Source organism: Rothia sp. HMSC062H08 (assembly GCF_001810775.1).
In the GTDB taxonomy this organism is placed as follows: Bacteria; Actinomycetota; Actinomycetes; order Actinomycetales; family Micrococcaceae; genus Rothia.
This window is the reverse complement of sequence record NZ_KV802668.1, coordinates 157,397-203,683: the sequence shown is the minus strand read 5'-3', so window position 1 is coordinate 203,683 and position 46,287 is coordinate 157,397. Positions and strand designations below refer to the sequence as shown.

Here is a 46,287-nt window from a genome sequence, read left to right as displayed (position 1 = left end):
GAGGGGGACGATAGCGGCGCTTACATTCTCCAATATTCAGATGGATTTTGGACTGTCGTTGGCTCGCTTTCTCAAGAGCAGCTGAAGGAAAAAGGGCTACTGAAATAACCCCATAACCTTTGAGAAGCCACATGTGTTTCGAGAAGCCACCAAAGAAGTGGCTTTTCGAAACACATGTGGCTTCTCGGCGCATAGGTATCGGCGCATGGCGTCTTCCGTAAAATGGTTGTATGGCTAAGAAAACTAAAGGTAAGAAGAGCGGCGCAGCAACCGCCGCCGTAGCACTGCTGACCGAGACGAACACCCCCTTCCAGATGCGTGAATACGAGCACGTTGAGGGCGTCACCTCCTTCGGTGAAGAGGCCGCGAAGAACCTCGGCGCCTCCGAGGAGCAGGTGTTCAAGACCCTGCTGATCGTGCACGAGAAGGATTTCGCCGTCGCGATTGTGCCGGTCTCTGGCAAGCTGAACATTAAGGCTGCCGCCGCTGCCCTCGGCTGGAAGAGCGCCTCCATGTGCGACCCGAAGGTCGCTGAGCGCCGCACCGGCTACGTAGTGGGCGGTATTTCTCCGCTGGGCCAGAAGACCCCCTCCCCCACCCTGCTTGATGAGTCTGCGCAGCTTTTTGACACGATCATGGTCTCTGGCGGTAAGCGCGGCCTGGACGTTGAGCTCGCCCCGGACGACCTGCTGAAGCTCACCAACGGCAAGTACGCTGACATCCGTGCTTAGTCCGCGCGTAGCGGGAATAATCCGCCCGGCCGCGGCGTTACATATGCCGTAAGAGCCTGGGCATGAGAGCAAACTGAAGGAGTCATGATGGGCAATTCGCTACCCGGCGTGGGTGCTATCGCCAAGAACTGGCGTGAAGTGCTCAAGCCTGAAGAGTACGCTGTTCTGCGTGAGGGCGGCACCGAGCGCGCATTCAGCGGCGAGTACTGGAACACTCACACGGAGGGTGTGTATTCTTGCCGTGCCTGCGGTACGGAGCTGTTCCGTTCCGATCAGAAGTTCGATTCGCATTGTGGTTGGCCGTCGTTTTTCGCGCCGCTGGCTGAGGACCGTGTGCGTTACTTGGAGGACACGACCTTCGGTATGCGCCGCGTGGAGGTGCGTTGCGCCGCCTGCGATTCGCACCTGGGTCACGTGTTTGAGGGTGAGGGCTACCCGACTCCCACGGATTTGCGGTATTGCATTAATTCGGTGTGTCTGACGCTGGCCCCGGCTGGTGAAGCCGCGCCTGATAAAGCACAGCCTGGTGATACTCCGGTTGACGAGGCGGAATCCGCCGAATAAACCCCGGCGATACCCCCCCCCCAGCAGGCACGCAGGTGAACCCCTTATTGTGAGTCTCTCTAAATTCGAGGCTTTAAGCTCGGGCGGGTAGAATGGCGTAGTGCCTTCGCGGGCACGTCACCCCGCCCGGGCTCATGTTTGCTCGGGCGTACGCCTACCCGGGCATTTGGCCCATCGTATGGGCGCGTCGAACCAGGCAGAGGAAAAGGATTGAGTGCATGAGTACCGCAGCTGAACAGAATGCCGCAGGCACCCCTCAGCTGACCCTTAACGGTATCGAAGTTCCGGACGTTGTTCCTCTGGAGACCCCTTCCGCACCGATTCCGACTCTCATCACCACTGAGAGCGGTCTGCGTCGTGCCGCTGAGCAGTTGGCGGCGGCGTCCGGCCCGGTGGCTGTTGATACTGAGCGTGCCCAGGGCATCCGCTACGGTTCGCGTGCTTTTTTGGTGCAGCTTAAGCGTGAAGATCAGCTGTACCTGATTGACCCTGAGGCGTTTAAGGATCTGCGCATTATTAACGATGCTCTGGCGGATGCTGAGTGGGTTATTCACGCCGCAATTCAGGACTTCCCGAGCCTGGACATGCTCGGTATGCGCCCGAACCGTCTGTTTGATACGGAGCTTGGTGCGCGTCTTGCCGGTCTGGAGCGCGTGAACCTGGGTGCGACCGTTGAGGAGCTGCTCGGCTATAAGCTGGCGAAGAAGCACTCGAAGGAAGACTGGTCGCGCCGTCCCCTGCCGGAGTCGTGGCTGAACTATGCGCTGCTGGACGTTGACGTGCTCATTGATTTGCGTGACGCGTTGGAGGATTTGCTCCGCCAGCAGGGTAAGCTGCAGTACGCCCTGGAGGAGTTCGAGTACCTGTGCAAGACCCCGGTGAAAGATCCGACGGATCAGCCGGAGCGTTGGCGTAAGACGAAGGGCCGCACGATGTTGCGTTCGGTCAAGCAGCTGACGGCGCTGCGTAACCTGTGGCTTGAGCGTGACTCGCTGGCGCGTAAGAAGGACGTTGACGCGAAGCGTCTGCTGCCCGACTCTGCGATTGTGGAGGCGGCACGCACCATGCCGCGTAACGTGCCCGCTATTATGGCGATCCCTGGTTTTCAGACGCGTGGTTTGCGTCGTGAGGGACCGCGTTGGGTGCGTGCTATTGCTGCGGCGGCACGCGGTGAGAACGCTGTACCGTTCACTTTGCCGTCGACTGCCCCGCCGCCGTTGAAGGCGTGGGAGTCTAAGCGCCCCGAGAACTTGGCGCTGTTCACCGAGGTTCGTCAGGCGATTGATGAGCTGTCGGAGAAGCTGACCATTCCGGCGCAGAACCTGATCACGACCGATTATGTTCGCCGCCTCTGCTGGGAGCCGCCGGCTCGTTTTGACGAGCAGACCTTGCGGGATGCGCTCGCCGAGTACGGTGCGCGTTCGTGGCAGACGGGTCTGGTTGCCCCCGTGATTGCGCCGATTTTTGCTCGCCACCTGGGGTAGATTTCTCTAACGTTGAATAGATGTGCGTGCCGGTTGGGTGTGTTGCTGATGCGACCGCCCGACCGGCATTTTGTGTGCCTCGGGAGTTTGACACGGTAGTTTGTCCCGGTATTTTGCCTCAGCAGTTTGTCTCCGGTGCAAACGTGAACCAAGCTTAGCCTGCTCTCATTCGATTTTTGTCCCAAACCGGCATAGGGTGGAGAGAGTACACGAAAGGAACCACCATGCCCGCACCCAACGGATGCTGCCGCTCTCAGAAGGCATGCGCCTCCCCTGCTACTGAATCTGCAACCGTCGACACCGCAGTCGATACCACAGAAACTGATTCTTCTGCGCGCGTCTTCTCCCGCCGCGCAACCCTCATCACCGGCGCCGTCACATCCGGTGCGTTGCTCGCCTCCTGCGCTGAAGGTGACTCCAACGTTACCGCGCCCGAAGGCACCGTTGAGGTAGGTTCCGCCTCCGCAGTGGGCGTGGGCAAAGCGGCACGACTGACCCACGGCTCCACGACCGTGATCGTCTCCCAGCCGTCCGCGGGTGAGTACAAGGCGTTCAGCACCGTCTGCACCCACCAGGGCTGCCAGGTGCAGGTGCAGGATTCCAACCGCATCGTGTGCCCCTGCCACGGCTCCGAGTTCGCTGTAGCTGACGGCTCGGTCGTGCACGGCCCCGCGGAGTCACCCCTTGCCAGCTACCCGGTGCAGGAGAAGGGCGGCAAGCTTTTCGTTAGCGGCACCGGCAACTCCTAAACCGGCAGTTCAGAATACGTGTAAGAAAGCCCCACCCATCACAATCGATGGGCGGGGCTTTGTGCTGTCTTATGGTGCCCGCTACTGATGCCTACTATTGCGGCGCGCTACTGAGAGAAGCTTAGGCAGCACATCTCAGATACGACCGCTTAGCGGGTGTGTCGCGGCTTCTGACCCTCTTCACGAGCGAACGGAACCTTATCGCCAGCCAGTTGCGCACGCAAATCCGCGATAATGGTTTCGGCGGTCAGGCCGACCTCCTCCAGAATCTGCTCGCGAGAAGCATGCGGAATGAACTCCGCCGGAAGACCCAGCTCGCTCAGCGCGGTATCCACGCCAGCCGCACGCATTTCCTGGCGGATGCGCGAACCCACGCCGCCGGAACGCACGCCGTCCTCAATGGTCACCACAATGCGGTGATCACGAGCCAGCTCAACGACCGAAGACGGCACCGGCATCACCCAGCGCGGGTCAACCACGGTGGACTGGATGCCCTCGGCGGCAAGCACCTTGGAGGCTTCCAGAGCCACGCGAGCCATAGCGCCCACGGCAACGAACAGCACGTCACGCTGACCGGTTTCCGGGTGGGGTTCACCGGTGCGTGCCAGCACGTCCACGCCGTCGCTGCGGCGCTCCAGGGCGGGAATGTCCTCGCCCACGGAGCCCTTCGGGTAGCGAATCACGGTCGGTGCGTCGTTAATAGCTACAGCCTCACGCAGCTCTTCGCGCAGGGTCGCGCCATCACGCGGAGCCGCCAGGTGCAGGCCCGGAATGAACTGCAGCATCGCCAAATCCCACATGCCGTGGTGGCTTGCACCGTCCGGGCCGGTAATGCCGGAGCGGTCCAGCACCACGGTCACGCCCGCCTTGTGCAGGGCAACGTCCATGAGCAGCTGGTCAAAGCCGCGGTTCAGGAAGGTTGCGTAGAGAGCAACCACCGGGTGCATGCCGCCGTACGCCAGGCCTGCACTCATCGCCACGGCGTGCTGCTCAGCGATACCTACGTCAATAACGCGCTCGGGGTGGCGCTTCTGGAATTCGCGCAGACCCACGGGAATGAGCATCGCGCCGGTAATACCGACGACGTTCTCCTGCTCATCCGCAATATCTGCGATTTCGCTACCAAAGACACCGGTCCACGACTCGGAGGTGCTGGTCGAAACATCCTCACCGGTCAGCGGGTCAATCTGGCCCACCGCGTGGAACTGGTCGTCCTCGTTCGCGCGGGCGGGTGCGTAGCCGTGGCCCTTCTCGGTAATGGCGTGCACGATGACCGGGCCGGCGTAGTTCTTTGCCGCGGTCAGCGCGTTCTCCACAGCCTGCTGGTCGTGGCCGTCAATGGGGCCCACGTACTTCATGCCCAGGTCTTCGAAAATACCCTTGGGCACGACGACGTCCTTAATGCCCGCCTTCATGCCGTGCAGGCCGCGGTACACCATCTGACCGACGGGGCCGCCACGCTGCAGGCCGATGCGCACTGCATCCAGGGCGTTGTCGTAGCGGTGATCGAGGCGCACGCGATCCACCTGCTGCTGCACACCGTGCTTGAGTTCAGACAGCTGGTTCGCGAAACCGCCAATGGTCGGCGCGTAGGAGCGGCCGTTATCGTTGACCACAATCACGACCTTGCGGGTGCGGTCGGCAGCAATATTGTTCACAGCCTCCCACGCCATGCCGCCGGTCAGCGCGCCGTCACCAATGAGGACCACGGTGTAGCGGTCATCTTCACCGTTGAGCTTGTGCGCGCGAGAAATACCGTCAGCCCACGAAATCGAGCTGGATGCGTGCGAAGAAGCAATAATGTCGTGCTCAGACTCGCCACGATCCGGGTAGCCGGACAGGCCGCCCTTCTGACGCAGCGTCTTAAACGCGTGACGACCAGTCACCAGCTTATGCACATAGGACTGGTGGCCGGTGTCGAAAAGAATGTTGTCCTTGGGAGATTCGAAGACACGGTGAATGCCGAGGGTCAGCTCCACAACGCCCAGGTTCGGGCCCAGGTGACCGCCGGTCGCCGACACGTTCGTCACGATGAACTGGCGAATCTCCTTAGAGAGCTCCTCCAGCTGCTCGTAGCTGAGGTTCTGCAGGTCCGCCGGGGACTGAATACCCGGGAGCAACTTGGCAGTGGCGCCATCGCCAATGCTGTAGTCGGCGGTGGGTGCGCCACCGGCGGCGCTATTCGGGGTCTCCTCCTGCGGCAATGCGTTTTCAGCGGACATACACCCACACTCCTCAAGGTCGGGGCACGGCTCATTCCGTGCGTTGGTTCTTCAATGATTCTACCGTTTACGGTGCCAAAAAGCAGATTTATGTGCCCGCAGAGCAAGACGCACCGGGTTGAGCGAAAACGGCCTGAAATAACCCCTAGTGGGCAGGCTGGTGAACAGCCCAACCCGCCCAACACGGCGATTATTTGCTTCTTTGTTACGGCTACTAGCTGCGCGCTACTTGGTGCGACGGCGGCGCGGACGAGGCTTCGCCGGGGCACGCTCAAAAAGCGCCACCGACTCCACGTGATGCGTATTCGGGTACATATCAAACGCCCGAAGCTGCACCATGTCCCAACCCAACTCACGCAAAATACCGGTGTCACGACCCAGGGATGCCGGATCGCACGCCACGTACAGAATACGCTTGGGGTCCAGCGCATCCAGGCGTTCCAGGGTGGTTCGGTTCGCGCCCTCACGGGACGGGTCAAGGACCACCGCATCAATAGCGGGGATTTCACCAAACTCAAGGGCGGTCTTCAAATCCACCAGATGGCGTGCCACGTCGCCGCGAATCACCTCAATGCGGGTGTCCGCAGAGTTCTCGGTGCGGGAGCAACCATCCGGCGCGAAGTTCGAGCGCGCATCCTTATGAGTCACCGGGGAGCCCTCAATACTGATGACGGTACCGGTTGCGCCCACGGCGTCCGCGAGCGCGGCGGTGAACAGGCCCGCGCCGGCGTACAGGTCGAGGGTGCATTCGCCTTCCTGCGGGCGGAGCATGGTGAGCATGGTTCCGACCATGGTGGAGGGGGCGGCGCGGTGAATCTGCCAGAAGCCGCCGGCGGACACCTGGTAGCTGAATCGGCGGGAGCCGAAGGTGACTTCTTCGGTGACGGAGCGCAGGCCCGCGCCGAGCAGCTGGTCGCCTTCGGGTACGCGGCGGTAGGGGGTGTGGGAGGAGCCGGGGCGGCGGCGCTTGGGCTTGCCGTTGGAGGTGGACTGCGGGGTGAAGAAGAGCGAGATTTTGCGCTTGGCGAGCAGTCCCCAGGCGTCGGCTGCCTGCTGTTCGATGTCCTTGGCGACCTCTTCGATGGAGAAGCGCGGGTCAACGATGAACTGCAGGAGGACCCTACCGCGGGAGGAGACGGTTGCCTCGACTTCGCGTACGCCGCGCAGGTTCAGTTTCTCAAGCTCTAGGTTGCGCAGTTCGAGTGCGGCGAGGGGAAAGTCTACGACCGGTACGGGCTGGGAGGCGTGGTAGGGGTGCATACCGACGCGCCAGGTGACGGCGGGGCTCTTCTTGCCGACGCTGTTCTTCTGGTCGGTGTTCTTCTGGTTGCCGGGCTCGTCGCTGGGCTCGTTACCGGGCTCGGTGCGGACCTTGGTCACGTTGTAGCGCACGCGGGTACGCCAGGACAGGCCCTCGTTGTTATCGCGCAGGGGCAGCTCTTCAACCATGAGGTTGGTCAGCAACGGCGATTCGAGGGGCAGGCCGCCCAGGCGGTTGATTTGGGTGCGGACGATATCAGTCTTGTAGCGTCGCTGCTCATCCAGGTTGATGTGGCCGTACTCCATGCCGCCGAGCAGTTCGGGTACGCCGGTGGCGGCGGCGCGTTCCTCTTCGGTGGCGAGCGCATCCGCCTGGATCCAGGGGTGGGGGCGGCGTGCCAGGGAGGGTACGGGTACGGAGATAACGTCCGCGAAGTAGAAGCGGCGCTTGGGGCCAATCGCGGTGATGCGCACTTCAGCCTGTTCGCCGACGATGCCGTGACGCACAAAGATGACGCCCTGTTCGGTGCGCGCTACGAAGGCGCCGCCGTGCGCGGGAGCCTCACAGGTGACGGTGAGGGTCTGCCCGACGCTGTATCCGTCTACGTTGTTGGAGGCGGCAGGCGTGGTAGCAGGGTGAGTCACAGCATTGTCTCCTAAAGAATCACTTAATGTGAATTATTTTACACCGGTTTGTACCTTTACTCCGATTCCGACGCCCCGCAAGGGGTGCCGAATAGGACGTAAAGGGCAAAGTCCAGGCGCTATGTGGGGGTGCTCAAGCACATCACAGGCCAATGACCGGGCTGGGCAATTAATGTGGGCGCAGGGCAATTATGCTGAGCGCCGGGCAAACGTTACGGCTGGCGTTTCTTCTCGCGCGCCACAGCGTCCGCCTCGTGCAGGCGACCGCGGTACACCGCGTGGCGGTTGCTCTGAATCAGCTCGCGGCCACCACCGGCTGAACGAGTAATCTTCGGGGCGACAGCTTCCGTTGGGCCTTCTGCTTCTACCGTTGATTCTTCGCTTTGTAAACGCTGATCAAAAATCTCATCATACACCTCATCCTCGTGCATCGCCCAGGGCACGGTCGCCGTCATGACGCCAGGCTCGTGCAAAAGCGCCTGCTTGAGGCGGCGCACCGTGCGGCGGTGCAGAATACGCTGCCACCAGTGCTTCACCACAAACTCCGGGAGGTACACCACCAAAATATCGCGCGGTGACTTCTTGCGGCGGCGGCGAACATACGAAACGACAGCCTCCACCGTGTCACGGTACGGCGAATCAATCACCGACAGCGGCACCGGAATGCCCAGGGCATACCAGCGCTTCTTCACGACTTCCAGAGCGGCGCGGTCATTGTTGACCGTTAGCGCCTCAATCGTGGAGGGGCGGCCGGCACGCGCATACGAGAGGGCACGAACCGCCGGGCGGCGCACACGCTCCACGTACACGATGGCGTGCACACGCGAAGGCAGGGCCGCCACATCCGCAACGGATTCAGCGTTCAGGGGGATGTCCAGGGCGGCATCCACAGCATCGTAGTGGCGGCGAGTCACAACCATACCTCCAACCATCAGGGCAATCATTCCAAGGGAGAGCCACGCACCGGCGGCGAACTTCGTCACCACGACGATGACCAGCACCGCGGCGGTCACCATCACGCCCACCGCAGAGACCGCAATATCGCGCAGCAGGGCGCGGCGCGGCATCTGCGCCAGGGTAATGCGCAGCAGACGCATGCGGTAGCGCACCACCGCCAGCTGAACCAGCACCATCGACAGGCACATGCCCACGATGTACAGCTGAATCAGTGAGTACACGTCCGAGTTGAAAACGGTGGTGAGGAAAATTGAGAATGCCGACAGCGCCAGCACACCGTTCGCGTACAGGCCGCGCGAATCCACGCTGCGGAAGAACACCGGCAGGTACTGGTAGTCGGCCAGCGACGAAGCAATCACCGGGAAGCCCGTAAACGCCGTCAGCGAGGCAATAATCAGCACGCCCACCGTGGCGAATACCAGCAGCTGCGCGAAGAACGGCACGCCCTGATAAATTGCCAACGCCACCTGGTACAGCGCAGGTTTCTGGTGGAAGTACTCCCCCGGCGTGTGCCCGTCAATGAACAAGAAACGGGTCGTATCGTGCACCATGTGCACGCGGGTTGCCGCCGCAAAACCGAGCAGGCTCACCAGCAGGACCGAGGTGATCAGGCCCATCAGCATCATGGTGACCGCCGCGTTATATTTCTTCGGGCGGCGGAAATACTTCACCGAATTAGAAATCGTAGAAACACCCGAGAACGCCACCAAGCCGGCAGAGAAAGAACGCGCCAGAAGCAGCATCAGCGCCAGACCCTCCAGCGAATGGGTCTCGAGCTCGGGGGCAATCACGTAGGTCGCAGACTCAGCCAGTGGCAGAGTACCCGTGGCGGCACGAATCCAACCCACAATGAGGGTCGCTCCCAACAGTGCCAAGAAAACATACAGCGGCCAGTACGCAATCTTGCCCAGCAACTGCACGCCACGTAGCGCAAACAACGTCAGCGCAACAATGAGTAGCACCGCAATGTGCGTGCGCCAATCCTGAATCTGCGGATACAACGCCACCAAAAACGAGGACGCCGAAGACATAGACACCGCCACCGTGAGCATATAGTCCATCAGCGAGGATGCACCCATCACAATCGACGGCAGCGCACCCAGTTTGCGGTGCACCAGCTGAATATCGCCTTCAGAAGCAATCTGGTTGATGTTGTAGCGGTACGTGCCAATCACCAGCAGACCCACCATCGCCACACCCAAACCAATCCAGGGTGAAAAAGCGAGCGCAGATGCACCCGCAGCGGCAAGGGTCAGGATCATCTGGTCGGCTGCGTAGGCGACCGAAGAGATGCCGTCGGCACCGAAAAGAGGCAGGGCGTAGCGCTTCGGCAGCGCGACTGCCGAAAGATTTCGCGTGCTGACCGGCTGACCGGTCAGGGCGATGCGCATCCTATCCCAACGATTCCTCACGCTGTTAAGGCTATCGGTCGCGGCTTCAAAGCTCAATTTTATTCAGCCGAATAGTGGGCATTGCGAGCGGAATATCACGGGGCATCGGCGTGGAGGCTCACCCGCCCATTACACTGGTAGAGGTAGGCGGTAACGCCTTATCGACACAAAACATCAACACTCGGAGGGATGTATGCCTCACTTCGTCATTATGGGTGCCGGACGCGTGGGCGTCATGCTGGCGCGCACTCTGGAAGCTTCGGGGCATACGGTCGCCGTCATTGACCAGGACGAACGTGCTTTCCAGCCGTTGCGTAAAGGCTTTGAGGGCCGCCTGGTAACCGGTGTCGGTTTTGATGAGGACACTCTCAAGCGTGCCGGCATTACCGAGGCGTACGCTTTTGCCGCCGTCTCTTCGGGCGATAACTCGAATATTATTGCCGCCCGTGTGGCACGCGAAATGTTCAAGGTGAAGAACGTTGTGGCGCGTGTGTACGACCCGAACCGCGCCGAGTTTTTCCAGCGCATGGGTATTCCCACGGTCGCTTCGGTGCGTTGGTCCACCGACCAGGTGCTGCGCCGCCTGCTACCCGAGCAGGCGCTCAAGGGCGACTTCCGCGAACCCTCGGGCCGCCTCATGCTCACCGAAATTCCGCTCGACGACGGTTGGGCGGGTCACGCCCTGACCAGTATCGAACGTGCCGCCGGGGTGCGCATCGCCTACATCACCCGCTTTGGTGAGGGCATGCTCCCCCGCCCGGATTCCGCCTACCAGCAGGGCGATAGTGTGCACGTCATGATGCGCACCGACGACGTTGCGGACGTAACCCGTATTCTCTCCCGCCCGCCGCGCGTTGAAGACGAAGAAGTGGAGGCGAACTACGCCCCCGCCTCGGGCCACCGCAAGCACCCCCACGCCCCGAAGAAACCCGCCGAGCAGGCGCACAACGACGGCCCCGTTATCGAGCATGAATTCCACCTCGGTGACACTCCCCCGGAGCTGCCCGACCCCCTCGAACTCATCGGCCGCCATCGTGATTCCTCGAAAGGTGAGAAGTAAGTGAAGGTCCTCATTGTTGGTGCCGGTTCCGTGGGTGCCTCCATCGCTAAAGAGCTCATGATGAACGGCCACGACGTGACCATCATCGATTCCAAGCCCGAAGTCAAGAAGCGCGCCGATCTGCCCGGCGTGCGCTGGCATATTGGTGACGCCTGCGAACTGTCCGTACTGCGCCAGGTGCACCCGAACAAGGCGGACGTGGTCGTTGCCGCAACCGGTGACGATAAGGCAAACCTGATGGTCTCCCTGCTGGTGCGCAGTGAGTTTGGTGTGCCGCGCACCGTGGCGCGCGTGAACAACCCGCGTAATGAGTGGCTCTTTGATGATTCCTGGGGCGTGGACGTTGCCGTGTCCACCCCGCGTCTGATGACCGCCCTCGTTGAGGAAGCCGTGGAAGTCGGCGACGTGGTGCGCCTGCTGACCCTGCAGGCTGGCGGCGCGACCCTCGCCGAGTACACCGTGCCGGATGACCACCCCGTCATCGGTTACCGCGTGGATCACGTGCAGTGGCCCGTTGATACGGTGCTCACCGCGATCCTGCGTGACGGCGCGCCAATCCCGCCCAGTGCCGACGTGGCGATTGAGGGCGGCGACGAGCTGTTCTTCATCACGACCATTGCCGGTGAGGATCAGATTCGCGCGCTGTTCGCGTAAGCGTTTATACGTAAGTTTTTGGGTAGCGTTTATACGTAAGTTTTTGAGGAGGCGAAAGCCCCGGTCACCCATACGGGTACCAGGGCTTTCGCTTACTTTTATGAAGCTATTTCACGAAGTTGCGGGCTATGATTTAGCGGTTCTTGGAGCTTTCAGAATCTCCGGGCACCTCAGTTTCTTCAGCATCCAGTGCCTCGGGGTCCTCGCTCACCAGCGCCTCCTCGGGAGCCGACACACGCCACGCCAGCCACACGCCCAAAGCGTACAGCGGCAGACCCATAATCAGGCGGGTCGCCCCCAGCGCCTCCACATTATTCGCAAAATACAGGGGCACCTGCACGGCAAGGCGTAGCATCATTAGCACGGTAATAATCCAGGTCGCCAGCATGTACTGGCGCAGGCGTACCGGGTTCTGGCGCCAGCTCAGCGCCTCACCGCGAATGACCGCAAAAATCAGACCCATCAGCGGCCAACGCACCAGCATCGACAGCAGATACGCCAGGATGTACACGCCGTTCGTCCAGAAGCCCACCACAAAGTAGTCGCTCGCATTACCGGTACGGTACGCGGCAAACGCACAAATCGCCACGCCCACCAGACCGGTCAGCGCACTCACCAGCTTAGAGCCCTGCACCAGACGAATCAGCGTGAACACGCCCGCCGCAGCCAGCGCCGCAATCAGGGACAGGTTCAGTTCCTTCGTCACGGTGAACAGCACCAGGAACGCCACCGCGGGCAGGGAGGATTCCACCAGGCCGCGCCAGCCGCCGATAGCGTACAGAATATCCACATCGCCGTTGGCGGTGCGGCGCATATTCGCACCCATGGAGGCGCTCAGGCTCTGCGCCAGCTGATTCTCCTCCTGCGCCGGGTCAGTAGCCGGGCTAGTTGCGGGGTTAGCGTTCGGATCGGGCTGGGTTGAAGACTGCTCAGCGCTCATGTTTTCCCTTCTCAGCAAAGAATTGCGGCACGATCTCATAGCGCGGGTTATAAATCACCGGCTGATGAGCCCTCACCGACACCACACCGGAACAACGCAACAACGCACCGGCAAGCACGCCGGGCACCATCCGCTGCCCCTGCCACTTCAGCAGCACCCTATCCCCCGGGTTGAACGGCGCATACGGCGGGAAAGACACCTCGTGAGGCTCCTGCACCGCCACAGTCGCCAAAGACGCCGTGTTCAAATGGTGCTGCTTCTCGGGGTCCTCGGATTCCTCCTCGAAGTCCTCACCGGGCGGCTCCACAATCGGCATACCAATCAGCGCCAGCGGGCTCGACCACTGCAGAGGCTTCGACTTAGCCACCACCAGCTCGGCACGGTACATCGGCTTATCCTGGGCGGTCGGCAACCACACCTGCTCTACGCGTCCGGCAAGGCGTACGCGAAAGCGCTCGGGGTACCCGGGAGCAAGAATCTGCTCCTCAGGAACCGCGAGCGCACTCGGGTAGTTCGAGAACTCAGGCATTAGCCAATCTCGGTAATCTCAGGGCCGCGGCGAGGCATCGGGCGCAGCTTGCTGTGCTCGTTCTCGGTTTCTTCCTCCACGGCGGGCTCTTCCTCAGCCGCAACGATCAGGTCGGCGGGCAGAGTCATGGGCAGCAGCTCGCGCGGCGGGCGCGGCTCGTCACCACGGTCCACCACGACGGTGCGGAAGACTTCCTCCACGGAGGCGGCAGCCTTATCGTCACCGAGCACAGCCGCGCCGGAGATGACGCCGCGCAGGAACCAGCGGGGACCGTCCACACCCACGAAGCGGGCGATGCGCTCGCCGGGCTGGCCGTCCGGGGTGACGGCGGGCAGGCGGGTCAGCATCTCGGCGCCGAATACGCCGGCGTAGATGTCGACGATGCCGCCCTGGGATTTGACGGATTCGGTCAGGTCGTGACGGATGTCGTCCCAGATGCCGGTGGTGCGCGGTGCGGCGAATGCCTGCACCTGCAAGGTTGCGCCGTCACGGGTGATGGTTGCGGCGATCACCGCGCCGGTTGCGTCGTCAGTTTCGAGGCGCAGGTTCATGCCGTCGAGCAGCTTGATGCGCAGCGCACCCAGGTCGACGTAGTCTTCGAGGTCTTCGGCGGTGACTTCTTCAATATCGTGCGGGCCGTTGACGCGGTCGTACTTGATGACCTCGGGAGAGTTCTCCTCTTCCTTCAGCTCCTCAACCTCGACGTTGGTCTCCTCAATCTCTTCGGCGACAGCCTTGTCGATGGCGGCCTTTTCAGCCTCCTCGGCGTGCTTCTTCTTACCAAATCCGAACATGGTATTCCTACTTTCACCGCACGCGGGGTGCGGGGGTTTCTTCTCTTCTCTCGTGCGACAATCGCGGTGAGAGCAGACTAGTGGATTCCGCTGGAGCCGAAGCCGCTGGAGCCGCGTTCGGTCTGTTCCAGTTCATCCACCACGGTAAAGGTTGCGTGCTTGTACTTCTGAATGACCAGCTGGGCAATGCGGTCGCCGCGCTGCACGTGGAAGGACTTGGTCTTGTCAGTGTTGAGCAGGGTGACCATCAGCTCGCCGCGGTAGCCGGAATCAACGGTGCCGGGTGCGTTAACAATGGTGATACCGTTCTTGGTTGCCAGGCCGGAGCGCGGGTGCACCAGACCAACGTAACCTTCGGGCAGGGCAATTGCCACGCCGGTGGGGACGAGGGCGCGTTCGCCCGGCTCCAGTTCGAAGTCGATGCGGGAGCGCAGGTCAGCGCCGGCGTCACCGGGCTTTGCGTAGGCGGGTGCGGGCAGCTCGGGATCGAGCAGCTTAATGTGGACGTTTACGGGGGTCATCATGGTCAATACTCTAACCTTTCGCGGGTGTCTGTGCCATCACCTCGCGCTGTGTTGAGGCTCTACTACGAGGTGTTTTCGTTGCGTGTTCGCGTTCAGCACGTGCGGCGGCGTGCCGTGTTGGGTGCGACGCGGCGCTGTTCTTACGTGCGCGGCTTTCACATACTCAACGGGGCGGGTGCACTCGGCACTCGCCCCGTCATGAGGTGTATGTCGGGTGGGTGTTAGCCCTTCCCTAAAGTTTTAGCCCTCGCACTCGATGCAGTAGGACAGGCCGCCCTCTTCGCGTGCAATCTGCGAGCGGTGGCGCACCAGGAAGCAGGATGCACAGGTGAACTCGTCGTCCTGAGCGGGCAGAACAACAACGTTCAGCTCCTCGTTGGAGAGGTCAGCACCGGGCAGCTCGAAGCTTTCTGCTGCGCTGTTTTCGTCTTCGTCCACCGCACCGGACTGCATCTCGGAACGGCGGGCGTTCAGCTCCTCGTAGGACTCTTCGTTCTGCTCTTCGTCCTGCTTGCGAGGTGCATCGTAATCAGTTGCCAAACTTTCACGCTCCGTTGGTTCTGTGGCTGTGTGTTGAACTAGGCCACGCTGGTTTAATGAGTGCTCTAGGTGCCGCTGGTGAGGATTTAACCCCGACGGCATGCCAGGTATTGTTCACCATTGGCACCCTATTTGTCTAATCCTGGGTAGGCTTTGGACGGTTTAGGCGTCACATTCTAGCTTTTTCGGTCCGAAAAGTACATCTTTTTTTGGGGAAAATCCCGCCTCCGCTACTGATTTACCGCGCTTTCACGGTACCCTGGAAGGTAGTTTGCGTTCCGTGCAACACATTCACGAACGCGTCCGGTTCACCTATGGAGGTTCTCATGCTTGAACTGCGTCTGATTGGCGTTCACGATGACGGCGAAAATCTGGTGCTTGAGTCTGCTGACGGCACCCGTTTCTTGCTGCCGATTGACGCGAACCTGCGCACGAGCATCACCAAGGCTCGCCGTATTCAGCCCGCCCGCGGTCTGGGCGCTAAGGGCACCTACGGTCCGCGCGATATTCAGACCCGTTTCCGTCAGGGTGCCTCCGTTGAGGAAATCGCTGAAGAGTCCGGTTGGGAGCCGGAGCGCGTGCGCCGCTACGAGTGGCCGATCGTTGCTGAGCGTGCCCACATTATTCGTGCCGCTCAGAGCGTGAAGATTGGTCGCCGCAGCTCCGCTTCGGGTACCGCACAGATTCCCGTGACCCTGAGCGCCCGCATTGAGGAAGTCTCCGAGCGTTACGGTTTTGAGGATGCAACTCAGGACTGGACCACCCGCCAGCAGGAGAACGGCCAGTGGCGCGTTGAGGTTGATATTGCGCTGAAGGATTCGGTGCGTCAGAACCTGCCCGCGCAGGTCGTCTTCCCCGCACGTTGGGTGTACAACCCGGCAAACCAGGGCCTGTACGCTTCGAATGAGGCGGCGTACTTCCTGATGGGCAATAGTGAGGACGCTGTTGCCGCCGCCGCGAAGAAGGCTCCCGTGGAGGTTCCTCCCGCCCGCCTGCCGAAGGCACCCGAGCCCGCACCGGCACCCCTTACTTCCTCTGAGAGCGCTGATGAGCGTAAGCTCAAGGAGCTTTTGGAGCGCGCCCGCTCGGTGCGCCCGGCGCAGGTTGAGGAGCCCGAGGTGTTCGTGCACCGCGAGTCCGCTCAGCCCGCTGAGGCACCCGAAGCTGCTGCACCGGCAGAAGCTCCGAAGGCTGAAGAACCCGCACCGGTTGCAGAGCCTGCGGCACCCGCAGCACCCGCTACTGAAGCGCCCGCCGAGGCTGCATCTGCCCGCGGCCCGCTGACCGGTGCACCCGCCGCACACACCCCCGCGGCGCATCCGGCACCGGAAGATTACAGCGAGCACGCACCCGCCGAAGAGCCTGCTGAAGCACCGGCTGAATCCGCACCCGCAGAAGCTGCTGAAGCTCCCGCATCGGAGAAGCCCAAGTCTTCCTCGAAGAAGCAGCGCGTGAGCGTTCCCGCTTGGGACGACATCATCTTCGGCGGCCGCAAGTAAGCGACCGCCCTCGCGCCGCCCGATAGAGGCATCAAGACGAGAGCATCTAGACATACGAAAGCCGCCGGTTATTCGCGTGAATAACCGGCGGCTTTTCTATCTTCTCAGCCTGTATCCGCTGAGCGGGGCTCTTCCGAATCTTAGAAGGTCTTGAGCATGCGCAACGGCACCAGACGCTCAGCGTCCGTGAGCGAACCGTGCTGACCAACCATGTGCAGGGCACGCTCCTGGTAGTGGCGCATATCGTACAGCGCCCAGTCATCGCGAGCGCACACCATCAGGTCGCCAATACGGCCGCGCGCCGCATCCGTGATGACCGGGCCGAAGTAGCCGGCACGCATCAGCTCGCGAGAGTCAATCACCCAGGCGCGCTCGCCCCAGTACTGCGCCCAACGCTGAGCGGTGGCGGTGCGTGCCGCCTCCGAGGTGTCTTCGAGGTACAGGTGCACGGCGCGCGGTTCACCGGCGGTCATGGCGATATTGCGGGTCAGCTCCTCCACGCCAGAGTAGTCGATGCGCTGATGCTCGGGCACGTTCACCATGCCGTGATCGGCGGTCACGAAGAGTGCCGCCCACGCCGGGGCGCGCTCCGCCAGACGCTTCAGCGCCGAGTTCAGTTCCTCCAGCTGCTGTAGCCATTCGTCGCTGCCCACGCCGTAGCGGTGGCCCGCCGCGTCAATCTCGCCCCAGTACAGGTACACGGTGGTGGGGGTGCGACTGGAGAGCGCCTCCAGGGCGTAGGTGACGCGGGCGTTGTAGCCGACGGCGTCCACGAAGTCGCCGCCGCGTAGCGCCGCCTCCGTCAGGCCGGTACCGCGGTACTTACCCAGCGAAATGGTGAGCACGCGGCGGTTCGTATGGTGGCGTTCCAGCACGGTCGGCAGCGGCTGCCAGGCGTGCGGGTCCACCGACTGATCCCAGCCGGACAGGTGGTTCATGACCGAGCCCACTCCCCCATTACCTGCCGGGTTACGCACCTCGTAGCCGGCAATGCCGTGCGCGCCGGGTGCCGTGCCGGTGCCCAGCGAGGTCAGGGAGGCGGCGGTCGTGGTGGGGAACGCGGCGTCCAGCGGGCCCAGGTTCAGGGTCTTACGCAGGGCGGGCGCGTAGCCGCCGTAGCTGTTGAGCAGCTGCTCGCCCAGGCCGTCCACCATGATCACGCAGGCGTGGCGGAACGACGCCGGATCAACGTCCTGCTCCGCGAGGCGGCCGGCAAGGTTCAGCGGGTCGGCAACAGAGTTGAACGCCGGGTCAGAATCCAGGGCGTGCGCGGGGCGCGCCAGGCTTCGCTGAGCCACCAGAGAGGAAGCGGACTCCAGCACATCGGCGATGCTATTGCTGCCGTAGGCGGGCGCGGGAGGCAACGGCGCTCCCAGAACATCGTGCAGGGTGGGCTGTTCGGTGCGGGACGGGGCCGTCATAGGTTCCTCTCGGGTGTGTCTCTCAGGGTGTGGCGAGTGCTAATCGCGAGCGCCGTTGGGTGGCAGGCGCGGGATGCCGGTGGTTATCGGCGGGTTGCGTACATGCGGGCACGGTGCAGAGCACGCGCAAAATGCTGCGCACGCTGAACCGACTCCGGGCCGTCAGCGGTCGCAGACACACGTACCGCAATGTCCTCGCGGCGCGCATCACCGGTGTAGCCGTGGTCGGCGTTGCACTGCGGATCCTGGCAACCGGCGGGCGCCAGCTCCACGTGCAGGGAGCCGGTCCAGGCAATCTGGAAGGAAATCTCGGTCGGTGCGGTGCTACCGGCGTTGTACGCCTGCGGCTGGCTGAAACCGTAGCTGATGGTGACCGCGTTCAGGGCGCTCAGGTGCACCGCCTCCACGCTCACGTGCGCCACGGTACCCTGCGCATCCCCCTCAAGGTGCTGGTCGTCCAGGTGCGCAAAGATGACGTGCTCGCCGCAGAGCACCATCACGGTGATGTGGCGGTGAAAATCATCGCGGGAGAAGTGGGTTTCATGCTGTACGAAGTGCGCGTCCGGGTTCATGCCCGCCAGCGCGTCATCCACCACTTCCAGCACGAGGTCGGGGTAGAAACCGGCATGCTTAATGTCTGCGACCAATTGCTCGCGTTCGGGGGTGGTGGCGTACATCGTACCTCTTTCGTGCGGTGCCCTCATGAGGCGACGTCGGTCGGCGCACACGATGAGGGCGGTTAGGTATTACTCCCCTCTACCTTAGAGGGTTCCAGCCGGGCTGTGCTACTTGACCACGCTAATACAGGCTCATATGACGGTGTGCAATCCCCCGGTATGCTTCGGTTACTGCCCCGCAACCGCCTTGGCGCACCCCACAGATGACGCCGACCAACCAGCCCGTCTCATCCGCTACCACCCGCTAAAATAGGAGGAGCGAAAACACACCGACACGAGGAGATATATGGCTCGCCGATCCAAATCCGCCGTCAGCGACTACCCGGTGGATGTGGTAGAGAATATCGTCGACATCGACGTATCCGCCGAGATGGAAACCAGCTTCCTGGAATACTCCTACTCGGTGATTTATTCGCGCGCCCTCCCCGACGCCCGCGACGGCCTCAAGCCCGTGCAGCGCCGCATCCTCTACATGATGCAGCAGATGGGTCTGCGCCCCGATAAGGGCCACGTCAAGAGCGCCCGCGTGACCGGCGAGGTCATGGGTAAGCTCCACCCGCACGGCGACGCCGCCATCTACGACGCGATGGTGCGCCTCGCTCAGCCCTTCGCGCTGCGCCTGCCCCTCGTTGACGGTCACGGTAACTTCGGCTCCCTCGACGACGGCCCGGCAGCCGCCCGATACACCGAAGCACGTATGGCGCCCGCCGCGCAGGCACTCACCGCGGACCTCGAAGAAGACGTGGTTGACTTCGTACCGAACTACGACAACCAGTTCATGCAGCCCTCCGTGCTGCCCGCAGCGTTCCCGAACCTGCTCGTCAACGGCACCACCGGCATCGCGGTCGGCATGGCAACCAACATGGCGCCGCACAACCTGCGCGAGGTTATCGCCGGTACCCGCCACCTCATCGCCCACCCCGAGGCGACCCTCAAAGACATCATGAAGTTCATCCCCGGCCCCGACCTGCCCACCGGCGGCACCATCGTGGGTCTGGGAGGCATTCGTGACGCCTACGAAACCGGCCGCGGCACCTTCAAGACCCGCGCAAAGGTCTCGATCGAGCAGGTCAGCCCCCGCAAGCAGGGCATTGTCGTCACCGAACTGCCGTACATGGTCGGCCCCGAAAAGGTCATCGAAAAGATCAAGGACGGCGTCAACTCCAAGAAGCTCACCGGCATCTCCGACGTGGTCGACCTGACCGACCGCACCAACGGTCTGCGCCTCGTCATCGAAATCAAGAACGGCTTCAACCCGGAGGCGGTGCTCGCCGCCCTCTACAAGCACACCCCGCTCGAGGACTCTTTCGGCATTAACAACGTGGCGCTCGTGGACGGTCAGCCGCAGACCCTCGGCCTGCTCGACCTGATGCGCGTGTACATTGACCACCGCCTGAACGTGGTCCGCCGCCGCACCGAATTCCGCCTGGGCAAGCGCACCGACCGCCTGCACCTGGTGGAGGGTCTGCTCGTGGCAATCCTCGACATTGACGAGGTCATCCAGATTATTCGCGAGTCTGACGAGACCGCTCAGGCACGCGAAAAGCTGAAGGTCGTCTTCGACCTGACCGACACCCAGGCGAACCACATTCTGGAGCTGCGTCTGCGTCAGCTCACCAAGTACTCCCGCCTGGAGCTCGAGGCCGAACGCGACACCCTGCAGCAGGAAATCGCTGAGCTGCAGCGCATTCTCGGTTCCGATGCGGCGTTGCGCGAGCTGGTCTCCGACGAGCTCGCCGAGGTCGCCGAACGCTACGGCACCGACCGCCGCACCCAGCTCAAGACCAAGGACGACATGCAGGTCGCCATCGAGGCGGTTACCGCGCAGTCCAAGGCGAAGAAGAGCCTGGGCCTCGCCCTCGAGATCGCCGACGACCCGTGCTGGGTACTGCTCTCTGCCTCCGGCATGATGGGGCGAACCCCCGGCAAGCCCATCCGCGAGGCGCTCGTGGATCCCGGCAAGCGCTTCAAGCACGACGTGTTCACCTCGATTGTGCCGACCACCGCGCGCGGCGAGATTGGTGCCGTGACCTCCGCAGGACGCATGGTGCGTCTGTCCGTCATGGACATTGCGGTGCTGGACGAGAACGGCGGCACCCCCTCCATGGCGTCGGCGGTGAAGGCAGCCGAGCTGGTTCAGCTCGCCAAGGGTGAGAAGCTGGTCGCCCTCGTACCGCTGAATACGGTGCTGGCGCTGGCAACCGCGGGCGGCGTGATCAAGCGCCTGAACCCGGATTACCCGCTGAACCAGACCGAGTGGGACATCATGAAGCTCAAGGACGGCGACGAAATCGTAGCCGCCGCCCCCTGCCCCACCGACGATATGATTCTTACCTTCGTCACTCGCGACGCGAAGCTACTGACCTTCGACGCGGCGAAGGTCCGCCCGCAGGGACGCACCGGTGGCGGTATCGCAGGCATCAAGCTTGCCGACGGTGACCGCCTCATCGCCCTGGGTGTGACCGCGCCCGGCGACGCGGCGGAGGTCGTGACCGTCACCAACGGCAAGGACGGCCTAGCAAGCGCCAAGGTCACCGCCCTGAGCGAGTACCCGCAGAAGGGCCGCGCGACCGGCGGTGTGCGTGCGCACCGATTCCTCACCGGTGAGAGCCAGCTGGCCCTGGCGTGGGTGGGCGTGGGCCCGGCGAAGGCGGCATCCTCCGGCGGCGTGGCTCGTTCCCTGCCGACCGAGCACGGTGCCCGCGACGGTTCCGGTGTGATGCTCACTCAGAGCATCGGCATTGTGGGCCCGAACTATGCGGCTGTTTCTGCTACGCTGGCGGTTAGCCCGGAGGGTGAAAAGCTCTTCTAGGCGCGCCGTTCACGGACTTTCGACCTCAGGTTGTTTACAGAGCCTGGGGGAACCCGCGCAGATATAACGCGCAGAGCAATATGCCCAGAAAATTTTGCACAAAGAAATGCCCCGGTACTTTCACGAAGTACCGGGGCATTCCTCGCAGTTTCTTGCGTTCAATCTCGCCCGTGGCGGCTACGCTCAGCTGCGTTTAGAGGCGAACCACTTCATCGCAGCGGGCAATATCCTCAGGACGGTGCGACACCAGAACCGTAGCCACGGAGCTGGAGCGGGTCGCCGCATCCAAGTCAGCCATCAGCGCGCGGGCAGACTCAGCGTCCAGGTGCGCGGTCGGCTCATCCAGCAGCAGCACCGGCGAATTCACCAGCAGGGCACGAGCCACCGCCAGACGCTGACGCTGACCACCCGACAGGAAGGAACCGCCAGCACCCACCGGGGTGCGCAGGCCCTGAGGCAGAGCGTCAAACCACTCGCCCAGACCCACACGGCGCAGAACCTCAATCAGCTCTTCCTCGCTCGGGCGATCCGAACGGTCACGAGCCAGCATCAAGTTACCCTCAAGGGTCGACTCGAAAATGTGAGCCGCCTGCGGGCACCACGCCGCGTAGCCGCGCAGCTGCTCACCCTCCAGGATCTCACCGGAAGCCAGCACACGGCCGGACTCCAGCGGCAAGAATCCCAGAACGGTTGCAAGCACCGTAGACTTACCGGAACCGGAGGGGCCGGTCACCGCAGTCCAGGAGCCGGCGCGGGCGTTCATGTTCAGGTCGGTGAAGACCGGGTGATCCATGCCGGGCCAGCGGGCGGCAGCGTCCTGCAGGCTCAGGGCGGGTTCGGTGACCTTCACACCAAGCTCCTGCGGGGTGCCGCAGCTGACCAGGGTGGGTTCGCCGGGCTTCGGCGGGCGCGGGGTATCGCTCTTAGAACCAGCCGCAGATTCGGGGCGGTCAAAGCGGTGAGCACGCTGACGGTCAGCTTCCAGCAGCTCCTCCATCTCGGCCTCCGCGCGGGCACGCAGACGCTCAACACGACGCGGCAGAACGTGGGTGTCCACCTCAGCCTCGGTCGGCACGGAACGCTTCAGGGTCGAGGTCGCAACAACACCCTCCAGGGATACGTCACGCACGCTCGGGGCAATCGTAGCGAGCAGGCGGCTGAACGCGGGCCAGGAGCGGACCGCCTCAACATGGCCCAGGGAGCTTTCCAGCATGCCGGTGCACAGCAACACCACAATCGCCGCTTCGGGGGCACGCACGGTGCCGTCAACAGCCAGCGGGTACGCAATGACTGCGCTCGCCAGAGCCGCACCGAACCAGCTCAGGGTCACGAGGGTACGGCCCACACCCTGAGCGGTTGAGCCCTTCTGCAGGGCGGACAGGTTCTCGGCATCCAGGGCGCCGTTAGCCTTCTCAGCGGTGGTTGCCACGCCGTTAGCGCGCAGGTCCTCAGCCGCCGAGAGCATGCCGGTACCCAGGCGTAGCATCTGCGCGGTGGAGCGGCGAGCCAGCGCCTCCGCACGGGCATCGGCGCGAAGCACAATCCACGGAGCCACAAAAGTGCTAACCAGCACGGCAAGCAGGACCGGGATTAGAGCCTGCGGCAGAATGCACGCGGTCGTAATCAGCGCCGCGGTCATGACCAGCAGGTGCGCAGCCGGCGGAATAATAACGCGCGGCACGCCGTCACGCAGCTCATCAATACCGCCCACGAGGCGTTCGAGCAGCGCGTCACCACGCAGCAGGGCACGCACGCTGCTCACGCTCTGCCATGCGCCAACCCAGGCGCGCAGACGCAGAATATTTGCGGCGGCAAGAACCTTCGAATGGGTCATTAGACGCTCAGCGTAGCGGGCGCAGGCACGACCCAGGCCGAAGAAACGCACGCCCACAATGGCGACCATCAGGTACATCATTGCCGGGCCCTCGGCAGCGCGAACAATCAGCCAGCCGGACAGCGCGGTCAGTGCCGCAGCCATCAGGGAAGTAATCGCAGCCATGATCACCGGGCCGGTTGCGGCGCGAACACCAATACCGGTCAGTTCCTTCAGGGTGCGCAGGCTTGCGAACAGGCCGGCAGGCTCGGCTTCCTCGGTCTCGGCAGCTACGGAGGCGCCCGCCGGGGCGGTGCTTTCAGCCTCGTACTCTTCCCTGTCCTTGAGCAGGTGCGCGGGGGCTTGCGCGGGAACCGCAACGCGGGCGGTATTCGCCTCGGCGGTCCATGTGTAGCCCTGGGCGGTCTGCACGGCACGAACGAGGATATCGCAGCCAGCGGCGAGCTCCTGCTCGTGGGTCACGATCAGAACGGTTGCGCCAAGTTCCGCCAGGCGGTGCAGGGCGCGGGTCACCAGGTATGCCGAGTAGGCGTCCAGGTGCGCGGTCGGCTCATCCACCAGGACGGTCAGCACGGTCTGCTCACCGCCGGCACGGTAGATAGCCTCGGCACGAGCCAGGGTACGTGCCACGGCGAGGCGGCGCGCCTGACCAGCACTGAGGGCACCGGGTTCAAGGGCGGTCAGCTTCTCCATGCCCAGCTGAACCAGCGGGCCAACCAGCAGCGCAGACTCGGCATCGGTGATGGACAGCTTCTTGGAGTCCATCGCTTCACCGAGCAGAGCGGCTGCACGCTCACGCTCCGCCTCGGTAGCGCTGAGTGCGTAGAGCGCCATTTCGGTCTGCACGGTCGGTGCGGTGAAGACCGGCGACTGCGGAATAACCAGGGTGGTTCCCAGACCGGTCACGCTACCGGTCAGGTGCACGGGCTCCTCCGAGCCGGTGGGCACCAGACCCTCGCGCACGGCACCGGAGAACACGTTCAGCAGGGTGGACTTACCGCAGCCGGACTCACCCATCACGCCGATAACTGCACCGCGTGCGTCCTGGGCGGTTTCAGTCTGGGTGTTGCCAACGCGACGGTCCAGGTTCAGGGACAGGTTAGTCAGCACGGCAGGACGCGCCGGGTAGCTCACCGACAGGTCCTTAACGGCGATGGTGGAAGGCTGGCCCTTCTGCGCTGCCGGATCCTGTGCAGACGAATCCTGCGCATTCGAGTCCGCAGCGGCGGCGGGCAGGGGCGCATCAATAATCTTCTGGGCGCTACGCAGGGCGGCAACGCCGTCCTCCGACTGGTGGTAGGCGGCACCCACATCACGCAGCGGCTGGTAGCATTCGGGAGCCAGCAGTAGTACAAGAATTGCGGTGTCCAGGCCCAGGGTACCGTTGACCAGGCGCACACCAATCAGCACAGCAATCAGCGCCACCGAAATGGTGGTGATGAGCTCCAGGGCGAGCGAAGACATGAAGGCGCTACGCAAAGTCTGCATGGTGCGTTCACGGTAACGCTGGCCGAGGGCGTTCATGGAGCGGGTCTGTGCACGTTCACGGCCCAGACCGATAATGACGGGCAGGCCGCGCACCAGCTCCAGAATATGGTCGGAGAGGCGGTGCAGTTCAGCCTGAGCTTCTGCGGTTTCGTCGCGGGTGTTCTTACCAATCAGAATCATGAACACCGGAATAAGCGGCAGGGTGCAGGCAAGCACCATGGCGCTCATCCAGTCTAGGGCCGCCACAACAACCCAGAGGATGAACGGCACAATCGCGGTGGACACGAACGCGGTCAGGGTCTTCGTGTAGTAGTCATCCAGGGCGTTCAGGCCGCGGGACAGCAACACAGCGGTCGCGCCGGTACCTTCGGGGGTGTCTGCGCCACCGGTGGCGAGCACGCGCTTGAGCAGGGCGGAACGAATCTGAGACTTCGCTCCGGAGGCGGCACGCTGCGCGCTCACAGCCAGCAGGTAGTCGGTACCCGAGCGGACGAGCAGGGCAGCCACGGCGACCGCAATCAGGCCGGGGGTAATGGTGTCTGCGTCACCGAAGATACCACCGAGGCCGAGCAGCCAGCCGCCGTGCGCCTCCAGCTGCGCCTGCGCGGAGCCCGAGAACTCAATGTAGGCGCGGTACACGTCCGGGGCGCTCGTCTCTTTGAGGCGCGCGTGCTCGGCGGCAACAGCGGCGAAACCGGCGTGTGCTGCGCGGGCAATAATCACAGCCAAGGCGGCACTGAAAAGCACCGTCGCGATGGTGTGCACGGCGGTGATGACACCGAACGTGCTGAGGGTTTTACGGGCGTCAGGGCCCAGAGGTGGGCGGCGGTCAGTGCGGTCATTGCGCTTTCCTTCGGTCACCTCTGGTGCCTCAGTGTTCTGATGTTTGTCAGCGTGACGCGGTGTGTGCGTTCGACTCACGTGTTGTCCTTAGTCTTCTGCTGTTTTTACCTCCCATCAGTTTAAGGGTTGGGCTATCTAATACCTATTTGACCAGTCAGGTTTCAGGTAATTAGTTGGTCCTCACCCGGCGCTCACTCTAGCCGCGCATCGCATCGGCTGGGCTCTTGCGGGACGCTACCCACGCCGGGTACGCCGAAGACACCAGACCGGTAAGGGCGCCAACGCCCACGCCGAGCACCACGAATCCGGGTGAGAGAACCGCCTGCCAGCCCTGCACGAGCGAAAGAATAATCGTCGCAATCATGCCGGAGCAGGCGCCGATGGAGCCGCCGAGCACGCCGAGCATGACGCCCTCCATGAGGAAGATGCGGGCAATCAGCCATTTACTCGATCCGATGGCGCGGCGCAGCGCAATCTCTGCGGTGCGCGATTGCACGGACAGATACATTGCGGTTGCCGCCGAGAGGGAGGCGAGCACCAGCAGAATACCGGAGAGCACACCCACGTACAGGCCCAGATCCGAGGCGATAGACGCGCGTAGGCTCTGCAGGTCGGAGGGGGTTTCCACGTTGATCTGGCTGGGTTCAGCGGGCTTGAGGGTCAGCGGAATTGCCTTGGCGACCGCTTTGCCGTAGCCCCGTTCGGTTTCGGCAATGTATGTGACCTGGCCGCGTCCGGTGCGCTGAAGTGTGCCCGGCGAGACAATGACCGTGTTCCTAAATTCGTAGCCGCTATTGCCGGGGTCGAAGAGGCCGATGACCGGCATCAGCTGACCTTCCACCCAGATGCTCACACCGGGTGCCACCTGCGGCAACCCACCGAGCTTAATGCCGTAGTCGACGGCGGGTAGCTCGCCGGGCCTGGGCTCGGTTGTGGCGTTATCTGCAGCCTTATCTTCGGGAATAATGCCGAGGGCGCGGGCAGCGGAGACCGACACAATAGCGCCGGAGAGCTGCTCGGAGCGTTCACGGTCAGCAACGTTCTGCTGGGTGAGGGTCGAGTTCATCTGTTCGAGCGCACGCAGGGTTTCGGGGTTCATGCGGGCACCGATTTGCTCGAGCCGGGTCTTCGAGGTGGAGCTGAGGCCAATCGCCGTTTTGGGTTCGTCCTCGTAGGGGCTGAACCGGGTGATTCGCACGTCGGCGGGTGCCACGCTGCTGACGAATCCGGTGTTCTTCACGTAGTCCAGCGCGCTAATGCGGTCGGCAACATTCTGCGCGGATTCGCCCTGCCGGTAGGTTCCGAGCATGTTCTGGTCATTGTCCCTGTCGCTGATGTAGAGCGTGGATTGTTCGGATCCGAGCAGGCGCTGGTTCACCTGGTAGCTGGCGGATTCGCTCATGCCGGAGGCGCTGATGAGTCCGCCCACGCCCAGTGCGAAGGACAGACCCAGCAGCAGGGTGCGTAGCGGTCGTGAGGTGAGCGCCGAGATTGCCTCGATGCTGTCGTCGGTGAGGAAGCTTCCGCGGCGATGCGTAGCGGGCTTCTCCCCCGGTGCGAGGCTGGTGGTAGCATCTACCGGGGCACCAACCGTGGCTTCTGCCGGGGTGTCCGTTGCAACCGGCACAGCCTCGGCAACCGGCACCGTAGCCAAGTCGGCGCGGCTCTGCTCGTGTAGCCGTCCATCCTCAATGCGAATCACACGGCGGGCGGCGGCGGCAACCTCCGGGTCGTGGGTAATAACCAGCACGGTACAGCCGGTCGCGTTAATGCGCTGCAAAATCTCAATGACCTTGGCGCTATTGTGGCTGTCCAGGTTGCCGGTGGGCTCGTCGGCAAGAATCAGCGGCGGGCGCGTGGCGAGGGCACGAGCAATGGCGCAGCGCTGCTTCTCGCCGCCGGAGAGGTAGCGGGTGCGGATGCTGGCGCGGTCGCTCAACCCCAGAAATTCTAGGGTTTCTTCGGTGCGTTGCAGGCGCTCGCCGTAGGGTACGCCCTGCACGCGCAGGCCCATGGAGGCATTGGTTGTGCTGGTTTCATCCAGCAGCATGTTTGAGGACTGGAAGATGAAGCCGAGGTGATCTCGGCGCATTTCGTCGCGTTCTCTGTCGCTGAGTCCTTCCGTGTTTTTGCCGAAGAGGCTGTAGGTTCCGCTGGTGGGCGTGTCGAGCAGACCAATGGCGTTGAGCAGGGTTGATTTACCGGAGCCCGACGGACCAATAATGGCGAGGAATTCGCCGCGTTCGACCACCAGGTTGAGGTGGTCGAGGACTGCTCGTTCGCTCCCCTCGAAGACACGGGTAATGCCGTGCATTTCGATAGCAGGCGCGGTACCGAGTCCGGCGGCAGGTGTAGCTGCGGACGCTACGTTGGGCGCAACTGTAGGCGCACGTCCTGGGCTTGTGTCGGGGGTTATCTTACGGCGGCTCATGAGACAAGCACCTTCTGTCCCGCGCTGAGGTTAGCGTTAATGGCGGCGTATCCGCCGGCGGTGCGCAGGACCTCAACGTTGACTCGTTCGGTAGCGGGCGCATCCTTGCTGGTCGAGGTGGAACTTCCGCCCTTTTCAACGAGCACGTAGGTGCCCTGGGAGTCCTGGCGCACCGCGGTAGTCGGCACGGCGAGGGTGGTTGAGGTGTTGCCCTTACTGGTGATGGAGGCGCTCTGACCCGGAGTGAGCTTGCTCGGGTCGTCGGCACTAAATCGCACGCTCTTCGCCGCACCCTTGGAGGGGTCGTTCTGCAGCTCACCAATGCTGGTGATGGTGCCCTCCACACTGCCGGTGGAAGTGCGCAGGCTAACGCGGTCGCCGGCCTTGACCTTATTGGCAACAGAGAGCTCAACGCTGGATTCCACGTAGGGTTCGCTAGTTTCTACACTCGCGATGGGGTTGCCGTCGCTGATGAGCTGACCGACCGCGGCAACGGCGGTGACGGTGTGGCTTCCGCCGGGCAGAATCGCGTAGTTGTTGCGGGCAATGCTGGTGACCCCTTCGCTGGGCACGCCGGTCAGGTGCGCGCGGTGCAGGCGCGTGACGGCGTCGAGGGTGTCTTCGGTAACGGTGCCGCTCTGAGCGGTGGCGTACCCGGCGGAGTTCAGTGCCTTCTGGAAGGCGAGCACGTCGTCGCCGTTATCGCCCAGGTTGAGGTCGCGGTACAGCGGCAGCGGCCCTTCCAGCACGAAGACGGGGTCGGCGCCAATAATGCCGATGAAGTCACCGGCCTTGAGCACGTTACCGGGCTTCTGGTTCTGGTAGACGAGCACCGGCTCACCGTTGGTGCGCGCGCTAATCGGGGCGGTCTCTCCCGCCTTGGTGGTTCCTGCAATGGCGAGTCCCTCGCTGACGGTGCGTTCTTCGACCTTCGCCCAGACCGGGATCACGGTTTTCGCTTGCACGGTCGGGTCGGGGCCTGTTGCGGCGTAGCGGGTGCCAAGGTAGAAGGACAGCATGAGCGAGCCGATGGCGAGGATTGCCAGCAGCAGGAGCACGCGGGGTCGGGCGATGCGCTCGCTAAAGCGGTGACCGCTGTTTTGGTTCTGTGAGTGAGTGGTCATGGCGGTGTCTTTCTGAGCTGTTTTTGCGCTGTCTTTTGTGGTGCTGTCTTTCAGCGTCCCGGTTTACTGGTGCTCCATAACGTACTGCTTGAACTTCTCGTCACGCTCACGTTCTGCCTTGCGGTCCTGCTCAAGCTGTGACTGGTACTTGCGGATGAGCGGCATCTGGTACTGAGCTTCCAGGTCGTAGAGCTGCTTGCTCATGCCGACCTGCTGGTTACATTCGGCCTGGATGGTGGCGATGCGAATCTCTTCTTCGGAGGCGGGCTCGTTGAATCCGTTGTTCTTGCTCAGCTGCTCAGCCAGCGGGGTTTCCTCGGCGACGGAGCCTGCCGAGCGAGGGGTGAGGCCGCGGTCTGAGACGCACTGCTTCCACTTCTCTTCGAGCTCGCGGTGCAGTTTGCTACCGTAAACGGCGTTACCCGCCTCAGTAGAGATACGACTGGATGTGGACTGCCCTTCATTCTCGGGCCTCTTGCCTTCGGGCACCGCGGCCTCCAGGGTCTCGCGGGCCTTGGGGTAGCATTCGGTGCGAAGCTTGTCCTCGGGGCTCATGCTCTCCCCCGAGTTATAGGAGATGGGGGCGGCTGCGTTGTTGGGGTCTCGCTTCTGAAAACCGTACTTCTGGGCGTACTCGACGTTCCAGGGACCGTACTTTCGTCCCAAATCACCGCGGGGTGCGCTTTCAGAATAGGGAGCCTGGATGGTGTAGTTCTGCCCGTGTTCGGCGAAGCACTGCTTCATGGCAATCTGCAATGCCATGTACTCGTAGTTGGTGCGCTCGTAGTAGAGGTAATCGTCCAGGGGCATCTTCACAATGTCCTGCTCCGCGTCGAAGACGGCGTGGACGCTTTCGTCGCGTTCCAGCGGCGGGTTGAAGAGCGAGCATGCGCTCAGCGGGAGCACGCCGATGGCCAGCAGGGCACCCGTGGCGAGCAGGCGGCGGCGCGTGCCGGTGCGAGGGGTAGTTCCGGTGCGAGGAGCGGATGCAGTGGAGCTACGGTTGAGGGACTTCATCGTTGAACACCTTTCATAAGAGTGAGTTGCTCACCACATTACACTTTTTGCTCCTTGCCGCGCTCGAATTTCGGGGGGGGGTGTGCACCAAAAATTTTTGCGCGCCCACTCATCTGCCGAGAGCTGCAGCCTCTGCGGGAATATCCTCTGTAGGAATAGTCCTCTGGGGGCATAGAAAAATCCCCCGAACTTCTCAGAAGAGAAATTCGGGGGATCCTTCAATCAGCTACATGCTACTTGGTCGGCAGTTCAGCCAGTTCGGTAGCGTCGTGAGCCTCGGGGATGTGATCCACGTGCAGACGCTTACGGAAGACCCAGTAGGTCCAAGCCTGGTAGACGAAGACGACCGGCAGACCAAGGCAGGTCACGAAGGTCATAACGCCCAGGGTGTACTCGGAGCTGGAGGCGTTCGCAATGGTGAGCGAGTATGCCGGGTCCAGAGTGGAGGGCAGAACGTTCGGGTACATTGCGGTGAAGATTGCCAGAGCGCCGAATGCGAGGAACACGGACAGACCAGCGAAAGCGCGACCCTCACGGCCACCCTTTGCGGAGATCCAAGCAATCAGAACAGCAACCACAGCCAGGATGGTGCACAGCCAGGAGATGCCGTTACCGGTGGTGAAGTCCAGTGCCAGAACCCATGCAACAATCGGCAGCAGCAGGACGGGAGCCCAGTGTACCAGGATGTTACGAGCACGGTGGCGGATGTCACCGTCGGTCTTCAGAGCGATGAAGGCAAGACCCTGAACCAGGGAGAAGCCAACGAAGCCCAGACCGCCGAGCAGAACCGGCAGGGAGACCCATGCGAAGGCGCCGCCGACGCGGTCGCCGTTCTCGTTGATGGGCAGACCCATGGAGGTCAGACCCAGCAGAGCACCAACGAGCGGTGGGATAAAGAAGGAAGAAACAGACAGAGCGATGTTCCAGTTACGGATCCACTTCTCGTCGTTCTTCTTGCCGCGGTATTCAATGGCGACCACGCGCAGAATCAGGAAGACCAGCGCGAGGGTCAGGGGGATGTACAGAGCCGAGAAGAGGGCTGCGTACCAGATGGGGAATGCAGCGAACAGAGCTGCACCACCGGTCACAAGCCACACCTCGTTACCGTCCCAGACGGGGCCGATGATGTTCAGCAGCAGACGACGTTCCTTTTCGTTCTTGGTGAACTTGGAACCCATCAGCATACCGACACCCAGATCGAAACCGTCGAGAATCATGTACATGATGAGGAAGACGCCAATGGCGACAAACCAGAGGGTGGGCAGGCCAGGCTGACCGGCAAAGATATTGAAATCAAAGTTCATGGTGAATCAATCCTTACCCGCCTAGTAGGCGAACTCCAGCACATCGCGCTTGGACTTGTCGTTGGACTCGTCCTCGTGGGGCGACTGAACCAGCTCGGGCATTGCTGCCACAACACCGGCCTTGACGTACTTGATGAGCAGGTAAACCTCAACCACCATCAGCACGCCGTAGAGCAGGCCCAGGGTGAGCAGGGAGAAGAGGATTTCTTCACCGGAAACACCCGGGGAGATAGCTGCTGCGGTGAACAGGTGGATCGAGGGATCACCCTGAAGGTTCGGAGCCACAACGAAGGGCTGGCGGCCCATTTCGGTGAAGATCCAGCCCAGTGCGATTGCGAAGAAGGGAGCCATGATGGACCAGACAGCAACGTTCTTGAGCAGCTTGGACTCGGGAACGGTGCCAACGCCCTTCTTACGGGTTACCCACAGTGCGTAGAGGTAGAGGGGCAGTACGACTGCACCCAGACCAATCATGCCGCGGAAGCCCCAGTAGGAGACCTCGAGGGAGGGCAGGTAGTCAATCTTCTGACCTGCACGCTCGCCGTAGAGCGGGTTGTTGGGCAGGTTGGTGCCGAACTTAGCTTCGTACTCGGGCAGCAGGGTCTGAATACCCTTCACCGGGGTGTCGAAGTTGTCGTGAGCCAGGAAGGACAGCACGCCGGGAACCTCGATGATGGGGGTGATCTTGTCACAGCTCTGAGCGCCGAGCTCGCCGACGGTCAGAACGGAGAAGGAGGTGCCGTCGTGGCAGGCGGCCTCGGCGGCAGCCATCTTGAGGGGCTGCTTGTGAATCATCATCTGTGCCTGCAGGTGACCGGATGCACCAACACCTGCGAACGCGAGGAGACCAACGACTGCGCCCAGGCGCAGGGACTTGAGCCAAACCTGGAAGTCCTTCTTGTCTCGTGCGCCCTTGTCGGACTCACCAACGACGACCTTGCCGTCAACGACCTTGTCGATGCCGTCCTTGCGGCGACGCCACAGCTTGTACCAGGCAATACCGACCAGGAAGCCACCGGCGACCTGAATGGATGCGGTGATGACGTGAGAGAAGGTCACCCATGCGAGGGGGTTCATCAGCACTGCGCCAATGTCGGTCATGCGGGGACGACCGTCAATCATTTCTGCACCGACGGGGTGCTGCATCCAGGAGTTTGCAACCAGAATGAAGAATGCAGAAATCCAGGAGCCGAGAACAGCCATGAACAGGCAGAATGCGTGTACAGCAGGCTTGAGGCGGTCCCAACCGAAGATCCACAGACCAAGGAAGGTCGACTCAACGAAGAAGGCGAAGAGGCCTTCCATTGCCAGCGGAGCGCCGAAGACGTCGCCGACGAAGCGGGAGTATTCACTCCACGCCATGCCGAACTGGAATTCCTGAACCAGACCGGTGGCCACACCCATAGCGAAGTTAATGAGGTACAGCTTGCCCCAGAACTTCGTCATTCGCTTGTATTCGTCCTTCTTGGTACGAACGTAGCAAATGTACAGGTAGGTCACCACAAGGCCCAGACCCAGAGTCAGCGGAACCATGAAGAAGTGGTAGACGGTGGTAATACCGAACTGCCACCTACCAAAATCAAGGGGATCCATTGATAGGTCCTTACTATGTGTGTACTTAATGTGTGTTTGTGCCAGATTTCGGGTAGTCCCCCGCCGATGGAGGGCATACGAGAGTTACTGACACACTGTCTCTCATGCTTCTAAGGTACAGGGTTTTCCTAAGAAGCTGTGAGTAGGCTGTGCATAGTATGGACGTTTATTGTTTGACGTTTCGCTAAAGGTACGTTGAACGTTATCCCTCGGCGTGCGAGTGGATTGAGGGGCGAAACGCTGTGGTGCATTGCAGGGTTGCGGGGTAGTTTCGGAACCATGGTGAAACTTTGCATTTTTATATTATTTCTGCAAAATTTTGGTGACAGATTCCCAGAATATGACAGGTGCTTCAAGTAGTGCTCAAAGCTTAAATTTGCCTGTTTCATGCGGAATTTACGCGGAATCTCCGAGAATTGCGTGACTATTCTCACACAAAATTCATGGATTGTGACACGCCAGCCACCACTGCCCCGCAAGGCACCGCAATGCCCCGCAAGGTACCGCACGCTACATATCGATGCTCTACATATCAATGCTCTCGGCATCCAGCTGATGAGCACCCGCAATAATGAATTCCTTACGCGGAGCCACCTCAGAACCCATCAACAAGGAGAACGCACGCTCGGCAGCCTCCGCATCCTCAATGCGAATACGGCGCAACATGCGATGACGCGGATCCATCGTCGTCTCAGCCAGCTGGTCAGCGTCCATCTCACCCAGACCCTTATAACGCTGAATGGGTTCCTTATAGGACACCCCCTGCTCCCGCAGAGAATCCAGAAGCTCGTGCAGCTGCTTCTCCGAGTAGGTGTACACCATCTCGTTCGGCTTGCCGCGGCGCACCACCTCCACACGATGCAGAGGCGGAACCGCAGCGTACACGCGACCCGCCTCAATCAGCGGACGCATGTAACGGTAGAACAGGGTCAGCAGCAGGGTACGGATGTGGGCGCCGTCCACGTCCGCATCGGTCATCATAATGACCTTGCCGTAGCGAGCAGAGTCCAGGTCAAAGGTACGACCCGAACCCGCACCGATCACCTGAATCAGCGCCGCGCACTCAGCATTCGCGAGCACATCAGTCACCGAAGCACGCTGAGTGTTCAGGATCTTACCGCGAATCGGCAGCAGAGCCTGATACGAAGAAGAACGCGCCAGACGCGCAGTACCCAGCGCCGAGTCACCCTCCACAATGAACAGCTCAGAATGCTCAACATTGGTCGAACGGCAGTCCACCAGCTTAGTGGGCATGGACGAAGACTCCAGAGCGGTCTTACGGCGCTGAGTTTCCTTATGGATGCGCGCCGAGACGCGGGTCTTCATCTCAGAGACGACCTTCTCACACAGAGCGGTCGCCTGAGCCTTCTCCGCACGGGCGGTCGACTCCAGGCGAGCCTTCAGCGCATCGCCCACGACCTTCGACACGATCTGGCGAACCGCCGGGGTACCCAGAATCTCCTTGGTCTGACCCTCAAACTGCGGCTCGGCAAGACGCACGGTCAGCACGGCGGTCAAGCCGGCGAGCACGTCGTCCTTCTCAATCTTGTCGTTACCCACCTTGTACTTGCGGGCATTATCGGCAAGGTGCTTGCGCATCACGCGCAGCAGGCCCTGCTCAAAACCGGTCGTGTGAGTACCGCCCTTGGGGGTGGCAATAATGTTCACGAAGCTGCGGACCGTCGTCTCGTAACCAATGCCCCAGCGCAGCGCAACGTCCACTTCGCAATCGCGCTCCACGTCGGTCAGCTGCGAGCGGCCGTCCTCACCCAGCACCGGCACGGTCTCGGTGAAAGATCCGCTGCCGCTAAAACGCCAGGTGTCGGTAATACGCTCATCGTGCGCCAGAAACTCGACGAACTCGCTAATGCCGCCGTCGTACTGGAAAACTTCCTCGTGGGGTTCCAGCTCGCCGGGGGTGCCGGGCAGTCGGCGCTCATCACGGATGCAAATACGCAGACCCGGAATGAGGAACGCGGTCTGGCGCCCACGAGCAGCCAAGTCCTCGTAGCTGAACTTAGCGTCGGGGGTGAAAATCTGCGGGTCAGCCCAATAGCGCACACGGGTGCCGGTCACGCCACGCTTAGCGCGACCCACAATCTGCAGGGCGTCAGTGCCCTCGGTTGCGGGAGTGAACGGATCTTCGGGCTTGGGGGTGCGGCCGGACTCGAAGAATCCGGGAATGCCGTGGCGGAAGGACATCTGGTAGGTCTTCGAGCCACGGTCCACCTGCACGTCCAGACGGGAAGACAGCGCGTTCACCACGGAAGCGCCCACACCGTGCAAACCACCGGACGCGTTATAGGAGCCGCCGCCAAACTTACCGCCGGCGTGTAGCTTGGTGAATACGACCTCGACACCGGACAGGCCGGTGCGCGGCTCAATGTCGGTGGGGATACCGCGGCCATCATCGCGCACCTCAACCGAACCGTCACGGTACAGAATGACCTGGATGGACTGGCCGAAACCGGCGAGCGCCTCATCCACCGAGTTGTCGATAATCTCCCAGAGGCAGTGCATCAGGCCGCGAGAGTCGGTGGAGCCAATGTACATGCCCGGGCGTTTGCGTACAGCTTCCAGACCTTCCAGCACGGAGAGGTGACGGGCGGTGTAGTTCGAAGACGCCACGGGAATCCTTTCGGCAAGTGATGACTGTGTGCAAGTGATGACTGTGTATTCAGCACGGCAAGCTTGCGGAAGGGAGAAAAAATGCCCCGGGCTTGCGCTCATAGTGCTCTAAGTTTCTATTCTATCGTGGCTTGTTGCCCGCTTCTGCCTGCGCCGTCATGAGGCTCTCTGTACCGTTATTAGACGCTGCCGAGAGAATGAAACAGCAGAAAAGCACCGGCTGCCACTCCCCTATGGAGTAGCAGCCGGCGTGTGAGTATCTGTGGATGTCTGAATTTTTAGGGGTCGCTTCTGAGGTGTCCGCCCTGGGCGCCTCATAGCAGTGGCACTGCCCTAGTGAGCTTCACCCGAGGCGCGCGAGGAGCTCTCGTGACGGTTCGTGACCATGATATTGGACTTGAAGTAAAACTCTTCGGGAAGCTCATTCGTGACCGGGCCGTGCGGGAATTCGCTGAGCTTTGGCACGAAGTACCAGTCCATCAGCTCGCCGCTGCTCTGCTTGAGCACACGGCGTTCCCTCATGGCGTGGCGTACCTTGCGGCGCAGGCGCGGGCTGTCTTTCAGAGTGCTGGTGAAGACCCACGGAGTCTCGTAACCCTCGGTGATCATGCCGAAGGTGATGCGCAGGTTGCCATTCTCGTCGGCGTCCATCGTGAAGTCGCCGTCTGCGATATCGGTGAAGGCGAGCATCCAGCTGTGTCGGCGTTCGTAGCTTTCGCGGGTGGTCTGCAGCGCCGCAATGATGCGGTGGTCGATCAGCAGCTCCACCTTGCGTTCGGTGATTTCGCCCAGACGAGCGTAGGAGCCGAAGGCGCGGTTGGCGCCGCTGCGGCGAGGCCACTTCGTCACCGCACCGTGCGGCACCTCCCCCGCAAAGGTAAAGGGGCCCGTCATGGTGCCGGGCAGACGCAGACGCTCAAACGGAGCAGTCGGCAGGAAGGTCGTCAGCAGCTGATCGGAGCTGACCGACTTACCCCAGCGCGCCATCTCAAAAATGGTCGGTTCAGGGCCTACAGGGTAGATATGCGGCATCTTGCGACCGAACTCGTCAAAGCCCTCAATAAACTCACCGTTGGAGCTGTACCCGGGCATGGTCGCACCGAGCGGGCGAGTCCACGACCCCGAATACGGCTTGGTCAGATGCGGGTTCTCCACCGGCAGGATGCTGGTGCGAGCACCCAGGTAGGCGGGCATGCGCGAGAGGTTACGCCAGGCGAACTTCGCGGCAACCGCCTCGCGCCACCACATCGGGCGTTTGCCCGGGGTCTGCCCGCCCAGGCAGTGCATGAGTAGCCAGAATCCAGCCCAGCCGAGGCACCCTGCGGCAACCACGCAGAAGATAATCGTCAGCACAGTGTGCAGGGTTCCGGTCGCCCAGATATTCGTGGCGATTAGAGCCATGAACGCCACCCACGCAGCCATGACGTACGGGCCGAGCGTAATCATCGGATCGACCACCTTCACGGCGGCAATGACGCGGCGGTTCAGGCCGCGCCACACGTAGGAGTACGCCCAGCATCCGGCGGCAAGGGCGAGTGCCATCAGCAGAAGAAGGATGAGCATCGGTGTGTCTCTTTCGCTGCAGGTTTTTCTACCGCGGTCGGTGACAGCAAGCGTCGAGCAGATGCCTCGCTGAAAGGCTCTTCAATAGCAAAACTCGCCTGCCGAAGATACCTTCAGCAGACGAGTTTCTTTGGTGTCACTAACCTTGAGGTAAAACTTCTTTACCTATTGTGCCTTTAATTGGTATCCCTGTGGGGGATTTTAGGGGGATGCACGAAAAAATCGCACCCAACCCCGCGTTTTCACCCATCAGACCGGCACAGCGAGTATGCTCTGGCGCCTCAGCGACGGTTCTAGGACGCCAGCGCAGCAGCAATCTGAGGAATCAGTGCCTCAAAAGCACGCGCACGGTGGCTAATCGAGTTCTTAATCTCGGCGGGAATCTCAGCGCAAGACTTGCCAGCGTACTGACCCTCGTACAGGGCGTTCTCACCGTTCAGCTCCACGGGGCGCAGAATCGGGTCGTAACCGAAGCCGCCCTCCCCCGCCGGTGCGGTCAGCAGCTCACCGGGCAGCTCGCCGTACTCGACCGCATCAAAACCGTTCGGGGAGGCAACCGAGGCCGCGCAGCAGAATTTCGCGCCGCGGTGCTCGGCAGAAATATCGCTCAGCTGAGCCAGCAGCAGGTTCAGGTTCGCGGAATCGTCACCGTGGCGACCCGCCCAGCGCGCCGAGAAAATACCGGGGGCGCCGTTGAGCACATCCACCGACAGGCCGGAATCATCAGCAATAGCGACCAGGCCGGTTGCCTCGGCAACAGCGCGCGCCTTCAGCAGGGAGTTCTCAGCGAAGGTCACGCCGGTCTCGGGAACATCGGGGGCGTTCACGCTGGAGGCGTCAACCACCTGGGTATCAACGTCCAGGCCGTCAATGCGTCCGCGCAGAATTTCGCGCAGTTCCTTGAGCTTGCCCTTATTGTGGCTTGCCAGAACAATCTTTGCGTCTGCCATAGTTTCTCCTTGTCGACGGAACTAGTTACTGGGACGGGTTAGTGTGCCAGTGCTTCACGCTGAATCTGAGCCAGCTCTGCGGTGCCTTCCAGCGCCAGGTCGAGCAGGCTGTTGAGCTCGTCGCGGTCGAAAGGCGCGCCCTCGGCGGTGCCCTGAACCTCAACGAACTTGCCGCTGCCGGTGACGACCACGTTCATGTCGGTCTCGGCGCGAACGTCTTCGGTGTAGGGCAGGTCCAGCATGGGGGTGCCGTCAATAATGCCCACCGAAATTGCGGACACCGAATCGATCAGCGGGTTCGCCTTAGCGGGCAGAATCTTCTGCTCCTTCGCCCAAGAAATAGCGTCTGCCAGCGCCACGTACGCGCCGGTAATAGAAGCGGTGCGGGTGCCGCCGTCAGCCTGCAGAACGTCACAGTCGAGCACGATGGTGTTCTCACCCAGTTCGTCCATGTTGATGACCGCACGCAGGGAGCGACCAATCAGGCGAGAAATCTCGTGGGTGCGGCCGCCCACGCGGCCCTTCAGCGACTCGCGAGAAGAACGGGTGTTGGTGGCGCGCGGCAGCATCGCGTACTCGGCGGTCACCCAGCCCTTACCTTCGCCCTTGAGCCAGCGCGGCACGCCCTCGGTGAAGGATGCGGTGCACAGCACGCGGGTGTTGCCGAACTCGATGAGGGCGGAACCCTCAGCGTTGCGGGACCAGCCGCGGGTAATGGTGATGGGGCGCAGTTCGTTGAGGGCGCGGCCGTCTTCGCGGGTTGCAGTCATGGGTTCTCCTTGAATCTGTCTGCGGGGTCTGTGTCTGTCTGTTGAATCTATGTCAAAAAGTGGGCGGGGCTGAGCGCAGTTTGCACTAGTCCAGTTTGTTTTAGCCCAGGTCGGGTTTAGCCTAGTCCAGCTCGGGCTTCGCCTAATCTAGCTCAGGCTTGGGCAGCGCAATCGCGGTGTTCAGCGGCGGATCAAGCACCTCCACCACGTTCAGGGTGGACGTGACCGGGTGAGCCTCCGTCGGGCGCGGGTAGATGCGGTAACTTGCCGCCATTTCGGCAATGCCGACCGGGCCAGAGAAAGCACTGCGCGCCTCCGCGCGAGCGATGTCCGGGTCGTTCCACACGGGCAGGTGGGTCAGCAACAGGTTACGCACACCCGCCTCCGTGGCAGCCTCGCCGGCGCGCTTGCCGGTCAGATGAATACCGCGCAGGGCTTCGTCTCGACCCTCCTGGTAGGCTGCCTCGCAGAGGAACAGGTCAGCACCGCGCGCAGCCTTGACCAGGCCCTCGCACAGGTCGGTATCGCCCGAGTACGAGAACACGGTGTGACCCTCGCGGTCATTGCAGATGATGCGCAGCGCGTACGGATCCTTCGAGGGGTGAACCACACGGAACGGCTCCACGCGGAAGGGACCAATCTGCACGGGCTCACCCTCAGTCCAGGTGTGGTACTCAAACTCGGTGCTCATGCCCGGATCCGGGTCCAGGCCGTGAGTCGCCGAAAGGTACTCGTTAATCGCGGCGGGACCGTACAGCGGAATGCGGCCCTTGGGCCAGCCGCGCGGATCCCACTTGACCGCCACGTGCAGACCGGACAGGTCGATGCAGTGGTCCGGGTGCAGGTGCGAAATCAGAATCGCGTCGATATCGCTCAGATCGATATGGCGCTGGAGCATGCCGAGGGAGCCGTTGCCCATGTCCATGATGATGCGCCAGGTTCGACCCGCGAAGTCCGTGGCGGTGAGCATGTAGCAACTAGCCGGTGAGACGGGGCCGGGAAAGGAGCCCGTGCAACCGATAACGGTTAGACGCATGAGGTGTCGTCCTTAGGGGTGGTGCCGGAAAATTCGGTGCCCGCGACAGTGTGTGCTGCCTCTGCAGGATCTGCCGATTCGTCGAGGGTGATGCTGCGGTGTGCCGCAAGCATTTCGGGGGTGAGTGCCGCCAGCGAGCCGGTCGGGTAGCGTTCCGCCACGGAGCTGGTGTGGCGCACGTTGGTGACCTCGGGGCCGAGGAAGCGGCGTGCCAGCTGCGAGAACGTCTCAGTTTCGCCGGTGGCGAGGAATTCGTGGTGCGGGTTTTCCTCGGGGACCGGGCTTTCAATGGCGTGGTTGAGCAGTTCGCGGTACACGTCCTTCGCGGTCTCATCCGCGGAGGAAACCAGGGTAACGTCCTCACCCATAATGTAGGAAATCACGCCGGCCAGCAGCGGATAGTGGGTACAGCCGAGCACGAGGGTGTCCACGCCAGCGTCCTTGAGCGGCTGCAGGTACTCGCGGGCGGTCTCCAGCAGCTCGGGACCGGAGGTAATGCCCTTCTCCACGAACTCCACGAAGCGCGGGCACGCCACCGAGTGCACCTCAAGGTTCGGGGTAATCGCAAAAGTGTCCTCGTAGGCGCGGGAGGTGACGGTCGCCTCCGTCGCAATCACGCCGATCTTGCGGTTACGGGTTGCGGCGAGCGCACGGCGGGCGGCGGGCTGAATCACCTCGATGACGGGGATGCCGTACTGGCGGGTGTAGCGTTCGCGGGCGTCGCGGAGCACCGCTGCGGAGGCGGTGTTGCAGGCGATGACGAGCATTTTCACGCCGGAGTCGACGAGTTCGTCCATGATGCGCAGGGCATTGGCGCGTACTTCTGCGATTTTGAGGGGGCCGTAGGGGCCGTGGGCGGTGTCGCCGACGTAGATGATGCGTTCGTGAGGCAGCTGGTCCATGATGGCGCGTGCCACGGTGAGTCCGCCAACGCCGGAGTCGAAGACGCCGATGGGTGCCGCGGCGGTGGGGCCTGCGGGCGCGGGGCTACCCCAGGGGGTGCGGGCACGGTAGGGATTTGTTGCGTCGATGCTGTCACTCATGTGTCACCTACACTTCGTTATCGGTCGGGTACCACGTTCTATGCTAACTCGCTAAGGTTACCCTTTTAGTCCGTTGAGCGGTTAGATGAGTCGAGAACCACCATTATGTGGTTGTATATGACGATAGTTTGAGGGGGAATTTGAAAAATTCGTTCTATTCTTGCTCGTTTGCCCCGCCAAATACTCCGCCGGACTTTTCCTCTTCTTCGTCGTCCAGCCCGTCGAGCATGGCGAGCATGAGCGAGTCCTGAACCCAGGAGACAAAGTTGTACACCACAGCCATGTACTCTTCTTGGGTCTCGATCTCGGAAGGGTCGGTGAACGCCGCAATATCTTCTGCGGTGTCTTCGTCCACAATGTAGAGGCGGTCGGCGAGCACCAGGCGAATATCGCCGAGCGCGGCAGCCCAGGCGCGGGCGTGTTCTTCGTTCAGGCGCAGGTCGCTGGATTCAATGTCGAAGGCGAGCATGGCGAGGTTCGCGCGTTTGGTTTCGCGCAGGTCGCGTTCGGTGTAGCGGCGGTATTCGGTGGCGGCCTCGTCGTCGCTGCTTGCGGCGGGTAGCAGGCGTGCTACGGCACTGTCGGCGGGAATGGTGGGGTTTTCGGTGATGCCGACCAGCGCCTCCAACGGGTCGACGGTGCCGCCGTCGGCGGTGGTATCTGCCGGGCGCAGTAGCGCGCGAACGTCTTCGGCGAGTTCGCGAATCAGGTCACGTTCGGCGGGTTCGAAGGAGGCGGTGTAGCCTCCGGGGGTGCGGCGGAAGGGCCGTGCCATTAGTTTTCTACTTTCTCGAAGGTTGCCAGCAGACCCCAGGCGTGCATTGCCTGGGTGTGTTTTTCGGCGTCTTCGCGGGAGCCGGTGAAGACGATTGCCTTGCCGTTGTTGTGCACCTGCAGCATGAGTTCTTCGGCGCGGGCACGGGAGTAGCCAAAGTGGCTACGGAAAACGTAGGACACGTAGGTCATGAGGTTGACGGGGTCGTTCCAGACGATGACGTTCCAGGGGATGTCTGCGGCGAGGATGTTCTCCAGGGTGGTGTCGAGGTCGGTGTCCTCGAGGGTTCCGGTGGAGAGGGTCACGGCGGTAGTGTTCATTGGTTTCCTTTGCGGCCGGTTCCCTTTGATTATACGGGCGGGTATGTGTTGCCCCTGTGTTCGTCCTGCGCTACTGCGGTGTTCGTCCTGCACTACCCCGGTGTTCGTCCTGCGTTGCTCCCGCACAGAGTGCTGGTAATTTGTCATACTACAGCACTTAGAGTCAAGAATACTTTATGTAGTGATTGACACGCCGACTCAAGAGGAAAAATACCCTAATCCCCCACTACAATAAACACATGGCTACTACTTCCCTTCTCACCGACCACTACGAACTGACCATGCTCCAGGCGGCACTCGCCTCCGGCGCAGCCAACCGTAAGTGCACCTTCGAAGTCTTCACCCGCCGCCTGCCCGCAGGCCGCCGCTACGGCGTCCTCGCAGGCACCGGCCGATTCCTCGAAGGCCTCGCTAACTTCCGCTTCAACGACGAAGAACTCTCCTTCCTCTCCTCCCGCAACATCGTCAACAAAGAAACCCTCTCCTACCTCGAATCCTTCACCTTCAGTGGCAACATCCGCGGCTACGCAGAAGGCGAAGCGTTCTTCCCCCACTCCCCCGTCATGCAGGTCGAAGGCACCTTCGCCGAAGCATGCGTCCTCGAAACCTACCTGCTGTCCATCCTGAACTTTGACTCCGCCGTGGCGAGCGCCGCCTCCCGCATGAGCGCAGCCGCTGGCAACCGCCCCTGCCTCGAAATGGGTTCGCGCCGCGCCCACGAACGCGCCGCCGTCTCCGCCGCACGCGCCGCCGTTATCGCCGGCTTCGCGGGCACCTCCAACCTGGAGGCCGGTCTGCGCTACGGCCTGCACACCATCGGCACCAGCGCCCACGCCTTCACCCTGCTGCACGACAGCGAACGTGAAGCATTCGAGGCGCAGCTGCGTTCCCTCGGCGCCCGCACCACCCTGCTCGTCGACACCTATGATGTGGACGAGGCGGTCCGCCTCGGCGTGGAACTGGCTGGCGAAGAGCTCGGCGGCGTGCGCCTGGACTCCGGCGACCTGGTCGCCACCGCGGCACGCGTGCGTGAACTGCTCGACTCGCTCGGCAACACCCACACCAAGATCACCGTCACCAGCGACCTGGACGAGTACGCTATCGCATCCCTCGCGGCAGCCCCCGTGGACTCCTACGGCGTGGGTACCAAGCTGGTCACCGGTTCCGGCGCGCCGACCTCCTCCATGGTGTACAAGGTTGTTGAGCGTGAGAATTCTGCCGGTGAAATGCAGCCGGTCGCTAAGGCGTCAGCTGGCAAGGCGTCCATCGGTGGCGCCAAGCGTGCGGCCCGCCGCCTCAATGGCATGGGCATTGCGACCGCCGAGGTTCTGGGCACCCACGAGGACCCGAACCTGCTCGAAGACACCCGCCCGCTCATGGTGGACTTCGTCCGCAACGGCGAGCTGCTCCCCGGCTTCACCGGTGAGGAAGGCGTGCGCCGCGCAACCGCCCGCCACGCAGCCTCCCTGGCTGAGCTTCCCGAAGCTGCCCACCGCCTCTCGGAGGGCGAGCCGATCATTCCGACCGAATTCATCTAAACCACCCTTCTGAGATACTGTTTTCACCTGGCGAATCTTCACCTGGCGAATCAGAGTGAAAACTCATTCCTACTTGTAAAGGACAGACATGTCTAAGGCACTGATTATTGTTGACGTGCAGAACGATTTCTGCGCCGGCGGCGCCCTCGCCACCGAGCGCGGTGCGGACGTTGCCGCGCTGATTAGCGAATATGTGGAGAACAACCACCACCGCTACGACGCGATTGTTGCCACCCAGGACTGGCATATTGACCCGGGTTCGCACTTCTCTGACACCCCGGACTTCGTGGACTCCTGGCCGGTGCACTGCGTCGCCAAGAGCGAAGGCGCGCAGATTCACGAGAACCTGGACACCGACTACATTGAGGCGTACTTCCGCAAGGGCCGCTTCGAGGCCGCCTACTCGGGTTTTGAGGGTCTTCTCGCCCCCGAGGATGAAGTCGCAACCGGCGAGCACGAGCCTGGTGCGGATGCGTCCGAGGACGGTCCGCAGACTCCCCTGTCGGAGTGGCTGGATGAGCGCGGTATCGAGTTCGTCGATGTTGTCGGTATCGCCACCGATTATTGCGTGTCGGCAACCGCTCGCGATGCGGTCGATGCAGGCTACGAGACTCGCGTGCTGCTTGACCTGACCGCACCCGTGCACGAGGACAAGCTCGACGACGTGGTTGCCGAGCTTGAAGATGAGGGCGTTGAGGTGGTTGAGGTTCTCTAACCTCCACTATCACTGTAGGTAACTCGCCATTTCAGGCGGGTACTAAAGATACAGAGGCGTTGAATATACAGAGGCGGGGAGCCTGGGATGTACTATCCCGGGCTCCCCGCCTCTTCGTAGATGTAAACCTTCCGGGGTTATCTGTTTCTGACAGCCAGAGGCCGTGATGAACGTGTTTTGGGTATAGCGAAGGCCCGCAGACACCGAAGTGTCTGCGGGCCTTCAGGTTGGCGCATTACTACCAACCTTTTCCTCAAAGCCATTGGTTTCACCGTTGAGACTCAACGAGACATCACTCAATGGCGTTCTCCGTGAGTGGCCAAAATACACCAAGAGACCACTCGCCAGAGAAGCACACAGCCCTCAAGCCAGATATGCGCGAATGCACCACTGGAAGGACTAAAACTTAGGGGCCGATTCTCCCGTTCCTGAGGAAAATTTCAGGAGCGGGAGAACCGGAGGGGCTAGTATCTACCCCACCGAGTAACCCAAGAGGGGGACTCGGATAAGCACACTATTAGGAGCGCTCGCAGAGGGTGACCTTCACGTAACCGGGGTTACGAACGCCGGATTCCTTCGCAGCGTTGTTAGCGGAGGAGATAGAGCCTCCAGCAACAGAGGGAGCAACGTAGGAGCCACCTGCGCCACCTGCACCAGCCTGGAGCAGTGCACCAACATTCTGGCGGACACCGCCCTTAGCAGCGGTGTTACCATTCCACTTCTCGCCGGTCAGAATCGAAGAGAGTGCACGAACAGCACCGGAGCCACCGCCACCGTAGCCTGCGCCACCACCTGCGGAGACAACGCCCTGGTAGCCATTGAAGCTCTTCTTTGCAGCATCAACCTCAAGGCCGCCCTTTTCGTCACCCTTAACTACGCCTTCATCGATAGCCTTCTGGTTAGTAACGGGGACAGACTCCTTCGGCAGATCGGGGTGGTTATCCAGCTGGTAGGAGTATGCGGAGACGCCATCTGCACCCTTACCATCAAAACCATTACCACCGGTGTCACCGGCGGTGGAGGAGCTGAAAATCTCCTGGTTATTAGTGGACACGAAGCCCATCACACCGAAGACGTTAGCCAGAGCGTACAGGCGAGGCTTCTCACCACCGGTACCACCGGTGCCATTGCCGCCACCCTTACCACCAGCAACCTCCATTGCAGAGGTGGGGGTACGCTTACCGGATGCGTCCTTCAGGTGGGTGTACCAGGAGACGGAGGTCTCTGCAGTATCACCGACAGCAGCGGATGCGCTTGCACCTGCAGGCAGAACGGAAATGTTCGAGGTGTCCTCCAGGCGGGTGGTGCTGGTGTCCTTAGCCTTGGAGTTGAAGTAGGGGTTAGGCTCAGTACCGATAACGTTACCTGCAGCATCCTTCTTCTCTCGGGTTTCAGGCATGTTGTTGGTAGCCGGCTGAGTACGAATACCCGCACCGCCACCGCCACCCGCGAGGGCAACAACCTTGCCATCGATGACCAGAGCGGAGGAGCCACCACCGGAACCACCGTGGACGTAACGCTTCATATCGGAGCCACCAGGCCACTTAGCATCAACGCGAGACTGTGCGTCCGAGGGGACGGTGTAAACATTCACGTCACCACCGTTACCGTAGCCCTGACCACCGGTTGCCGGACGGGTACCCCAAATCTTGTAACGCTTCTCCGGCTTAGTATCGGGGGCGTTCTCCGCACCATCCACGCGTTCCAGGTAAGCTACACCACCGGCAGCTGCGACCAGCTCGATGACCTGGCCTTCCTTGACGGGGATTTCACCCACAACGAGAGCACCGGAACCACCAGCAATAGACGAAGAACCGCCACCTGCACCACCGGCAACCTCGAAGCGAATCTTGTCAACCTTA

At 62.0% G+C, this 46,287-nt stretch carries 35 protein-coding genes; 10 read left to right on the top strand and 25 right to left on the bottom strand.

The features are described from left to right. The first annotated feature begins 230 nt into the window (after window positions 1-230). The 4 genes from ybaK (at window position 231) to HMPREF2765_RS05930 (ending at window position 3,528) form a co-directional block, all read left to right on the top strand. On the top strand, window positions 231-731 hold the full coding sequence (gene ybaK / locus HMPREF2765_RS05945; RefSeq protein ID WP_005506356.1) for a Cys-tRNA(Pro) deacylase: 501 nt from the start codon (window positions 231-233) through the stop codon (window positions 729-731). Window positions 732-818: 87 nt separating this feature from the next. Beyond that, window positions 819-1,295, top strand: a complete 477-nt coding sequence (gene msrB / locus HMPREF2765_RS05940) for a peptide-methionine (R)-S-oxide reductase MsrB (RefSeq protein ID WP_070604679.1) — start codon at window positions 819-821, stop codon at window positions 1,293-1,295. 218 nt (window positions 1,296-1,513) lie between these two features. Continuing rightward, window positions 1,514-2,779 carry an HRDC domain-containing protein gene (locus HMPREF2765_RS05935; protein ID WP_049345141.1) on the top strand — a complete coding sequence of 422 codons (1,266 nt, stop codon included), beginning with the start codon at window positions 1,514-1,516 and terminating at the stop codon, window positions 2,777-2,779. A 224-nt stretch (window positions 2,780-3,003) separates the two neighbouring features. Then, complete coding sequence (locus HMPREF2765_RS05930) at window positions 3,004-3,528, top strand: Rieske (2Fe-2S) protein (RefSeq protein ID WP_070604678.1); 525 nt, start codon at window positions 3,004-3,006, stop codon at window positions 3,526-3,528. Window positions 3,529-3,677: 149 nt separating this feature from the next. Here the strand turns inward: HMPREF2765_RS05930 and dxs are convergent, their stop codons facing one another. The 3 genes from dxs to HMPREF2765_RS05915 form a co-directional block, all read right to left on the bottom strand. After that, window positions 3,678-5,750, bottom strand: coding sequence for a 1-deoxy-D-xylulose-5-phosphate synthase (gene dxs, locus HMPREF2765_RS05925; RefSeq protein WP_080974454.1), 2,073 nt, complete (start codon window positions 5,748-5,750; stop codon window positions 3,678-3,680). Between the two features lie 225 nt (window positions 5,751-5,975). Continuing rightward, window positions 5,976-7,655, bottom strand: coding sequence for a class I SAM-dependent RNA methyltransferase (locus HMPREF2765_RS05920; RefSeq protein ID WP_070604676.1), 1,680 nt, complete (start codon window positions 7,653-7,655; stop codon window positions 5,976-5,978). Window positions 7,656-7,867: 212 nt separating this feature from the next. Then, window positions 7,868-10,003: an APC family permease gene (locus HMPREF2765_RS05915; protein WP_070593498.1), complete on the bottom strand. Its 2,136-nt coding sequence runs from the start codon at window positions 10,001-10,003 to the stop codon at window positions 7,868-7,870. Window positions 10,004-10,196: 193 nt separating this feature from the next. On the opposite strand from HMPREF2765_RS05915, the gene HMPREF2765_RS05910 reads away from it, so the two are divergent. Next, entirely contained in the window at window positions 10,197-11,063 is an 867-nt protein-coding gene (locus HMPREF2765_RS05910) for a potassium channel family protein (protein WP_049337398.1), read from the top strand. Continuing rightward, window positions 11,064-11,717 carry a potassium channel family protein gene (locus tag HMPREF2765_RS05905; RefSeq protein WP_005506372.1) on the top strand — a complete coding sequence of 218 codons (654 nt, stop codon included), beginning with the start codon at window positions 11,064-11,066 and terminating at the stop codon, window positions 11,715-11,717. 133 nt (window positions 11,718-11,850) lie between these two features. Here the strand turns inward: HMPREF2765_RS05905 and HMPREF2765_RS05900 are convergent, their stop codons facing one another. The 5 genes from HMPREF2765_RS05900 to HMPREF2765_RS05880 form a co-directional block, all read right to left on the bottom strand. After that, window positions 11,851-12,657, bottom strand: coding sequence for a DUF3159 domain-containing protein (locus HMPREF2765_RS05900; RefSeq protein WP_070604673.1), 807 nt, complete (start codon window positions 12,655-12,657; stop codon window positions 11,851-11,853). After that, window positions 12,647-13,186 carry an asparaginase gene (locus tag HMPREF2765_RS05895; protein WP_070604671.1) on the bottom strand — a complete coding sequence of 180 codons (540 nt, stop codon included), beginning with the start codon at window positions 13,184-13,186 and terminating at the stop codon, window positions 12,647-12,649. Before HMPREF2765_RS05895 ends, HMPREF2765_RS05900 begins: the two co-directional genes overlap by 11 nt. Continuing rightward, on the bottom strand, window positions 13,186-13,980 hold the full coding sequence (locus HMPREF2765_RS05890; RefSeq protein ID WP_070604669.1) for a DUF3710 domain-containing protein: 795 nt from the start codon (window positions 13,978-13,980) through the stop codon (window positions 13,186-13,188). The genes HMPREF2765_RS05895 and HMPREF2765_RS05890 overlap by 1 nt, the downstream gene beginning before the upstream one ends. 77 nt (window positions 13,981-14,057) lie before the next feature. Then, entirely contained in the window at window positions 14,058-14,504 is a 447-nt protein-coding gene (gene dut, locus HMPREF2765_RS05885) for a dUTP diphosphatase (RefSeq protein WP_070604867.1), read from the bottom strand. A 240-nt stretch (window positions 14,505-14,744) separates the two neighbouring features. Then, on the bottom strand, window positions 14,745-15,044 hold the full coding sequence (locus tag HMPREF2765_RS05880; protein ID WP_005506382.1) for a DUF4193 domain-containing protein: 300 nt from the start codon (window positions 15,042-15,044) through the stop codon (window positions 14,745-14,747). Window positions 15,045-15,370: 326 nt separating this feature from the next. On the opposite strand from HMPREF2765_RS05880, the gene sepH reads away from it, so the two are divergent. Continuing rightward, window positions 15,371-16,543: a septation protein SepH gene (sepH, locus tag HMPREF2765_RS05875; protein WP_210389025.1), complete on the top strand. Its 1,173-nt coding sequence runs from the start codon at window positions 15,371-15,373 to the stop codon at window positions 16,541-16,543. A 140-nt stretch (window positions 16,544-16,683) separates the two neighbouring features. Here the strand turns inward: sepH and HMPREF2765_RS05870 are convergent, their stop codons facing one another. Continuing rightward, window positions 16,684-17,964: an alkaline phosphatase family protein gene (locus HMPREF2765_RS05870; protein ID WP_049346344.1), complete on the bottom strand. Its 1,281-nt coding sequence runs from the start codon at window positions 17,962-17,964 to the stop codon at window positions 16,684-16,686. 83 nt (window positions 17,965-18,047) lie between these two features. After that, on the bottom strand, window positions 18,048-18,641 hold the full coding sequence (locus HMPREF2765_RS05865; RefSeq protein WP_044150558.1) for a DUF5998 family protein: 594 nt from the start codon (window positions 18,639-18,641) through the stop codon (window positions 18,048-18,050). A gap of 286 nt (window positions 18,642-18,927) precedes the next feature. Between HMPREF2765_RS05865 and HMPREF2765_RS05860 the strand changes: the two genes are divergently transcribed. Next, window positions 18,928-21,453, top strand: a complete 2,526-nt coding sequence (locus HMPREF2765_RS05860; RefSeq protein WP_049346342.1) for a DNA gyrase/topoisomerase IV subunit A — start codon at window positions 18,928-18,930, stop codon at window positions 21,451-21,453. Between the two features lie 193 nt (window positions 21,454-21,646). Here HMPREF2765_RS05860 and HMPREF2765_RS05855 read toward each other — a convergent pair whose 3' ends face one another. The 14 genes from HMPREF2765_RS05855 to clpS all read right to left on the bottom strand — a co-directional run bounded on the left by HMPREF2765_RS05855 (window position 21,647) and on the right by clpS (window position 42,172). After that, the gene (locus HMPREF2765_RS05855; RefSeq protein WP_246824927.1) at window positions 21,647-25,636 is read right to left on the bottom strand and encodes a thiol reductant ABC exporter subunit CydD/CydC; all 3,990 of its coding nucleotides are present in this window, start codon (window positions 25,634-25,636) and stop codon (window positions 21,647-21,649) included. 178 nt (window positions 25,637-25,814) lie between these two features. Next, complete coding sequence (locus HMPREF2765_RS05850) at window positions 25,815-28,049, bottom strand: ABC transporter ATP-binding protein/permease (protein ID WP_049340611.1); 2,235 nt, start codon at window positions 28,047-28,049, stop codon at window positions 25,815-25,817. Then, window positions 28,046-29,173: an efflux RND transporter periplasmic adaptor subunit gene (locus HMPREF2765_RS05845; protein WP_049340613.1), complete on the bottom strand. Its 1,128-nt coding sequence runs from the start codon at window positions 29,171-29,173 to the stop codon at window positions 28,046-28,048. Before HMPREF2765_RS05845 ends, HMPREF2765_RS05850 begins: the two co-directional genes overlap by 4 nt. Window positions 29,174-29,236: 63 nt before the next feature. Further along, a complete protein-coding gene (locus HMPREF2765_RS05840; protein ID WP_083303622.1) occupies window positions 29,237-30,190 on the bottom strand; it encodes a multidrug transporter in 954 nt (317 codons plus the stop codon). Between the two features lie 233 nt (window positions 30,191-30,423). Beyond that, window positions 30,424-31,494 carry a cytochrome d ubiquinol oxidase subunit II gene (gene cydB / locus HMPREF2765_RS05835; protein ID WP_070604664.1) on the bottom strand — a complete coding sequence of 357 codons (1,071 nt, stop codon included), beginning with the start codon at window positions 31,492-31,494 and terminating at the stop codon, window positions 30,424-30,426. A 21-nt stretch (window positions 31,495-31,515) separates the two neighbouring features. After that, window positions 31,516-33,087 (bottom strand): cytochrome ubiquinol oxidase subunit I, encoded by a 1,572-nt coding sequence (locus HMPREF2765_RS05830; RefSeq protein ID WP_070604662.1) that lies wholly within the window; start codon window positions 33,085-33,087, stop codon window positions 31,516-31,518. Window positions 33,088-33,612: 525 nt separating this feature from the next. Continuing rightward, complete coding sequence (locus HMPREF2765_RS05825) at window positions 33,613-35,715, bottom strand: DNA gyrase/topoisomerase IV subunit B (protein ID WP_070604659.1); 2,103 nt, start codon at window positions 35,713-35,715, stop codon at window positions 33,613-33,615. 333 nt (window positions 35,716-36,048) lie between these two features. Then, on the bottom strand, window positions 36,049-37,278 hold the full coding sequence (locus HMPREF2765_RS05820; protein ID WP_070604658.1) for an RDD family protein: 1,230 nt from the start codon (window positions 37,276-37,278) through the stop codon (window positions 36,049-36,051). Window positions 37,279-37,571: 293 nt separating this feature from the next. After that, a complete protein-coding gene (locus HMPREF2765_RS05815) occupies window positions 37,572-38,228 on the bottom strand; it encodes a non-canonical purine NTP pyrophosphatase (protein ID WP_070506615.1) in 657 nt (218 codons plus the stop codon). Window positions 38,229-38,266: 38 nt separating this feature from the next. Continuing rightward, window positions 38,267-38,998 (bottom strand): ribonuclease PH, encoded by a 732-nt coding sequence (gene rph / locus HMPREF2765_RS05810; protein ID WP_005506419.1) that lies wholly within the window; start codon window positions 38,996-38,998, stop codon window positions 38,267-38,269. A 142-nt stretch (window positions 38,999-39,140) separates the two neighbouring features. Continuing rightward, window positions 39,141-40,034, bottom strand: coding sequence for an MBL fold metallo-hydrolase (locus tag HMPREF2765_RS05805; RefSeq protein ID WP_070604656.1), 894 nt, complete (start codon window positions 40,032-40,034; stop codon window positions 39,141-39,143). After that, window positions 40,025-41,077 carry a glutamate racemase gene (gene murI, locus HMPREF2765_RS05800; protein WP_070604655.1) on the bottom strand — a complete coding sequence of 351 codons (1,053 nt, stop codon included), beginning with the start codon at window positions 41,075-41,077 and terminating at the stop codon, window positions 40,025-40,027. Before murI ends, HMPREF2765_RS05805 begins: the two co-directional genes overlap by 10 nt. 154 nt (window positions 41,078-41,231) lie before the next feature. Next, window positions 41,232-41,852 carry a DUF2017 domain-containing protein gene (locus tag HMPREF2765_RS05795; RefSeq protein ID WP_070593486.1) on the bottom strand — a complete coding sequence of 207 codons (621 nt, stop codon included), beginning with the start codon at window positions 41,850-41,852 and terminating at the stop codon, window positions 41,232-41,234. Next, window positions 41,852-42,172, bottom strand: a complete 321-nt coding sequence (clpS, locus tag HMPREF2765_RS05790; protein WP_070604653.1) for an ATP-dependent Clp protease adapter ClpS — start codon at window positions 42,170-42,172, stop codon at window positions 41,852-41,854. Before clpS ends, HMPREF2765_RS05795 begins: the two co-directional genes overlap by 1 nt. A 239-nt stretch (window positions 42,173-42,411) precedes the next feature. On the opposite strand from clpS, the gene HMPREF2765_RS05785 reads away from it, so the two are divergent. Beyond that, entirely contained in the window at window positions 42,412-43,710 is a 1,299-nt protein-coding gene (locus HMPREF2765_RS05785) for a nicotinate phosphoribosyltransferase (protein ID WP_070604651.1), read from the top strand. Window positions 43,711-43,798: 88 nt separating this feature from the next. Beyond that, window positions 43,799-44,425: an isochorismatase family protein gene (locus tag HMPREF2765_RS05780; protein ID WP_070604649.1), complete on the top strand. Its 627-nt coding sequence runs from the start codon at window positions 43,799-43,801 to the stop codon at window positions 44,423-44,425. Window positions 44,426-44,942: 517 nt separating this feature from the next. On the opposite strand, the gene HMPREF2765_RS05775 is transcribed toward HMPREF2765_RS05780, so the two are convergent. Continuing rightward, window positions 44,943-46,287 (bottom strand): transcriptional initiation protein Tat (locus HMPREF2765_RS05775; RefSeq protein ID WP_070604647.1); only part of this gene is annotated, 1,345 nt, incomplete at its 5' end.

Coding starts and splice junctions, on each gene's coding strand:
- ybaK (WP_005506356.1), top strand. CDS start 231: ATGGCTAAGAAAACTAAAGGTAAGAAGAGCGGCGCAGCAACCGCCGCC.
- msrB (WP_070604679.1), top strand. CDS start 819: ATGGGCAATTCGCTACCCGGCGTGGGTGCTATCGCCAAGAACTGGCGT.
- HMPREF2765_RS05935 (WP_049345141.1), top strand. CDS start 1,514: ATGAGTACCGCAGCTGAACAGAATGCCGCAGGCACCCCTCAGCTGACC.
- HMPREF2765_RS05930 (WP_070604678.1), top strand. CDS start 3,004: ATGCCCGCACCCAACGGATGCTGCCGCTCTCAGAAGGCATGCGCCTCC.
- dxs (WP_080974454.1), bottom strand. CDS start 5,750: ATGTCCGCTGAAAACGCATTGCCGCAGGAGGAGACCCCGAATAGCGCC.
- HMPREF2765_RS05915 (WP_070593498.1), bottom strand. CDS start 10,003: ATGCGCATCGCCCTGACCGGTCAGCCGGTCAGCACGCGAAATCTTTCG.
- HMPREF2765_RS05910 (WP_049337398.1), top strand. CDS start 10,197: ATGCCTCACTTCGTCATTATGGGTGCCGGACGCGTGGGCGTCATGCTG.
- HMPREF2765_RS05900 (WP_070604673.1), bottom strand. CDS start 12,657: ATGAGCGCTGAGCAGTCTTCAACCCAGCCCGATCCGAACGCTAACCCC.
- HMPREF2765_RS05895 (WP_070604671.1), bottom strand. CDS start 13,186: ATGCCTGAGTTCTCGAACTACCCGAGTGCGCTCGCGGTTCCTGAGGAG.
- HMPREF2765_RS05890 (WP_070604669.1), bottom strand. CDS start 13,980: ATGTTCGGATTTGGTAAGAAGAAGCACGCCGAGGAGGCTGAAAAGGCC.
- dut (WP_070604867.1), bottom strand. CDS start 14,504: ATGATGACCCCCGTAAACGTCCACATTAAGCTGCTCGATCCCGAGCTG.
- sepH (WP_210389025.1), top strand. CDS start 15,371: ATGCTTGAACTGCGTCTGATTGGCGTTCACGATGACGGCGAAAATCTG.
- HMPREF2765_RS05870 (WP_049346344.1), bottom strand. CDS start 17,964: ATGACGGCCCCGTCCCGCACCGAACAGCCCACCCTGCACGATGTTCTG.
- HMPREF2765_RS05865 (WP_044150558.1), bottom strand. CDS start 18,641: ATGTACGCCACCACCCCCGAACGCGAGCAATTGGTCGCAGACATTAAG.
- HMPREF2765_RS05860 (WP_049346342.1), top strand. CDS start 18,928: ATGGCTCGCCGATCCAAATCCGCCGTCAGCGACTACCCGGTGGATGTG.
- HMPREF2765_RS05850 (WP_049340611.1), bottom strand. CDS start 28,049: ATGAGCCGCCGTAAGATAACCCCCGACACAAGCCCAGGACGTGCGCCT.
- HMPREF2765_RS05845 (WP_049340613.1), bottom strand. CDS start 29,173: ATGACCACTCACTCACAGAACCAAAACAGCGGTCACCGCTTTAGCGAG.
- HMPREF2765_RS05840 (WP_083303622.1), bottom strand. CDS start 30,190: ATGAAGTCCCTCAACCGTAGCTCCACTGCATCCGCTCCTCGCACCGGA.
- cydB (WP_070604664.1), bottom strand. CDS start 31,494: ATGAACTTTGATTTCAATATCTTTGCCGGTCAGCCTGGCCTGCCCACC.
- HMPREF2765_RS05830 (WP_070604662.1), bottom strand. CDS start 33,087: ATGGATCCCCTTGATTTTGGTAGGTGGCAGTTCGGTATTACCACCGTC.
- HMPREF2765_RS05820 (WP_070604658.1), bottom strand. CDS start 37,278: ATGCTCATCCTTCTTCTGCTGATGGCACTCGCCCTTGCCGCCGGATGC.
- HMPREF2765_RS05815 (WP_070506615.1), bottom strand. CDS start 38,228: ATGGCAGACGCAAAGATTGTTCTGGCAAGCCACAATAAGGGCAAGCTC.
- rph (WP_005506419.1), bottom strand. CDS start 38,998: ATGACTGCAACCCGCGAAGACGGCCGCGCCCTCAACGAACTGCGCCCC.
- HMPREF2765_RS05805 (WP_070604656.1), bottom strand. CDS start 40,034: ATGCGTCTAACCGTTATCGGTTGCACGGGCTCCTTTCCCGGCCCCGTC.
- murI (WP_070604655.1), bottom strand. CDS start 41,077: ATGAGTGACAGCATCGACGCAACAAATCCCTACCGTGCCCGCACCCCC.
- HMPREF2765_RS05795 (WP_070593486.1), bottom strand. CDS start 41,852: ATGGCACGGCCCTTCCGCCGCACCCCCGGAGGCTACACCGCCTCCTTC.
- clpS (WP_070604653.1), bottom strand. CDS start 42,172: ATGAACACTACCGCCGTGACCCTCTCCACCGGAACCCTCGAGGACACC.
- HMPREF2765_RS05785 (WP_070604651.1), top strand. CDS start 42,412: ATGGCTACTACTTCCCTTCTCACCGACCACTACGAACTGACCATGCTC.
- HMPREF2765_RS05780 (WP_070604649.1), top strand. CDS start 43,799: ATGTCTAAGGCACTGATTATTGTTGACGTGCAGAACGATTTCTGCGCC.